At 30.5% G+C, this 57,671-nt stretch carries 57 protein-coding genes and 3 tRNA genes (2 of these 60 running past the window's edge); 30 read left to right on the top strand and 30 right to left on the bottom strand.

Annotation, left to right across the window (positions count from 1 at the left end; translation table 11 throughout):
* The 4 genes from BMY86_RS05515 to BMY86_RS05500 all read left to right on the top strand — a co-directional run.
* Positions 1-1,232, top strand: partial view of an Lcl C-terminal domain-containing protein gene (locus BMY86_RS05515; RefSeq protein ID WP_091466241.1) — the 3' portion only. 46 nt of this gene lie to the left of the window's left edge; 1,232 of the gene's 1,278 nt are visible here — the last part of the coding sequence; its start codon lies off the left edge, out of view; its stop codon occupies positions 1,230-1,232.
* 107 nt (positions 1,233-1,339) lie between these two features.
* Complete coding sequence (locus tag BMY86_RS05510; RefSeq protein ID WP_245745606.1) at positions 1,340-1,795, top strand: RNA polymerase sigma factor; 456 nt, start codon at positions 1,340-1,342, stop codon at positions 1,793-1,795.
* The gene (locus BMY86_RS05505; protein WP_091466236.1) at positions 1,785-3,296 is read left to right on the top strand and encodes a hypothetical protein; all 1,512 of its coding nucleotides are present in this window, start codon (positions 1,785-1,787) and stop codon (positions 3,294-3,296) included. The genes BMY86_RS05510 and BMY86_RS05505 overlap by 11 nt, the downstream gene beginning before the upstream one ends.
* A gap of 74 nt (positions 3,297-3,370) precedes the next feature.
* Complete coding sequence (locus BMY86_RS05500) at positions 3,371-4,564, top strand: M28 family peptidase (RefSeq protein WP_091466234.1); 1,194 nt, start codon at positions 3,371-3,373, stop codon at positions 4,562-4,564.
* 2 nt (positions 4,565-4,566) lie between these two features.
* Here BMY86_RS05500 and BMY86_RS05495 read toward each other — a convergent pair whose 3' ends face one another.
* The 3 genes from BMY86_RS05495 to BMY86_RS05485 are packed head-to-tail and all read right to left on the bottom strand — an operon-like array spanning position 4,567 to position 6,457.
* Positions 4,567-5,247 (bottom strand): hypothetical protein, encoded by a 681-nt coding sequence (locus BMY86_RS05495; protein ID WP_143065605.1) that lies wholly within the window; start codon positions 5,245-5,247, stop codon positions 4,567-4,569.
* Between the two features lie 4 nt (positions 5,248-5,251).
* Complete coding sequence (locus tag BMY86_RS05490; RefSeq protein ID WP_143065604.1) at positions 5,252-5,959, bottom strand: hypothetical protein; 708 nt, start codon at positions 5,957-5,959, stop codon at positions 5,252-5,254.
* A gap of 3 nt (positions 5,960-5,962) precedes the next feature.
* A complete protein-coding gene (locus BMY86_RS05485) occupies positions 5,963-6,457 on the bottom strand; it encodes a hypothetical protein (RefSeq protein ID WP_143065603.1) in 495 nt (164 codons plus the stop codon).
* A gap of 247 nt (positions 6,458-6,704) precedes the next feature.
* Here BMY86_RS05485 and BMY86_RS05480 point away from each other — a divergent pair, with 247 nt between their 5' ends.
* The 6 genes from BMY86_RS05480 to rpe all read left to right on the top strand — a co-directional run bounded on the left by BMY86_RS05480 (position 6,705) and on the right by rpe (position 12,081).
* Positions 6,705-7,655, top strand: a complete 951-nt coding sequence (locus tag BMY86_RS05480) for a hypothetical protein (protein WP_091466224.1) — start codon at positions 6,705-6,707, stop codon at positions 7,653-7,655.
* A 59-nt stretch (positions 7,656-7,714) separates the two neighbouring features.
* Complete coding sequence (locus BMY86_RS05475) at positions 7,715-8,257, top strand: biopolymer transporter ExbD (protein WP_091466221.1); 543 nt, start codon at positions 7,715-7,717, stop codon at positions 8,255-8,257.
* Positions 8,258-8,292: 35 nt separating this feature from the next.
* Positions 8,293-9,105, top strand: a complete 813-nt coding sequence (locus BMY86_RS05470) for a hypothetical protein (RefSeq protein ID WP_091466219.1) — start codon at positions 8,293-8,295, stop codon at positions 9,103-9,105.
* A gap of 217 nt (positions 9,106-9,322) precedes the next feature.
* The gene (locus BMY86_RS05465) at positions 9,323-10,108 is read left to right on the top strand and encodes a hypothetical protein (protein WP_143065602.1); all 786 of its coding nucleotides are present in this window, start codon (positions 9,323-9,325) and stop codon (positions 10,106-10,108) included.
* A 126-nt stretch (positions 10,109-10,234) separates the two neighbouring features.
* Positions 10,235-11,098 (top strand): sigma-70 family RNA polymerase sigma factor, encoded by an 864-nt coding sequence (locus BMY86_RS05460; protein WP_091466213.1) that lies wholly within the window; start codon positions 10,235-10,237, stop codon positions 11,096-11,098.
* 320 nt (positions 11,099-11,418) lie between these two features.
* Positions 11,419-12,081, top strand: a complete 663-nt coding sequence (gene rpe / locus BMY86_RS05455; protein ID WP_091466211.1) for a ribulose-phosphate 3-epimerase — start codon at positions 11,419-11,421, stop codon at positions 12,079-12,081.
* Here rpe and BMY86_RS05450 read toward each other — a convergent pair.
* The 17 genes from BMY86_RS05450 to mraZ all read right to left on the bottom strand — a co-directional run bounded on the left by BMY86_RS05450 (position 12,071) and on the right by mraZ (position 30,558).
* On the bottom strand, positions 12,071-12,925 hold the full coding sequence (locus tag BMY86_RS05450; protein WP_091466209.1) for a zinc-dependent peptidase: 855 nt from the start codon (positions 12,923-12,925) through the stop codon (positions 12,071-12,073). The genes rpe and BMY86_RS05450 overlap by 11 nt on opposite strands.
* 7 nt (positions 12,926-12,932) lie before the next feature.
* The gene (locus BMY86_RS05445; protein WP_143065601.1) at positions 12,933-13,919 is read right to left on the bottom strand and encodes a hypothetical protein; all 987 of its coding nucleotides are present in this window, start codon (positions 13,917-13,919) and stop codon (positions 12,933-12,935) included.
* Positions 13,920-13,930: 11 nt separating this feature from the next.
* Positions 13,931-14,007: transfer RNA gene (locus tag BMY86_RS05440), tRNA-Arg, on the bottom strand.
* A gap of 74 nt (positions 14,008-14,081) precedes the next feature.
* Complete coding sequence (locus BMY86_RS05435; protein WP_091466205.1) at positions 14,082-14,531, bottom strand: GatB/YqeY domain-containing protein; 450 nt, start codon at positions 14,529-14,531, stop codon at positions 14,082-14,084.
* Between the two features lie 106 nt (positions 14,532-14,637).
* The gene (gene ftsZ, locus BMY86_RS05430; protein ID WP_091466203.1) at positions 14,638-16,740 is read right to left on the bottom strand and encodes a cell division protein FtsZ; all 2,103 of its coding nucleotides are present in this window, start codon (positions 16,738-16,740) and stop codon (positions 14,638-14,640) included.
* Positions 16,741-16,775: 35 nt separating this feature from the next.
* On the bottom strand, positions 16,776-18,161 hold the full coding sequence (gene ftsA / locus BMY86_RS05425; RefSeq protein WP_091466863.1) for a cell division protein FtsA: 1,386 nt from the start codon (positions 18,159-18,161) through the stop codon (positions 16,776-16,778).
* Positions 18,162-18,171: 10 nt separating this feature from the next.
* Positions 18,172-18,894 (bottom strand): cell division protein FtsQ/DivIB, encoded by a 723-nt coding sequence (locus tag BMY86_RS05420; RefSeq protein ID WP_091466201.1) that lies wholly within the window; start codon positions 18,892-18,894, stop codon positions 18,172-18,174.
* Positions 18,881-20,230 carry a UDP-N-acetylmuramate--L-alanine ligase gene (murC, locus tag BMY86_RS05415; RefSeq protein WP_091466198.1) on the bottom strand — a complete coding sequence of 450 codons (1,350 nt, stop codon included), beginning with the start codon at positions 20,228-20,230 and terminating at the stop codon, positions 18,881-18,883. The genes BMY86_RS05420 and murC overlap by 14 nt, the downstream gene beginning before the upstream one ends.
* A 57-nt stretch (positions 20,231-20,287) precedes the next feature.
* Complete coding sequence (gene murG / locus BMY86_RS05410) at positions 20,288-21,376, bottom strand: undecaprenyldiphospho-muramoylpentapeptide beta-N-acetylglucosaminyltransferase (protein ID WP_091466195.1); 1,089 nt, start codon at positions 21,374-21,376, stop codon at positions 20,288-20,290.
* Positions 21,373-22,752 (bottom strand): FtsW/RodA/SpoVE family cell cycle protein, encoded by a 1,380-nt coding sequence (locus BMY86_RS05405; RefSeq protein ID WP_091466193.1) that lies wholly within the window; start codon positions 22,750-22,752, stop codon positions 21,373-21,375. Before BMY86_RS05405 ends, murG begins: the two co-directional genes overlap by 4 nt.
* 66 nt (positions 22,753-22,818) lie before the next feature.
* A complete protein-coding gene (gene murD, locus BMY86_RS05400; RefSeq protein WP_091466191.1) occupies positions 22,819-24,153 on the bottom strand; it encodes a UDP-N-acetylmuramoyl-L-alanine--D-glutamate ligase in 1,335 nt (444 codons plus the stop codon).
* A gap of 1 nt (position 24,154) precedes the next feature.
* Positions 24,155-25,375, bottom strand: coding sequence for a phospho-N-acetylmuramoyl-pentapeptide-transferase (gene mraY, locus BMY86_RS05395; protein WP_091466189.1), 1,221 nt, complete (start codon positions 25,373-25,375; stop codon positions 24,155-24,157).
* A 31-nt stretch (positions 25,376-25,406) separates the two neighbouring features.
* Positions 25,407-26,870 (bottom strand): UDP-N-acetylmuramoyl-L-alanyl-D-glutamate--2,6-diaminopimelate ligase, encoded by a 1,464-nt coding sequence (locus tag BMY86_RS05390; RefSeq protein WP_091466185.1) that lies wholly within the window; start codon positions 26,868-26,870, stop codon positions 25,407-25,409.
* Positions 26,867-28,855 carry a penicillin-binding protein gene (locus BMY86_RS05385; RefSeq protein ID WP_091466182.1) on the bottom strand — a complete coding sequence of 663 codons (1,989 nt, stop codon included), beginning with the start codon at positions 28,853-28,855 and terminating at the stop codon, positions 26,867-26,869. The genes BMY86_RS05390 and BMY86_RS05385 overlap by 4 nt, the downstream gene beginning before the upstream one ends.
* The gene (locus BMY86_RS05380; RefSeq protein ID WP_091466178.1) at positions 28,846-29,205 is read right to left on the bottom strand and encodes an FtsL-like putative cell division protein; all 360 of its coding nucleotides are present in this window, start codon (positions 29,203-29,205) and stop codon (positions 28,846-28,848) included. Before BMY86_RS05380 ends, BMY86_RS05385 begins: the two co-directional genes overlap by 10 nt.
* A complete protein-coding gene (rsmH, locus tag BMY86_RS05375; RefSeq protein ID WP_091466174.1) occupies positions 29,205-30,101 on the bottom strand; it encodes a 16S rRNA (cytosine(1402)-N(4))-methyltransferase RsmH in 897 nt (298 codons plus the stop codon). Before rsmH ends, BMY86_RS05380 begins: the two co-directional genes overlap by 1 nt.
* Positions 30,088-30,558, bottom strand: coding sequence for a division/cell wall cluster transcriptional repressor MraZ (gene mraZ / locus BMY86_RS05370; protein ID WP_091466169.1), 471 nt, complete (start codon positions 30,556-30,558; stop codon positions 30,088-30,090). The genes rsmH and mraZ overlap by 14 nt, the downstream gene beginning before the upstream one ends.
* A 328-nt stretch (positions 30,559-30,886) precedes the next feature.
* Between mraZ and BMY86_RS05365 the strand changes: the two genes are divergently transcribed.
* Together BMY86_RS05365 and yihA are read left to right on the top strand one after the other, a co-directional pair.
* Positions 30,887-31,642 (top strand): alpha/beta fold hydrolase, encoded by a 756-nt coding sequence (locus BMY86_RS05365; RefSeq protein ID WP_091466166.1) that lies wholly within the window; start codon positions 30,887-30,889, stop codon positions 31,640-31,642.
* Positions 31,643-31,689: 47 nt separating this feature from the next.
* Entirely contained in the window at positions 31,690-32,307 is a 618-nt protein-coding gene (gene yihA / locus BMY86_RS05360; RefSeq protein WP_091466163.1) for a ribosome biogenesis GTP-binding protein YihA/YsxC, read from the top strand.
* A gap of 57 nt (positions 32,308-32,364) precedes the next feature.
* Here the strand turns inward: yihA and BMY86_RS05355 are convergent, their stop codons facing one another.
* The 4 genes from BMY86_RS05355 to BMY86_RS05340 all read right to left on the bottom strand — a co-directional run bounded on the left by BMY86_RS05355 (position 32,365) and on the right by BMY86_RS05340 (position 37,056).
* Positions 32,365-32,841, bottom strand: coding sequence for a hypothetical protein (locus BMY86_RS05355; protein ID WP_091466159.1), 477 nt, complete (start codon positions 32,839-32,841; stop codon positions 32,365-32,367).
* A gap of 6 nt (positions 32,842-32,847) precedes the next feature.
* The gene (locus BMY86_RS05350; protein ID WP_091466157.1) at positions 32,848-33,030 is read right to left on the bottom strand and encodes a collagen-like protein; all 183 of its coding nucleotides are present in this window, start codon (positions 33,028-33,030) and stop codon (positions 32,848-32,850) included.
* Entirely contained in the window at positions 33,030-34,532 is a 1,503-nt protein-coding gene (gpmI, locus tag BMY86_RS05345; RefSeq protein WP_091466155.1) for a 2,3-bisphosphoglycerate-independent phosphoglycerate mutase, read from the bottom strand. The genes BMY86_RS05350 and gpmI overlap by 1 nt, the downstream gene beginning before the upstream one ends.
* A 94-nt stretch (positions 34,533-34,626) precedes the next feature.
* Positions 34,627-37,056, bottom strand: a complete 2,430-nt coding sequence (locus BMY86_RS05340; RefSeq protein ID WP_091466153.1) for a DUF5916 domain-containing protein — start codon at positions 37,054-37,056, stop codon at positions 34,627-34,629.
* Positions 37,057-37,342: 286 nt separating this feature from the next.
* On the opposite strand from BMY86_RS05340, the gene BMY86_RS05335 reads away from it, so the two are divergent.
* Positions 37,343-38,092 (top strand): murein L,D-transpeptidase catalytic domain family protein, encoded by a 750-nt coding sequence (locus tag BMY86_RS05335; RefSeq protein ID WP_091466151.1) that lies wholly within the window; start codon positions 37,343-37,345, stop codon positions 38,090-38,092.
* A 20-nt stretch (positions 38,093-38,112) separates the two neighbouring features.
* On the opposite strand, the gene BMY86_RS05330 is transcribed toward BMY86_RS05335, so the two are convergent.
* Together BMY86_RS05330 and BMY86_RS05325 are read right to left on the bottom strand one after the other, a co-directional pair.
* The gene (locus BMY86_RS05330; protein ID WP_091466149.1) at positions 38,113-39,834 is read right to left on the bottom strand and encodes a L,D-transpeptidase family protein; all 1,722 of its coding nucleotides are present in this window, start codon (positions 39,832-39,834) and stop codon (positions 38,113-38,115) included.
* A 56-nt stretch (positions 39,835-39,890) separates the two neighbouring features.
* A complete protein-coding gene (locus tag BMY86_RS05325; protein WP_091466147.1) occupies positions 39,891-40,340 on the bottom strand; it encodes a GNAT family N-acetyltransferase in 450 nt (149 codons plus the stop codon).
* 125 nt (positions 40,341-40,465) lie between these two features.
* On the opposite strand from BMY86_RS05325, the gene BMY86_RS05320 reads away from it, so the two are divergent.
* Both BMY86_RS05320 and BMY86_RS05315 read left to right on the top strand, forming a co-directional pair.
* A tRNA-Gly gene (locus tag BMY86_RS05320) sits at positions 40,466-40,538 on the top strand.
* A 29-nt stretch (positions 40,539-40,567) separates the two neighbouring features.
* Positions 40,568-40,640 (top strand) — tRNA-Gly (locus tag BMY86_RS05315).
* Between the two features lie 131 nt (positions 40,641-40,771).
* On the opposite strand, the gene pepE is transcribed toward BMY86_RS05315, so the two are convergent.
* Entirely contained in the window at positions 40,772-41,479 is a 708-nt protein-coding gene (gene pepE / locus BMY86_RS05310) for a dipeptidase PepE (RefSeq protein WP_091466144.1), read from the bottom strand.
* Positions 41,480-41,567: 88 nt separating this feature from the next.
* Here pepE and BMY86_RS05305 point away from each other — a divergent pair, with 88 nt between their 5' ends.
* The 5 genes from BMY86_RS05305 to BMY86_RS05285 all read left to right on the top strand — a co-directional run bounded on the left by BMY86_RS05305 (position 41,568) and on the right by BMY86_RS05285 (position 46,218).
* Positions 41,568-42,413: a hypothetical protein gene (locus BMY86_RS05305; protein WP_091466141.1), complete on the top strand. Its 846-nt coding sequence runs from the start codon at positions 41,568-41,570 to the stop codon at positions 42,411-42,413.
* Positions 42,406-42,909, top strand: a complete 504-nt coding sequence (locus BMY86_RS05300) for a DUF6702 family protein (protein ID WP_143065600.1) — start codon at positions 42,406-42,408, stop codon at positions 42,907-42,909. The genes BMY86_RS05305 and BMY86_RS05300 overlap by 8 nt, the downstream gene beginning before the upstream one ends.
* A gap of 10 nt (positions 42,910-42,919) precedes the next feature.
* The gene (locus BMY86_RS05295; protein ID WP_091466136.1) at positions 42,920-45,190 is read left to right on the top strand and encodes a M1 family metallopeptidase; all 2,271 of its coding nucleotides are present in this window, start codon (positions 42,920-42,922) and stop codon (positions 45,188-45,190) included.
* A gap of 120 nt (positions 45,191-45,310) precedes the next feature.
* Entirely contained in the window at positions 45,311-45,643 is a 333-nt protein-coding gene (locus BMY86_RS05290) for a Sec-independent protein translocase subunit TatA/TatB (protein ID WP_091466133.1), read from the top strand.
* Positions 45,643-46,218 (top strand): phosphatase PAP2 family protein, encoded by a 576-nt coding sequence (locus tag BMY86_RS05285; RefSeq protein WP_091466131.1) that lies wholly within the window; start codon positions 45,643-45,645, stop codon positions 46,216-46,218. The genes BMY86_RS05290 and BMY86_RS05285 overlap by 1 nt, the downstream gene beginning before the upstream one ends.
* Here BMY86_RS05285 and BMY86_RS05280 read toward each other — a convergent pair.
* Positions 46,202-46,843 (bottom strand): O-methyltransferase, encoded by a 642-nt coding sequence (locus tag BMY86_RS05280; RefSeq protein ID WP_091466128.1) that lies wholly within the window; start codon positions 46,841-46,843, stop codon positions 46,202-46,204. The genes BMY86_RS05285 and BMY86_RS05280 overlap by 17 nt on opposite strands.
* A 94-nt stretch (positions 46,844-46,937) precedes the next feature.
* On the opposite strand from BMY86_RS05280, the gene rlmN reads away from it, so the two are divergent.
* The 6 genes from rlmN to dnaG all read left to right on the top strand — a co-directional run bounded on the left by rlmN (position 46,938) and on the right by dnaG (position 53,720).
* Positions 46,938-47,978: a dual-specificity RNA methyltransferase RlmN gene (gene rlmN / locus BMY86_RS05275; protein ID WP_091466125.1), complete on the top strand. Its 1,041-nt coding sequence runs from the start codon at positions 46,938-46,940 to the stop codon at positions 47,976-47,978.
* 35 nt (positions 47,979-48,013) lie between these two features.
* The gene (locus tag BMY86_RS05270) at positions 48,014-48,994 is read left to right on the top strand and encodes a polyprenyl synthetase family protein (protein WP_091466123.1); all 981 of its coding nucleotides are present in this window, start codon (positions 48,014-48,016) and stop codon (positions 48,992-48,994) included.
* 310 nt (positions 48,995-49,304) lie between these two features.
* Positions 49,305-49,877, top strand: coding sequence for an RNA polymerase sigma factor (locus tag BMY86_RS05265; RefSeq protein ID WP_091466120.1), 573 nt, complete (start codon positions 49,305-49,307; stop codon positions 49,875-49,877).
* Complete coding sequence (locus BMY86_RS05260) at positions 49,864-50,559, top strand: hypothetical protein (protein ID WP_091466118.1); 696 nt, start codon at positions 49,864-49,866, stop codon at positions 50,557-50,559. Before BMY86_RS05265 ends, BMY86_RS05260 begins: the two co-directional genes overlap by 14 nt.
* 25 nt (positions 50,560-50,584) lie before the next feature.
* Positions 50,585-51,616, top strand: a complete 1,032-nt coding sequence (locus BMY86_RS05255; protein ID WP_091466115.1) for a porin family protein — start codon at positions 50,585-50,587, stop codon at positions 51,614-51,616.
* Between the two features lie 124 nt (positions 51,617-51,740).
* Complete coding sequence (dnaG, locus tag BMY86_RS05250) at positions 51,741-53,720, top strand: DNA primase (RefSeq protein ID WP_091466860.1); 1,980 nt, start codon at positions 51,741-51,743, stop codon at positions 53,718-53,720.
* Positions 53,721-53,796: 76 nt separating this feature from the next.
* Here dnaG and BMY86_RS05245 read toward each other — a convergent pair whose 3' ends face one another.
* Both BMY86_RS05245 and nadE read right to left on the bottom strand, forming a co-directional pair.
* Positions 53,797-54,426, bottom strand: coding sequence for a response regulator transcription factor (locus tag BMY86_RS05245; protein WP_091466112.1), 630 nt, complete (start codon positions 54,424-54,426; stop codon positions 53,797-53,799).
* A 77-nt stretch (positions 54,427-54,503) separates the two neighbouring features.
* On the bottom strand, positions 54,504-55,316 hold the full coding sequence (nadE, locus tag BMY86_RS05240) for an NAD(+) synthase (protein ID WP_091466110.1): 813 nt from the start codon (positions 55,314-55,316) through the stop codon (positions 54,504-54,506).
* Positions 55,317-55,395: 79 nt separating this feature from the next.
* Between nadE and gldB the strand changes: the two genes are divergently transcribed.
* From gldB to BMY86_RS05220, 4 genes are all read left to right on the top strand, one after another.
* Entirely contained in the window at positions 55,396-56,364 is a 969-nt protein-coding gene (gldB, locus tag BMY86_RS05235; protein WP_091466107.1) for a gliding motility lipoprotein GldB, read from the top strand.
* A complete protein-coding gene (gene gldC / locus BMY86_RS05230; RefSeq protein ID WP_091466105.1) occupies positions 56,364-56,693 on the top strand; it encodes a gliding motility protein GldC in 330 nt (109 codons plus the stop codon). Before gldB ends, gldC begins: the two co-directional genes overlap by 1 nt.
* A gap of 130 nt (positions 56,694-56,823) precedes the next feature.
* Entirely contained in the window at positions 56,824-57,498 is a 675-nt protein-coding gene (locus BMY86_RS05225) for a TetR/AcrR family transcriptional regulator (protein ID WP_091466103.1), read from the top strand.
* A gap of 3 nt (positions 57,499-57,501) precedes the next feature.
* Positions 57,502-57,671, top strand: the 5' portion of a protein-coding gene (locus BMY86_RS05220) for a peptidase domain-containing ABC transporter (protein ID WP_091466101.1). The gene runs 1,489 nt beyond the window's last position; 170 of the gene's 1,659 nt are visible here — the first part of the coding sequence; it begins with the start codon at positions 57,502-57,504; the stop codon falls past the right edge of the window.

Genomic DNA, 57,671 nt, shown 5'->3' with positions numbered 1-57,671 from the left:
ATTCTAGTTGTCAAAATAACGATTTTGATGATGCATTAAAGCTTCCAGAAGTTATAAAAAAAGAAGATGAATTATTTGAACTTATTCAATACATGACAAATGATGAGACAGATCCAACAAAGTCAATTACTTGTGTTAAATTCATTTATCCATTTCAGCTATTTATTTACAATCAAAGCATGCAAATAATAGATCAAAAAACATTAACTAGTAACGCAATGTTTAGTAATATTTTAGAAAATTTACCTAACAACAATTTCATTAGCATTAGTTATCCTTTACAAACAACACTACAAGATGGCACCATTTTTACTGTAAATAACAATGCAGAATTGAAACTTGCTATTGATGCTTGTTCGAAAGAAGACATTATTGGTAACTGCGGATGGTCATTAGCTGGAAACCTAATACCATGTGGCTGGGAAGTGCCTTTTATTGACGGTCAAAACAACGATTTTGCAGGTGCAGTTTTAACGACAAATTTAGACGGGACAATGGAACTTTACCATCAAAATCAAATCTATTACGGAACTTGGTCTTTCCTTTTTATTGAAAATAATTTATTTTTTAATGTGAATTTTTCTGGTATTTCAGCAGTTTCAACTGGATGGAATTTCAATTATGAAATCTTAACAATGGATGAAAATGTAATTGAAATTAAGGCCAATAATATCGTAAAAACATTAATTAAGGATTGCAAGGATGATGAAGAATATGAAATTGGAGATCTTGGTCCGAATGACGGAATTATAGCTTATAAAAAATCTGAATTTAGCAACGGATGGCAATACATTGAAGTAGCACCAACTGATTTTCCAACAGAAGAATGGGGTTGTATGAATTCAAACATCACCAACGCTCAATTTAGTCAAATTGGAACGGGATTACAAAATACATACACGAATTTAAACTTTCATACTAATTTAAACAATTATGCCACTAATCCATCAATTTGTAGTAATCAAAACAATGGAACGTTAATTAGTAGAACAGCTAAAAATGCATATATAGGAGTATCACATGATTGGTTTATTCCATCAAAAAATGAGTTACAACAAATATATTCTAATTTATCACCATTAAATTTAGGTAACTTTGAAAACGCAAATTATTGGAGTTCGACAGAATCAAATACAAGTAATGCAGTTGTTATTAATATGCAAACTGGAGTTGAATCTATTGTAAACAAAAATAGTTCTCAAACAAAAACTAGAGTAATTAGATATTTTTAATTTTTAGAGAATTGAATAACTTAAACGAAATCATATTAGGTTGCCAAAAAGGCAGTAAAACTCATCAAAAAGAGCTTTACTGTCTTTACAGCAAATTACTTTTCAATTTGAGTTTGAAATATTGCTCTTCTTTTTCGGAAGCTGAAGACAATTTACATGATAGCTTTATCGAAATATTATCCAACATAGACAAGTTTAAAAACACAGGTTCTTTTGAAGGTTGGATGAAAAGAATTACCATTAATAAGGCCATTTCAAAATTTAAAAATTCCATAAATTTTGAACCAACTGAAAACTTAATTTATCCTATTCAAGATACAGATATTGAAATACATGAATTGGATATTAGTTTGGATAAAATGTTAGCCCTTATACAATCCTTACCCAATCAATACCGATTGGTTTTCAGTTTATATGAATTAGATAATTATTCGCATAAAGAAATTGCAGAAATGCTTCAAATTTCTGAAGGCACATCCAAATCCAATTTATTTAAAGCCAAAAATATTTTAAAAAAACAAGTATTAGAATTCAAAAGTAAAATCGTTCAAAATGGATACTAAAAAAGATATAGGACAATTTTTTAAAGAAAACCTAAATCAAATGGATTTTACGCCAAATGATAATGGTTGGAATAAAATTGAAGAAGAATTAGATCAAAAAAAGAAAAAAAGAAGAGCTTTCTTTTGGTTGTTTTTTGCAGCTTTTTTAGCAGGATGTATTTTTACTTTACTTCTTGTGTATTCAACAAATTGGATGGATTCAGATTTTAAAAATCAGAAAAAATCTGACTCTTTTGAAAAAAATTCAAATAGTAATGCGAGTTCTAATTCTAATATAAATTCTGATTTAAAATTTGAAAACTCAAATTCCAATAATCAAAAAATTAAGAACAATTCAAATACTAATATTGTAAATAACAGTTCAGAACAAACTACAATAAACAACAATCAAAATAACAACAATTCAGAAAATAATGAATTGAAAATAAATTCGGTTTCAAATCGAAATAGAATTAAAAATACTATTAAGAACAATAATTCAAACATTAATAATTCTTATAGTACTAATTACAATTCCAAGAAAAATTCAAGAAAGAAATCAAAGAAAAATTACACAAAAGACGCTTTTAAATTGGAGTCTAATTCCAATACTAAAGTATTTGCTCAGAATAATAAAAAATCATCTAAAAAGAAAAACAACCAATCAACAAAAGAAAATACAATTGGAACTGATTTTAATAATTCAAATTCAAAAGATAATATTGCAATAAATAATGCTCAAACTGAAAGTAAAATTGACACCACAAAAACAATAATTACTTTACAAGAAACTAAAGATACATTAGCAATTGCTGCGGCTTCAAAAAAGCAAATTAAAAAACCAGAGCCTAAAAAAGAGAAAGATTCAACTGAAGTAAAACCAAAAGAAAAAACCAATTCATTTATTGTTTCACCATATTACGGAACTGGTTTATTTCCTAAAAATCAAGTAAAAGGAAATTTCAATTCCAACAATCTTGTTTCGTCTAAAAATGAACAATACGGAATATTAATTCGATGGATGACTAGTAGAAATTATGGACTTCAAGTTGGAATTGGTTACATCAATAATTCAACTGTGACTGAAATTGAAAAAACGAATTCCAACAATATTGTTTTTAATGATGTAAATAACAATTCAGGGGTAAGTTTCTCATCATCAAACAAGTTAATGATGCATCATGATTTAAGTATGTATGAAATTCCATTAGAGTTTTATTATAAAATATTAGACAAGAAAATTGGATTTGCTTTATCTTCAGGAATTAGTCACACCATTATTAAAGAAAATAGTGTTTCTATTAACAACCAAAATGAAACTATTGAAATTGGACCATTGGAGACATTAACCAAAAGCAATTTTACTGCAAATTTAAAATTCTATAGTTTTTATAAGTTTTCAGATAAGTTACAATTTGAAGTATACCCAAGTTTCCATTATCATTTTTTAAATTCAATGAGAAGCAATGATTTAAACCCTTCTTTATTTTCAATTAGAGCAGGTATTTCGTACCAATTTTAAATTTTTATAACATTTAACAATCAATTAGTTACATATAGTTTTTTTCATATATTTGTGTACCAAATCTAACAAACATGAAAACTAACTTTACACTAACTATTGGAATAGTATTGCTATTTCTAACAAACACAACTGCATTTTCGCAGACCTTTATTCAAGGTTATCAAGATGTTGTGAATCAAGTTTCACAAGCTAACACCACAGCAAATTTAACGAGTTTCGAAAATTACGGAATTAAAGTTCGAGGAAGTGCTGCTCAAACCAACACCTTAAATTGGATAAAAAATAAATATTTAAGTTATGGTTATTCTGCTGCACAAATTGTTGAAGATCCATTCACCTATACTGGTTCAACTGCCGTTTGTAAAAACATAATTGTAACCAAAACCGGAACGTTATACCCAAACACTTTTGTTATCATTTGTGCACATTACGATACAATAACTGGAAAAGGAACAAACGACAATGGTAGCGGAACAAATGTATTATTAGAAACTGCTCGATTATTACAAAGTATTCCAACGGAATATTCTATAAAATTCATTCATTTTAGTGGTGAAGAAGACGGATTAAAAGGGAGTCAGCATTATGTAACTAACGTTGTAAATCCAAACAACTTAGATATTAAATTGGTTTTTAATATTGACCAAGTAGGTGGAGTTGCCGGACAAGTAAACAACACCATTACTTGCGAAAGAGATGAAAGCAACACACCAACTACGAATAATGCTCAATCTAACACTATTACTAATGAATTAATAACTTGTGTTGGATTATACTCTACGTTAAACACTAACTTATCTTATGCTTACGCATCAGATTATATGCCTTTTGAAGATAATAACGAAATTATTACTGGCTTTTACGAAACAAATGAATCAACGGTTCCACATACTGCAAATGATTTATTAATAAATATGGACCCGGTTTATGCTTATAACGTTACTAAAGCTGCCGTTGGAGCCATGTTGCATTTTGCAGTTGCCAATACTTCAGCTTTATCAAACGAAGCTTTCAATTCGGAAAATCAAATTACTATTTATCCAAACCCAGCAAAGAATAATCTTTTTATCAATAAAGGAACTTTAGACGCTGATAATTATTCAGTAAAAATAGTAAGCTTAAATGGTAAAACAGTTTTAGAAAAAGAGTTTACAAATTCTAATTTAACAGAACAATTACCAATTTCTGAATTAAGCGCCGGAATTTACATGTGTGTGATTTCGACAGATTCTAAACAAATATTTAAAAAAGTAATTATAGAATAAGTTTATTGTCGGTAATAAATACCAAACATTATACTTTGACTTCCAAAATTGGGTTCAATTCGATTTTCAAACAAACCATATGGTGTAAATTGATAATTGAATTGCAACCCAACATTTTTTATATTCATTTTTATTCCTTGAGAGAATTGTAACGTTGTTAATGCAAATTCATAGCTTTTCTCGCTACTTTCAGCATCATAATTTCCATTTATTATATCTTCATATCTTTTATGATTGGCGTCATAAAACATTGTTGCAACACCAAAACCCGTAAACCATTCTACATTATTTCGTGGCGATACATTTGAGAAAGGAAAAACTTTTGCAAATCGGAAACCTAAATTCCCACCAAATCTTCTTGAACCAATCGAAAAGACAGAATCCTTGTACTTTACATTAATATTAGAAGCATTATTCGGTATCACCACATTCAAACCAATATCTATAAAATCATTGTTTTTAATTTTACTTCTAAACCAAAATCCATAACATTGTGAAACATCGAACTTATTACTCAAATTACCAATTGGTTTTACTAAACCAACTTCAATATAAACACGTTCATATTCTTCTTGTTCTTTAAGTAATTCATATTGATTTAATTTTTCTAGTTTTTCTAAAGAATTCTGACCCATCAAAAATTGCAAACAAAACAAACACACTATTAAAATATACTTTTTCATCTTTTTACCAATTTATAAAAGGCATCGACCTTTTGTTGTTAATATTCCACAATCCGAATTGTAATCCGCGAGATTTCGACATGTTTAAAATTCCAATTTGAATACCCGAATTTGTTGCCGAATAATTATAAAATCCAAGTTGCAATCCATTTAAAGAACACGTTTCGTTAAACAAACCCAACATTACTCCGTTTAAGTCATTCGTTCCGTTGTACGCACCCAGTGTAAGTCCGTTAATTTTATCTGCTTGAACACCTAAACCTGTAATGGAAATTCCGTTTATTTTATTCATCTTATTAAATGTAGAAATCGTTAAACCGTTTACATTTACAGATGTGGTAAAGCAACCCGAACTAATATTCAAACCATTCATTTGGATCAAAGGTTTCGATTTTTCAACTCTAACAATTTTCAAACTATCTTTATCAATATTCATTTTATTTTGTTTGATAATTTCCGGCAAATACAACACAAATAACGGAAGCGCTAGAGCAGTCGGATTGACTTCTAAATTAATGCCGTTAATGGTTTGTTTATCTATAAATCGACTATCGTAATGCCCTACTCCAACCACTAAACCATTCACTTTATCTACTCTTTTAGAAATGGGCGACAAACTAAATATTTGAGAATGTGTCGCATATCGAATTGAATCTTGACTGAACATATTTGAAAAACTAAATAATAGCAGTAATAAAATTTGCTTCTTCATAACTTATTTACTTTTAAAAACATATTGTTTACTATCGGAATTTCCTGCTGCAAAAAGCATAAACATACCCGAATAATCATAATGCCTGTTAATTACTAATTCTTTATTTTGCGACAAACCAATTCGCAATCTGTTTACACGGTTTTTACAATAAAATGGTGGTAAAATGATGCGTTTTTTATCTAGAAAAACTTCGAAATAATTCTTTTTAAATTTGCCTTTATAAGTAGTTATTTCATTTCCTCCTAAAACATTTTTATAATGAATTTCAATTTCATCGTTCTTATTGATTTTAACTTTAACCAATGAATCTAGATTATTGATCCCGAATAATTCCTGTATAGAAACTTTATATTCTGTTTTCTTTTTAATGTTTGAAACGGAATGAAATTCACCTAAATTTTTAGAAGAAATTGGCACCAATTCTTTGTCTTTAATCTCTTTATATGATTTGCAGGAAAAGCACCCAAACAAAATCATTATTAATATTTTGTTCATAATAAAGAATTTAAATTGATATTAAAATGAATACTGTTTTTAATCTGTATCTGATTAATTATTTTCGAATAGTGAATTAAATCTTTAGCCGTACTACTTTCAAAGTTGACCGCTATTTTGGTGACTTTAATTTTAAACTTTTTCATAATTTTTTCATTTAATTACAATTCAAAAGTATTTTAATAATCACAAAATAAATTGCGCTAAATAATTATTTGTATATTTGATTTTGCGAAAATCACAAACAATGAATTATCAAGAAATCCTTTTAAAAGACATCAGAACAAAAATTGACAAAGAAGTTTCTTTAATTGATGAAGTTGCCACAGCTTTAAGCATTAGCTATGATGCAGCACACAGAAGAATCTCTTTAAAAAGTAAATTCACTATTGAAGAAACAGTTTTGTTGTGCAATTATTTCGATATTTCAATGGATAGTTTATTTCGGAAAGAAGATAAATATGTGTTAGATAAAACGAAGACCATCAAATCGATTAGTGATTTTAAATTGTATTTAGAAAAATCAGCACAACTTTTAAAAGATTTTAAGGCGAATAATTCAACTGTGTATTATTCCGCCAAAGACATACCTTTACATTATACTATTGGCGGCACATTACTTTCTAAGTTTAAAATTTATGTTTGGTTGAATATTTTAACTGCAGAACAAAATTTAAGTTTTGAAAACTTTAAAATAGAAGAATCGATGCTTAATGAGTCTTCACAATTAGTAACCGTTTTTGAAAACACCAATCGCGTAGAAATTTGGAACGACACTACTATTAACAGTGCTTTACAACAAGTTTTTTACTTTTTTGAAGCGGGTTTACTCAACTACAATAATGCAAAACTAATTATTGAAGACATTAAAAATATCATTTTAAATATTGAAAAAAAGATACAAAACAATACTTTAAACTTCGACATTTACTATAACGAACTATTAGTTTTAAACAATACCGTTTTATTTACGAATGAAAAAAAATCAACTTTTTTTATTCCTCATAACATGTTGAGTTATTATGTAACTTCAGATACTAAAATTTGTGTAGACGAAAAAGAATTTATCATCAATCAGTTGAAAAACTCCAAATCGATTAGCAAATCAGGCAAAAAAGATCAGAAAATATTTTTCAACCGTATGTATCAAAAAATTGATTTTTTCACAAATAGGATAGATAATTATTTAGTGGAGTAATTAAACATAATCGGCATAGTTGTTGTTCGCAATACAATATCAACTAAAACCACTTCACTATGCACACAAGTAAACACACATACGGTAGAAAAAGCCTCACTCCCAAAACAAAAAAGTTACACCCAAGAGTAGATTTAACGGCTATGGTGAATTTATCTTACTTATTAATCATGTTTTTCATGTTACAAAGTTTTATGAAGAAACCTGAACATATAGATTTATCATTGCCTGAACATAATACTTGTGGTCCTGATTACCCTGTTTGCGGTGGAGAGATCTGGAGAAACCTTACTCTTTTATTAGGTGAAAACAATAAAGTGGTTATGTATTTCGGAATGGCACAAAGTCCAATGGAAGAACCAAAAGTATTTCAAATAGATTCTAAGGAATTTACAAATGAATTCAATCGAATCAATCAATATGTACTTGAACGTGTTGTTAGTCCAGAAAAAGAAGGATTAACTGTAATCATTAAACCAAGTGACAAATGCCAATATAAAAACTTAATTAGCGCTTTAGACGCAGTTAATTTAATCAAACCAAGAATTTTTACGGTGAGTCATTTTATAAATTCTGACGAACAAAAATTATTAGAAAAATAAGTAAATCTTTCTAAATTTGTTCAAAACAGTACATCATGAAATTCATTACCAACAGAACGATAATTATTAAATCATTAATTGCGGCATTATTCATTTTAATAATTAAAAATTTCGTTTTTAAACATTTGAATTTATACGGTCAGGATTTTCACGATTTAATTGAATTGTCTGATATCACTATCATCTTTACTGGTGCTTTTTTTGTTTTCGGATTATTATTAGCGGCAACGATGTCGGATTTCAAAGAAAGCGAACGAATTCCTGGAGAAGTAGCTTCTAATTTAGAAGCCATAAAAGATTGGATTTATTTAGCCATAAGAGCACCAAGAACCGGAACATCCGATTTATGCAAAGAAGAATTAGACAAAGCCCATTTACGTAATGAATTACTCGCTATAACTGACGGTATCATTGATTGGATTTACTCGAAAGAAAAAGATTCCAATGTAATTTTTCCATTAATTAGAAAGTCGAACGAAATTGCCTATTATTTTGCAGAACGCGGCTTAGATAAAGAAGCGATTAAAGGCATTCAAGAAAATACAAATGCCATGCGTAAACAGTTAACTCGTGCCTATTCCATTTCTCGAAATAATTTCATAAAACCGGCTTATATTTTACTTAAAAGCATCTTATTTATAGTAATGGCATTGTTATTAATTACAAAATTTAAAACAAATCCAGCAGATTATTTAGTTACCTCCGCAGTTACTTTTTTATTTTGTTATTTGTATCTATTAATTAGAGGCTTAGACGATCCATTTGACATTTCAAATGATGAAATTGATGTCGATTTAAAACCAATCGATCGCTTTAAGCATCGTTTACAAAATGATTTTTTAAATTAAAATTTTCTTAAAAAAATATAGATTTTAACATTACTTCATCCGATAAAGTGTAAAGTGCATAATTTTTTCTTAAAAGTTGGTCACTTAACCACATGAAAAACCATTATACCGATTAAGAAGTTAAATATCAGATGGTTAAAAAGCCAATAAGTAACTTTGACCAAGATTTAATAATCAATAAATCTTTAATCTCAGTTTAATTTTTAATTTAATCATCATGAAAAACGTTTATGTACTTTTATTTTTTTGTTGCCTTTTATCAGGTTGTACTGATGAAACAATGGACGCAACAACCGACACGACATCAACAGCACAATTTGCTAGTAAACCAGAAGCCAATCCAGTGTACGATAACTCATATAAAGGCATTTATAAAGGAGTTATTACAGGAGATATTTCGGGAGCTCTTTATGTAAATTTGTATAATGACAGCCAAATTTTTGCAAAAATCATTACAAATGACAACAAAACTTTTATTTTAAATAATGTTCCAATAACTGAAGAAGAAGGTAAAAATCAAGGTATTACATTTAAAAAATTCATTTTTGAAGATGATAATATTAAATTAGAACTAATGATAGAAGTTACAGGAAATTACATATCCATTCTTAATTTTTCTTATTTTGGAGAAGAAAATTATAAAATTTGTTTGAAAAAAGAAACTTCAACCTCTTTAATTAAATGTTATACAGGTATTTTTAAAAGCGATTTAGTACATGGAAGTGTCAACTTTACTTCGGATGGTCAAATGAAAATATCTGGTACAACGCAAGAATTAAATTCTTTTGCTTTTACTGACGTAGTTGGTGAAATTACTATTTCAAATCCAATTGACGACAGTACAAGTGAAGAATTTCCAAGCAAACCAAACCCACAATATATCATCAATGCAAATCTTCATATTGGTGAAATATCTGGCATATTAAATAGAAATCATGCGGAAGGTAATTGGATGATAAATGGCGAAAAAAACGGACTTTGGTTTGGAGATAGACTACTTTAATTAACCAATACACAATAAAAAAATGTTCATCTATTTATTAGATGAACATTTTTTTTAAATCTTTTGTAACTTTTTGATTATTTATTACGTATAACAATAACACTTTTAATGTTAGGAGATATTTAAATGAGACAACTTAAAATTACTAAGCAGGTAACTAATCGTGAAACTGCTTCCCTTGACAAGTATTTACAAGAAATTGGAAAGGTTGACCTTATTACTGCCGATGAAGAGGTAGATTTAGCACAACGTATAAAAGCAGGAGACCAACGCGCGTTAGAAAAATTAACTAAAGCGAATTTACGTTTCGTTGTTTCTGTAGCAAAACAATATCAAAATCAAGGTTTAACTTTACCAGATTTAATTAATGAAGGAAACTTAGGTTTAATTAAAGCAGCTCAACGTTTTGATGAAACGCGTGGTTTTAAATTCATTTCTTATGCCGTTTGGTGGATTCGTCAATCGATTCTTCAAGCTTTAGCAGAACAATCACGTATTGTACGTTTACCATTAAACAAAATTGGTTCTATCAATAAAATCAACAAAATGTACGCTTTATTAGAGCAATCTAACGAACGTCCACCAAGTGCTGAGGAAATTGCAAAAGAACTAGACATGACTGTAAATGATGTAAAAGAGTCAATGAAAAACTCTGGTCGTCATTTATCTATGGATGCTCCACTTGTAGAAGGTGAAGATTCTAACTTATACGACGTTTTACGTTCTGGTGAATCACCAAATCCTGATAGAGAATTAATTCATGAAAGTTTACAAACTGAAATTGAAAGAGCATTAGAAACATTAACGCCTAGAGAAGCGGATGTGGTGCGTTTATATTTCGGTTTAGGAGATCAACACCCAATGACTTTAGAAGAAATTGGAGAAACTTTTGATTTAACTCGTGAGCGTGTTCGCCAAATTAAAGAAAAAGCAATTAGAAGACTAAAACACACTTCTAGAAGTAAAATATTAAAAACTTATTTAGGATAAGTTTTTTAAACGTGAACAACCGTTTAAACGGTTCGTTTTTTGATTGATGATTGAAACTCCGGCTGATTACCGGAGTTTTGTTTTTTAAGGAATACAATAAATAACAAGCTAAAGCTTGTGTACCTGAAGCCCACTGGGCTTCATCCTCTTAATATCAAATGACTGATTACCGGAGTTTTGTTTTTATAAAAACTTCAAAATTCATCATTCGTTTTTCATCATTCGTTATTCAAGATTTTTAAACTTGGAATATTCTACTTGAAATTTTGAATATTAAAATATTTTAAATTATTGTACCTTTGCCAAAACAATACAACAACATGAAAAAAGACACACTAATTGCTCCTTCAGTTTTAGCAGCTGACTTTGCAAACTTACAACGCGATATCGAAATGGTTAACCATTCGCAAGCAGATTGGTTTCACATTGATATTATGGATGGCGTTTTCGTACCCAACATTTCTTTTGGAATGCCTGTTTTAGATGCAATAAATAAACATGCAAAAAAAACAATTGACGTTCATTTAATGATCGTAGATCCTGATCGCTATATTTCAACTTTTAAAAAATTAGGTGCTGATGTATTAACTGTTCATTATGAAGCTTGCACACACTTACATAGAACCTTACAAGCGATTAAAGCAGAAGGTATGAAAGCTGGTGTTGCTTTAAATCCGCATACAAGTGTTTCTGTTTTAGAAGATATCATTCAAGATATCGATTTAGTTTGTATCATGAGTGTTAATCCAGGATTTGGCGGACAAAGTTTTATCGAAAAAACATACGATAAAGTTTTCAAATTAAAAGAAATGATTACAAGATGTAAATCGAATACTTTAATTGAAATTGACGGCGGTGTTACCAATAAAAATGCTAAACAATTGGTAGATGCAGGTGCAGATGTATTAGTTGCTGGAAGTTATGTATTTGGTGCAGATAACCCTACTGAAATTATTGCCGATTTAAAGATTATTACGAAATAAAAATCTTTTCATTATAATTCAACATTTCCTTCACTTTTACATAAATTGAAGGAAATTTTTGTTTTAAATCTTGTGGTGATTCGAAAAAATGCTCCAATAAAACAGCTACAAATTCAAATTGGTTTTTAAAGGCATATTGTCTTAAAACACCTGAATTAAACAACTCTTGCCCTAATTTTTCTTCTTTAAAAGAACTAAATAAATTATACAAGGACTCCTTAAATAACACATAAGTGTTTTTATTACTATTAAGCGTTAAAAAATGTAAGGCATGTGTAAATTCATGCAAACCTAAATTTAGATTATCATTTGTAATACTAATTCCTTCTTTAAAATCGGCCCAAGAAAACACAATAGTTTTTAAAGCCGGATTAAATTCACCTTTATAATATTCATTTGTATGCGTAGATAAGTAAGCATTTGGATAAATTATAATCTTTTCAATCAATGGATTTTGATAATTACGCATACCGAAAGTCAATTGCACATAAACAGCAGCAATTTGAATTTTCATTTCTTGAGTGATAACAATATCTCGTTCTAGAAATTCTCTTCTTTCGATAAACTTAACCACTCTATGTTCAAAATACCTTTTATATTTTGGCTTTAAGCGTTGATAAAAAACAGAATTCCGTTCTAACGACAAACGCTCAACATCTGACAATTTTCTAAAAATAATGTTCCCATAAACTACTAAAGGTTTTTTAGTGTTTCGATGATAAATTATTTCAAAAACATAAAATGCAAAGTACAAAAATCCGAAAAGTATTGGCGCCAATAATAAAAAGATCATGAAGTAATCTACAAAACCTAATGTATATTCGTTAGGATCAACATTATTCATAGGGAGCTTACTTTTTTTGAATTAAATAATTTGTAATTACACCATTTTCAATTATCACTTTCGTTTTTTCAACATTATGGTTTTTTAATTCGAAATTATCCGATTCTACCACTTGAATAGAATTCATATACTTAATAATATCAAGTTCGTTTTGTGGTTTCTTAAATTTTTTAACCAATTCGGTTTTTGGTATAAACAATTTATCATCAACAATATTTTCAGATTGAAATAAAACTATTTTTTCATTTGCATTAAACGTGATGATAGCTTCTTTCTTTAATAAATTGAAATAAATTCTACCAAAATCTTCCACTTTAGTATCCCAACCACCACTAATTGTTCTCAAGAATCGAAATTTTTTATTATCCGCTAAAGCCATAAATTTATCGATCTCTTTTAAACTTAAATTCTTATTTTCTATGTTTCTATAACGTTTAATATTTTCATCATTAAGCAAAACTTTATAAACAGATGGTTCGTATTCTAAATACACAACATCTACTTTTAAATCTTGAAATGCATTATTAAACATATCTGAAGTAACTTCTGCTTTAAAATCACATTCTAAACCAGCTTCAGTTTTAAAATATAAATCTAAAAAGTATTTGTCCGTTTTTCTTTTGAATCCTTGAGTAAATTGATGTTGTCCATCTTTAATTTTGGCTTTTACAACTATACCATCTTTTAAAAGCGCCTTTTCAATTCTTTCTTCAAAAATTGTATAAGAAACAATAGTTCCTGCAATTACAAATACAAAAAGCACTATATATTTTAATCCAGAATTTTTATCATCTGAAGCAACATTAAGGTATAATAACTTACTTAATTTATCAATATTGAACAATCCTAAAAAAAAGAAAAAGCCTGAAATGACAGAAATTAAAATCGGGAAAAATAATTTTGTTGAATTATAAAATACTATTGAAAAGGTATAGCTTAATAAGCACAAAACAGCAATTGAAAATATATACCAGAATATTGAGATGAATTTCATAATAAAAGTTTTGGTGACTTCGGCAGGGTTCGAACCTGCAACCAACGGAGCCGAAATCCGCCATTCTATCCAGTTGAACTACGAAGCCAATTAAATACTAATATAAAAAAGAAAGTTGGAAGTTTTTCATTCACTCCCAACTTTACTTATTTTAATTTATGATTAAACTAAAAGTTTTTTAACAATAGTTGAAATTGTTTTTCCTTCAGCTTGACCTCCAATTTGTGCCGTTGCCAATCCCATAACTTTACCCATTGAAGCAATTCCAGAAGCTCCTGTTTCAGCAATAATTTTACCGATAATAGCCTCTACTTCTGCTTCAGATAATTGAGCTGGTAAGAATTTTTCGATTACAGCAATTTGCGCCAATTCTGGCTCTGCTAAATCTGGACGATTTTGAGTAGTGAAAATTTCCGCACTGTCTTTACGCATTTTTACTAATCGTTGTAACATTTTAATTTCATCTTGTTCTGATAAACCATCAGCTGCTCCAGCTTCCGTTTTTGCTAAAATGATTGCCGATTTAATGGCACGTAATGCTTCTAATGCAACAGTATCTTTTGCTTTCATGGCTTCTTTCATGTGATCCATGATTTTGCTCTCTAAACTCATATCTTTTTTGATTATTGATTTATTAGTGATGCGAATTTAATAAAAAAACCCGTTCCGATAATAAACGGAACGGGAATTAATAGTAATTGGTTAGTTTTATTTGAGATTAATCTACATTATCATGTAAAAAAGAATTGTTGGAACGTAACTGAACGTCGTCGTTGCTATCAATACCTAATGACATACGAGATTGATTATTTTGATTCGGCATACTCGTTACATCTAATCCTTGACGACGAAAAGCGGGTTCTTTTTCTAAATCATCAATTCTACTTGGATTATTGAACTTGTGATTGAAACTTTTTAATTTATTTTTTCTTTCTTCCGCTCTCGCTTTTAAAATCTCTTCAATTGACATTTCAACTGGAGAAACCGCATCAATTCCGAAGTGATTATCAGCCGCTACCGGAGTAGTTTGTTTAACTGTAAAATTCACTTCTTCATCAATTGGCTCAGCTACTTGTTGAACAGCAGCAGCTGGTTCGAAAGCTTCTTCAATTTCCTCTTCTAAAGTATATTTAATAATTCCTTCTTGACCTAATTCTGTCACAGGGAAAAACTGAACGGCTTCGTTTACTTTAATTTCGTTAACTTCTTCAACTGCTGGATTTAAATCGAAAACAATTGTGTTTTGAGTTGTTTCCGCTTTTGTTTCGAATAAATCTAACGAAAAATTAAAATCTTGAGTTGCTACAACAAATTCTGGCTCAATTACTTCAATTTCTCTTACCGAGTTTGAAATAATTTCAAATTCTTGAACAGGCTGAACTTGCTGAATTGGTTGAACTGATTCAAATACAGGTTGTACAACTGGTTGCGTAAATGAAGCTACCGGTGCAACTGGCTCAATATGTTGAATTGGTTGAGTCGGAACTTCCACTTGGAAAATTGGTTGTTCTACTACCGCAACTGGTTTTTGAAATTCTGCCGATACATTTTCAAAAAACACATCTAAATTTCTGATATAATCCGAAGTTGGAATTAAATCTGAAACTGGAGCTTGAACCGGTTGTGGTTGCTCTACTTCAAAATCATTTAATTCAAAAACAACTTTCGCAGGCGCTTCATTAATTACTTCCTTTGGCGTTTCAACTTCAAAAACTTGATTTTGAACAGCTGGCTGACTTAATGGAGCACTTGGTGTTAAATTATGTTGAATTTTTTGCTCACCATCTAAAGAATGGATAATCTTTTGTGGTTCTGCATTGATAATCTCTTTTTGTTGTTCAATATTAAAACCTGTTGCAATTACTGTAACAGAAATAGCTTCTCCTAACTTTTCATCTTCACCAACACCCATAATGATATTTGCATTATGACCTGCTTCGTTTTGGATGAATTCGTTAATTTCACTAATTTCATCAATAGTAATTTCATTAGCACCAAATGTTATAAGCAACAATACATTTTTAGCACCTGTAATTTTATTATCATTTAATAACGGAGAATCTAAAGCAGACTGAATAGCTTCTTTAGCTCTATCAACACCTTCTGCAACTGAAGATCCCATTATAGCCGTTCCACTATCACTTAAAACTGTTTTAGCGTCTTTTAAGTCGATATTCATAGTTAAGTGATTAGTAATAACTTCAGCAATACCTTTAGACGCTGTAGCTAATACTTCATCAGCTTTAGAGAAACCTGCTTTGAAACCTAAGTTTCCGTAAACTTCTCTTAATTTATTATTATTGATAACGATTAAAGAATCTACTTGTTTTCTTAATCTTTCTACACCTTCCATAGCTTGTTCAGAACGAGTTTTACCTTCGAACTGGAATGGAATAGTTACGATACCAACAGTTAAAATTCCTCTTTCTTTTGCTAATTGAGCAATTACTGGCGCAGCACCTGTTCCTGTTCCACCACCCATTCCGGCAGTGATAAAAACCATTTTAGTGTTTGCATCAAGCATTTTTTCAATTTCCTCAATACTTTCTAGAGCTGCTTGTTGTCCGATTTCTGGTTTTGCACCCGCTCCTAATCCTTCCGTTAGGTTAACACCTAATTGAATTTTATTAGGCACAGGACTTGTTTGCAATGCCTGAGAGTCAGTATTACAAACTACGAAATCTACACCGATGATTCCTTGTTTAAACATGTGGTTGATAGCGTTACTACCGCCTCCACCTACACCTATAACTTTAATCACATTCGATTGATTCTTTGGCAAATCAAATGTAATATTTCCAAATTCGTTGTTGCTTTCCATATATTTGGCTTTTTTTATAGTTATATAATTGCTTCTTATTCTACGTTATCTAAAAATTCTTTAATTTTCCCTAAAAGGTTATTAAAGTCATATTTTTTCTTTCTTTCTTGAATTTCTTGTTTTTGTTCTTGAACTTGAGGTTTTTTCACTTCTTCCTCTTCAATAACATTTTCAACAATTTTTTCAATTTCTGGTTGTGGTGTTGGAATTACTACTGGTTCTGGCGCTTTCATTTCTACAAATGGAGTAGCACTATTCGTTTGGTTACGTAAACTTTCCATAACTAAACCTACAGAAGTTGCATAAAGTGGGCTTGATAATTCTTCACTTGAATTGCCTGCTAAATGCTCATTTGGATAACCAATTCTAGTATCCATACCTGTAATATATTCCACTAATTGTTTGATATGTTTTAACTGTGAACCTCCACCTGTTAATACGATACCAGCAATTAATTTTTTCTTTGGTTCATCATGACCGTATAATTTAATTTCTGCATATACTTGCTCGATAATTTCCACGACTCTAGCATGAATAATTTTCGATAAGTTTTTTAACGAAATTTCTTTTGGCTCACGACCTCTTAATCCAGGAATAGAAACAATTTCATTGTCTTTATTTTCACCTGGCCAAGCTGATCCAAAACGAGTTTTTAATAACTCAGCTTGTTTTTCAATGATCGAACATCCTTCTTTAATATCTTCCGTAATCACATTTCCTCCGAAAGGGATTACAGCTGTATGACGAATTACGCCGTTTTTAAAGATTGCTAAATCAGTTGTTCCACCACCTATATCAATTAAAGCAACACCTGCTTCTTTTTCTTCTTCACTTAAAACAGCATCGGCAGAAGCTAAAGGCTCTAATGTTAATCCTGTTAATTCTAAACCTGCATTTTTAACACAACGTCCTAAATTTCTAATAGAAGCTGCCTGACCAACAACAATATGGAAGCTCGATTCTACTCTTGCTCCATACATACCAATTGGCTCTAAAATTTCAGATTGCCCATCAATTTTGAATTCTTGTGGCAATGCATGAATAATTTCTTCACCTGGAAGCATGGCTAAATTTTGAACTTGAGACGTTAATTGCTCAATATCATAATCACCAATTACTTCATCAGGATTTTTTCTACTGATATAATCACTGTGTTGAATACTACGGATATGTTGTCCCGCAATACCAACTACTACATCATTAATTTTATATCCAGAATCGTTTTCTGCTTCTAAAATTGCTTGTTGAATAGACTGAATAGTTTGTGTAATATTATTTACTACACCTCTATGCACACCAAGGCTCTTGGATTTTCCTACTCCAAGAATCTCTAATTTCCCGTACTCATTTTTCTTGCCAATCATAGCTACAATCTTTGTTGTACCTATATCCAATCCTACTGCAATACTTTCTTTGTTCATCATCTATTCTTTATTTAGAACACACTACTTGTTGTGTGAAAATTAAATTTACCGATTTGTACTTTCCAATCAACGAATCTTTCGTTGCATATTGATAAAAAGCTTTATAATTCTTAAACTTTTTTTCAATTTGAATTGGTTTTCCAAAATTTATCTCATAATCATATTCCCTTGTTAGCATTTTCATGCTTCCGTTTTTTTGAATATCAATTGCGATTATATTCTTTTTTAAAAAATCATCTTCGGCAATTACGCAAAAGGTTTTTACAAATCCTTTTTTCAATTCTCCTTCGATACTTCCTTGAACAAGAGGAACTCTCGATGAAAAATTATTTGACAATTGAAAAACACTGCCATTTTTATCTACATAAAAATTTCGGTTTTTGTTAATAATTCTAGCAATTGGGGACTTTTGCGATATTTTTGTTATTAACACTCCGTCTTCAGATGTAAAAACTTCTGCTTTTTCGATAAATGGATGTTTCTTTAAGTCACTTTCCAAATCTTTCAAATCTACTTGTTCTTTTTGGATTGAAAAAGTACCTCCCAAATTTTGTATTAACAAGTTATTAACCATTTGGTTTGTTAAAAACATTTTGTTATCGCCTTGAAATTCAACTTGCAGCTTGTTAATTTTTCTGCTTTCGTTTCTAATATTCGTAAAAGAATACAAAAACACTACCAGAAAAAGCATCAAAACCAAGCGAATATTTTGCCAACTAAACCTTTTCATTTAATATTTTTTTAATGTCTTTTACCATCTCTCCAATATCACCTGCACCTATAGTTACGAACACATTTGCATCAGAATTTTTAAAACAAGTTAACAACTCAACTTTGCTCACTAATTTTTTATTTTGATTGTTAATTTTACCTAACAACCAACTTGAATTTACCCCTTCCATTGGCAATTCTCTTGCTGGGTAAATTTCCAGCAACAAAATCTCATCAAATTGTGATAAACTTTCTGCAAATCCATCAATAAAATCTTTTGTTCTACTGAATAAATGAGGTTGAAAACAAGCTATGATTTTTTTGTTAGGATACAATTCTCTAACCGCTTGATGTACTGCATTTATTTCGGTTGGATGATGTGCATAATCATCGATATAAACTAATTTTTCTTCTCTAATTTGAAATGAAAAACGACGACGAACCCCTTTAAAAGTTGCTAGTGCATTTTTAATTTTTTCTACGTCTACACCATACGATTTTGCCATTGCAAAAGCCAATAATGCGTTCGTTAAATTATGATGTCCAGGCAATCCGAATTTTACATTTTCAATTAATTCTGTAGCGGTTTTAACATCAAACACATAAAATCCATTTTCAATTCTAATATTTTGAGCCACATAATCGGCACCTACATTTACCGCAATGGTATTACCTTCTAAAGGCAATCCTTTAATAACAAATAAATTTTCCGAAGGAACTTTGTGCGCAAATTCTCTAAAAGATTCTTCAATGGCTGCCGCATCTCCATAAATATCTAAATGATCAGCATCCATAGAAGTTACACAAGACAAATTAGGGTGTAAATGCAAAAACGAACGATCAAATTCATCTGCTTCTACAACCGTAACAGTTTTACCTGAACCAATTAAATTCGTGTTATATCCTTCCACAATTCCGCCTAAAAAGGCAGTTACATCTACTCCACTTTCATATAAAACATGTCCTAATATAGATGAAGTTGTTGTTTTCCCATGTGTACCAGCTACTGCGAAACAAAAAGTATCTTTAGTGATAATTCCCAATACTTCTGCGCGTTTTTTAACCGTAAATCCTTCATTCAAAAAATAATTCCATTCCGAATGATTTTTAGGAACTGCTGGCGTAATAACAACTAGAGTATTTTCTTTATTTTTAAAACTTTCGTCAATCAAATTAACATCATCTTCAAAATGAATTTTAATCCCATTTTCAAGTAACTCATTCGTTAATTGAGTTTCTGTTTTATCGTAACCTGCTACATTTTTTCCAATGAATTGAAAATAACGCGCCAAAGCACTCATTCCGATTCCTCCGATTCCAATAAAATAAACGTTATGTATTTGATTTAAATTCATTTGTATATAATTTCAATGACTATAATAAATTTCAAACTTGAAATTTGAGTATAACTTTTAGATTAACTTTTTAATCTCTTCAACAATATCTTTAGTTGCATTTGGCAATCCTAACTTTTTAATATTTTCAGTTAAGCTTTCCAATTTTCCATTATCTTTTACTAATGCTTCAAAAACCAAATTAAAATCAGATTCTAAATCAGATTCTTTAATCATAATTGCACCACCTTTATCAACAATTGCTTTTGCATTTTTAGTTTGATGATCGTCTGAAACGTTTGGTGAAGGAATAAAAATTACGGGTTTCCCAACAATACACAATTCAGAAACCGATGAAGCTCCAGAACGAGAAATAACCAAATCGGCAGCAGCATAAACCAAATCCATTCTATCAATAAAAGCCGTTACTTGAACATTATCTTTATCGTTGTATTTAGAATAATCAATTAAATAATGTTTTCCACATTGCCAGATAATTTGATATCCGAAACTTAATAAGAAATCTAAATCTTTTTCAATCAATTGATTCATTCTTCTTGCTCCTAAACTTCCACCTAAAATTAAAAGCGTTTTTTTATTAGGATCTAAATGAAAATGAGAAATAGCTTCCGCTTTTTTACTAGTAATATCCATTAAGTCTTGACGAACCGGATTACCTGTAAAACGCATTTTATCTTTAGGAAAAAAGCGTTCTAAATTTTCATACGCCACACAAATAATCTTTGCTTTTTTAGCTAACAAACGATTGGTAATTCCTGGATATGAATTTTGTTCTTGAATAACAGTTGGAACTCCAAACATAGAAGCCACTTTTAAAATTGCACCGCTTGCAAATCCGCCTGTACCAATTACCACATCTGGTTTAAAACGTTTTAAAATAGAAAATGATTTAAACAAACTCGACAAAAGCTTAAATGGAAACATAGCATTTTGAAGTGTCAATTTTCTATGAAAACCCGAAATCCAAAGTCCTTCAATTTTATAACCTGCTTGAGGAACTTTTTGCATTTCCATTTTATCTTTAGCTCCGATAAATAAAAACTCAGCATCAGGATATTGAGCTTTTAATTCATTAGCAATAGAAATTGCTGGATAAATATGTCCACCAGTACCACCGCCACTAATAATAAATCTTTTCTTCATCATTTTTTATTTAAAATAGCATTCATAGGATTTTCTCCATTTAATAAACTATCTCCATCTGTATCCATTTCGTGTTCTTCTTTTAAAGATTCACGAATTGAATATTTCATATCATTTATTTTTTGTTCGTCTTCTGAAATTGAAGAAGATTCATGTTCTTCATTCATTACCGAAACTTCTCTATCAATAATTCTTTGTAATGCTGCTTCTCTATCTTGCATATCTTTTAAATCGGCAGCTATTTCATCTTCTCGTTTGGTAACACTTAAAATAATTCCTAACGACAAACATGTCATCCAAATAGAAGTACCACCACTACTAATTAAAGGTAAAGGTTGACCTGTAACCGGTAACAATTCAACAGCAACTCCCATATTTATTAAAGCTTGAATGATAATTGGAAATCCGAGTCCGATGATGAGCAATTTCCCGAACATATTATTGGTTTTATTAGCTCTAATCAAAAATCGGAAGAATAAAAGCATATAAAAGAACACCAATATGTAACCACCAATTAAACCATATTCTTCAATGATAATAGCAAAAATAAAATCGGAAGAAGATTGTGGAAGGAAATTCTTTTGAATACTTTTTCCGGGTCCAACACCATTTATTTTTCCAACTGCAATTGCGATTTTAGCATTTTCAATTTGATATTTATCTTCATCGGGTTTATCGGTAGCAAAGTTTTCAATACGGCTTACCCAAGTATTTACACGGCTAAATGTTTTTTGTTGTGGAAAAGCTTTAGCTAATAAAAAGAATAGTGCCAAAAATGCTACACCTGTTGCCAAGATAATTCCTAAATAGCGCAATGGATATTGTCCAACATATAACAACATACAAACCATGGCAAACATTAATGCAGTTGTAGAGAAATTGGATGGTAAAACAAAAATTAAAACCGATCCAACTGGAATCCAAATTTGAATAAACGACTCTTGGAAAGTATATTTTGTTTCTTTTAATTTCGACAACGTTCTAGCTACATAAACCATTAATATTGTAAAGGCAAGCGTAGATGTTTGAATGGATAAATTGATAAACGGAATGGTTAACCAACGACTGGCATTGGCTCCACCGATAGTTTTTCCTTGCAATAAAGTAAATATTAAAGCAGGAATTATCACAATCATTCCGAATATGGAATACTTCTTAAATTTTTCGAAATGTAGTTTGTGTACAAAATATACAATGATCATTCCGATACCAAGATGCACCAAATGTTTCATTAAAATTCCAAAAGTTGTACCACCTGTTCCAACCGTATGTACCAAGTTCGTACTGGCACTATATACAGGCAAGAAAGATGCTATGGCCAATAAAAATATTACTGCCCATATGGTTTTATCTCCTTTTAAAAATTTTAATTTGTTCATCTTTTTGTTTTTGTTCCCGATACATTTCGATTCAAAACTTCATCGAAACACTCGAACTGACGATTATTATAAATTTTGCACCGCTTGTTTAAATTGGCGACCTCTATCTTCATAATTTTCGAATAAATCGAAACTTGCACAAGCTGGAGACAACAAAACAGTATCTCCTTTTTCAGCCATTTTACTTGCAATTTTAACCGCTTCTGTCATTGAAGTTGTTTCAATCATGGCATCCACTAAACCTTCAAATTTTTCAACTAATTTTTTATTATCAACTCCTAAACAAATAATTCCTTTTACTTTTTCGCGAACTAAAGCCATTAATTCGTCGTAATCATTTCCTTTATCAACACCTCCAACTATCCAAACCGTTGGAGTAGTCATACTATCTAAAGCAAAAAATGTAGCATTTACATTGGTAGCTTTTGAATCGTTGATATATTGAACATTATTTATTTTTAATACTTTTTCCAATCTGTGTTCTGCGCCTTGAAAATTAGATAAACTTTCTCTGATAGTAGCTTTTCTAATATTCATTAATTGAGCTACTGTTGTTGCAGCCATAGCGTTCTTAACGTTATGTTTTCCTTCTAAAGCAAGTTGATTGATTGGCATAATAAAATTTTGTTCGTTTAGGTTGATATTTATTTCGTTGTTTTCTGTAATACTTCCGCCTTGTTCTAATTTTTCTGTAATGGAAAAAGGCACTTTTTTTGCTTTTATTTGATGATTGGCTAACCAGTTTGATATCGCTTCATCATCGTTATCGTATATTAAATAATTTTCTTCTGTTTGATTCATCGTAATCCTGAACTTCGAATCGATATATAAATTGTAATCGTAATTATATCGATCTAAATGATCTGGACTAATATTGGTTATTATGGCTATATCTGGCTTATAATTTATAATTCCATCTAATTGAAAACTGCTTAATTCAAGTACATAACAATCGTGTTTGTTTTCGGCTACTTGCCAAGCAAAACTTTTCCCAATATTTCCAGCTAAACCGACATTTAAACCTCCTTGTTTTAGTAAATGATACGTTAACAAAGTAGTAGTTGTTTTTCCATTACTTCCTGTTATTCCAATGGTTTTTGCTGTTGTAAAGGGTGCAGCAAATTCAATCTCAGAAATTACAGGAATGTTTTTTTCTAATAACTTCTTTACTATTGGTGATTTTTCAGGAATTCCAGGGCTCTTCATTACTACATCGGCATTCAGAATTAATTCCTCTGTATGCTTTTCATCTTCCCAAGAAATATTGTTTATACTAAGAACTTCTTTATAATTTTCTTTTATTTTTCCGAAATCAGATACAAAAACATCATATCCTTTTTTCTTTCCAAGAATAGCGGTTCCAACTCCACTTTCTCCTCCACCTAAAACTACTAACCTCATATTATCTTAGCTTTAATGAAACTAATGCGAAAATTGCCAATAGAATTGCTACAATCCAGAATCGGGTTACAATTTTACTTTCGTGATAACCTTTTTTCTGGTAATGATGATGCAGAGGCGACATTAAGAAAATACGGCGCCCTTCACCGAATTTCTTTTTCGTATATTTAAAATAAGCGACTTGTAAAACAACCGAGAAGTTTTCTGCTAAGAAGATTCCACATAATACCGGAATCATTAATTCTTTACGAACAGCGATAGCAATAACTGCGATAATTCCACCAATTGTTAAACTTCCTGTATCTCCCATGAAAACAGTAGCAGGATACGTATTGTACCATAAGAATCCAATTAAAGCTCCTACGAAAGCACCAATATAAATAGTCATTTCCCCAGAATTTGGGATATACATAATATTTAAATAATTAGAGAAAATGATGTTACCCGATACGAAGGTGAAAATACCCAGAACTAATACTGAAATGGCAGAAGTTCCGGCAGCTAAACCATCAATACCGTCTGTTAAATTAGCACCATTAGAAACCGCAGTAATGATAAAAATTACAACAGGTATAAAAATTATCCAAGCCCAATTTTGATAATCGTCACCCATGAACGATAAAATTTCTGCATAATCAAATGTGTTATCTTTTACAAAAGGAATAGTAGTTTCCATTGATTTAACCTCAGGAGAAGTTGATTTTACAACTGTTTCAATACCATTTTTTTTAAGAACCACATCTTCTTTAATGGTTACACCAGGATGAAAATATAACGTTGCACCAACAATAATACCTAAACCAATTTGACCAATTACTTTAAAACGCCCTTTTAATCCTTCTTTATCTTTTTTGAAAACTTTAATATAATCATCTAAGAAACCAATACTTCCCATCCAAACTGTAGTAACTAAAAGCAAGATGATATAAATATTATCCAATTTTGCTAATAATAAAACTGGCACAAGCGTAGCTAAAATAATAATTAAACCACCCATAGTTGGCGTACCCGCTTTTTGAGTTTGCCCTTCTAAACCTAATTCACGAACTGTTTCTCCTACTTGTTGTTTTCTTAAAAAATTAATTATTTTTTTACCATAAATAGTAGAAATCAACAACGATAATATAACGGCCATTCCAGAACGGAAGGTAATATATTGAAACAAACCTGCACCCGGCAAATTGTATGCTTCGTCTAAGTATTTAAAGATGTAGTATAACATAGTCTAATGGTTTATAGTTACTGTAAACGGTTTACTTTTCAAATTGATTTAATATTTCTTGTACGATTTGCATGTCATCAAAATCATGACGCACACCATTAATTTCTTGATACGTCTCATGTCCTTTTCCTGCAATTAAAATAATATCGCCTGGATTAGCCATTTGACATGCCGTTTTTATAGCTTGTTTTCTATCTAAAATAGAAATTGTTTTTTTGAAATTCTGACCTTCCACTCCCGCTTCCATTTCATCAATAATGGTTTGCGGATCTTCCGTTCTTGGATTATCTGAAGTAAAAATGGCTTTATCACTCATTGTTGATGCGATATTTGCCATCATTGGTCTTTTGGTTTTATCTCTATCGCCACCACAACCCACAATCGTTATTAATTGTTCGTTATTAGTACGAATGTCTTCTATTGTTTTTAGCACATTTTCTAATGCATCAGGTGTGTGCGCATAATCAACAATTGCAGTAATTTTTGAATTAGAAATGATAAACTGAAAACGACCTGACACACTTTCTAATTCAGATAATAATCGTAATGCTTCGTTACTTTCAATTCCTAATTCTAACGCAACACCATAAATAGCTAATAAATTATAAGCATTGAATGAACCAATTAATTTTGTCCAAACCTCATCATTATTGATTTTCAGTACTAAACCAGTTAATTGATTTTCTAAAATTTGAGCTTTAAAATCGGCATACGTTTTTAACGCATACGTTCTTTTTCTGGCAACCGTATTTTGAAGCATAATGCTACCATTTTTATCATCTACATTAGTGATGGCAAATGCTGTTTTTGGTAAATTATCGAAAAATGATTTTTTTACATCTCTATATTCTGCAAACGTATCGTGATAATCTAAATGATCATGTGATAAATTAGTAAACACACCACCTTCAAAATGTAATGATTCTGTACGTTTTTGATGAATTCCGTGTGATGAAACTTCCATAAAACAGAATTCGCAACCTACTTCAATCATTTCATTTAAATAATGATTAATGGTTAATGAATCAGGCGTAGTATGTGTCGCTTTATATTCTACCTCATCCACCATAATTTTCACAGTAGAAAGCAATCCAACTTTATAACCTGCTTTTTTAAACATTTGATATAATAAAGAAGCGATTGTAGTTTTACCGTTAGTTCCAGTAATTCCAACTAATTTTATTTTTTGTGAAGGATTATCGAAATAATTAGCCGCTAAAAAGGATAACGCTTGATTCGAATTTTGAACTTTAACGTATGTAATCGTATCTAATAAAGTTGTTGGTAATTCTTCGCAAACAACAACAGATGCACCTAGAGCAATGGCTTTATCAATAAATTGATGACCATCAGAAAGTGTACCTTTTATGGCAACAAAAACATCATTATTAGAAACTTTTCTTGAATCGAACTCGATTTTATTAATTGTCAAATCGGTTGAACCATGAACGGCTTCAATAGTAACTTTATATAATATGTCTTTTAAATTGTTCACGATAATTCAATTGTTATAGTTTGATTTTTCTTAAATACTTCTCCAGGATTAATTGATTGTTTTTTAACTTTTCCAACACCAGAAAACTTCACTTTTAATCCTAAATTTTCTAACAAAGCAATAGCGTCCATTCCTGCCATTCCTTTAACATTTGGAACTTTATTTGTATTTCCTTGAGATTTTTTTTCATAATCGGCATACAAAACATCTTGCTTTGCATTTTTCAATTTTATGCTCTTAAACTTATTCGTATTTGGAACATCCGTAAATATTTTTTGAGCAATACGTTTGAACACTGGTCCGGCAACATCTGCACCGTAATAACCTGCTGCTACATTAGGTTTATGCACCACAACTATGCAAGAATACTTTGGTTGATCTGCAGGAAAATAACCTACAAATGAAGAAGCATAGTAAATTTTATCTTGACCTTTAAAATAATCTACTTGCGCTGTTCCTGTTTTACCAGCCATTGAAAAATCAGCAGAATATAATTTACTTCCTGTTCCTTTTTTAACTACATTTTCTAAAACCTTTTTAACTTTAGCTAATGCTTCATCAGAACACATTTTTTCATTGATGACTTCTGTTTCAATTTTCTTAATGGTTTTATTCCATTCTTTAATTTCTTTTACGAAAATGGGTTTAATCATTTTACCATTATTAGCAATTCCATTATAAATAGCCAAGGTTTGCAAAGGCGTCATAGAAACTCCGTAACCATATGCCATCCATGGCAATGAAAGCGCATTCCAATTAGTCGTTCCTGGTTGTGGAATATATGATTTCCCTTCACCTAACAACTGAATCCCCATTCTTTTATTTAAACCATAACTGTTTAATCTGTCTGTGAATTCTTTTGGGTTATTTTTATAATTTTCTTGAATGGCTTGAACTAAAACCGTGTTTGAAGAAACTTCAAAACCTCTAGCTAATGAAATACTTCCATAACCACCTTCGTGAGAATCTTTAACTTTTTTATTTCTGATAGTAATTACACCGCCATTAGTATTATACACTTTCGAAGTATCCACTTTTTTATCGTCTAGTAAGGCAATTAAATCTAACAATTTGAAGGTTGAACCCGGTTCATGTGATTCGGCAACTGCGTAATTTTGTGTTTCGAAATACGATCCGTCTTCAGCTCTTCCTAAATTTGAAATGGCTTTAACTTCTCCTGTTTTAGTTTCCATTACTACTACACAACCATGATCTGCTTCATAAAACTCTAGTTGTTTCAATAAAGCATGGTGTGCTATATCTTGAATGTAAACATCAATAGTTGAAATAATATCGTATCCATCAACTGGATCTAATTCGTTAACATCTGAAATCGGCTTCCACTGATTTTTTGCAATTTTTTGCATCAAACGGTGACCATTTTTACCATTCAAATATTTACGAAAAGCATATTCTAAACCTTTACCTTGATTACCATCGCGTTCGTAACCAATAGTTCTATTTGCAATTAATCCGACAGGATGTTTACGAACAGTTTGTTGTTCTACGATAATCCCACCTTTATTGGCACCAAGTTTAAATAATGGGAATTTTTTAATACGCATATAATCCGTAAAACTCAATTTACGAGCCACTAAATAATATCTGTTTTTAGTATTACGTGCTTTTCTTAATTCTCTCTGAAATTCACCTGAAGTTTTACTCAACATGGTTGCCAAAGAATCCGAAAGATCTACATAATGCTTTTCAAAATTTTCATCTGTAGGTGCAACGGCATCGAAACGAATTGTATATTCCGGAATAGAGGTTGCTAACAAACTTCCGTCTGAAGAATAAATATTTCCTTTATTAGCTGGGATTTCAAAGTTTTTAACGGTACGTTGTTTCGCTAAATCTCTGTAATAATCTCCACCAACCCATTGAATATTGAATAGTTTAACAGCAATGGCAATAGAAAACGCAAAAACACAGACTACTACAAAAGTGAGTCTGTATGAAATGATGTTATCTTTTTTTACTGCCATATTTTTAACTTATCGAAAAAACTTTTTTCAGCTGGTTTGTGTATTACTATTTTTTTTGGTGGTACCGATGAAGGTAAAATTTGTCTTGCTTCCATTTTTTTTGAAATGGTGGATTCCATTTTTAGTTTCATTAATTCAGAACGAGTATCAACAAACTTGGAACGCAACTCTTTTACTTCATTGGTGAGTTTGGTGATTTTATAATTCTTTTCGTCGTAATTATGATTAAAGTAAATCATCAACATAGCCAATGAAAACAAGAAAATAATGAATTTCCATGTTTTCAAAGCGTCATCTTCAATTAAGAATTTCGCTTTTAAAAGACTATATATACTGTTTTCTTTTGTCATTATATTTTTTCAGCTACACGTAATTTTGCACTTCTTGCACGATTATTAATTTCAATTTCATCGGCAGTTGGTACAATTAATTTTTCAATGATTTTAAACGGAACTTCATAATTCCCAAAAAAGTCACGTTCTGGTTCCCCTTCAAACATTCCGTTACGAATGAATCTTTTTACCAATCTATCTTCTAAGGAATGATAAGAGATGACACTCAATCTACCGCCAGACACTAACAATTCTTCTGTTTGTGTTAAAAATTCTTTCAACACTTCAATTTCTTGATTTACTTCAATTCGAATCGCTTGATAGATTTGTGCTAAAATTTTATTGCTTTTATGAGCTGGTAAAAACTTAGACAATACTTGTTTTAATTGTTCGGTGTTTTTAATTTTCTTATCCGATCTAGCTGCCACAATAGTATTTGCCATTGCGCCACCATTTTTCAATTCGCCAAACTCAACAAAAATTCTTTTCAGTTCTTTTTCATCGTAATCATTTACTACTTCATAAGCTGAAAGTGCATCTTTTTGATTCATTCTCATATCTAAAGCCGCGTCAAATCGAGTTGAAAAACCCCTATCTGCTTCATCAAATTGATGAGACGATACTCCGAAATCACCTAAAATTCCATCAACCTTTTTTACACCATGAAAACGTAAAAATCTTTTGATGAATCTGAAATTCTCATTAATCAAAACAAATCTTTCATCATCTATTGCATTTTCTAATGCATCCTCATCCTGATCAAAAGCGAACAACTTCCCGTTCGGACCCAATCTTCTCATGATTTCTCTTGAATGTCCACCACCACCGAATGTCACATCCACATATACACCATCAGGCTTAATATTTAAACCATCAACTGTCTCTTTTAAAAGTACCGGATTATGATATTCCATCTTCGTCTTCGTTTTGATTACCCATTACTTGTTCTGCTAAATCTGCAAAGTCGGCCATTGAACTTTCTAAAGCAGATTCGTATAAATTTTTATCCCAAATTTCAATGATAGAAACTGCTGAGGATAATACAATGTCTTTATCAATTTTAGAAAACTGAATTAAATCTTTAGGAATTAATAATCTTCCCGTTGCATCAATTTCAACCATTTTTACTCCAGCTGTAAAAGCTCTAATAAAATCGTTGTTCTTTTTCACAAATCGATTTAACTTATTGATTTTCTGCATGACTTTATTCCATTCTGCAATTGGATGCAATTCCAAACAAGGCTGAAACACAGATCTTTTCAACACAAAACCCTCTTCAAGATTGCCCAATTGCTTCTTGAGAGGTGCAGGCACCATTAGCCTTCCTTTTGCATCTACTTTGCACTCATATGTCCCGAAAAAAGTATCCAACTTTTACAAATGAAATATTTATGAGACAAATTTAAAAAATATTTTACCACTTTTTACCACAAATTACCACTTTGTTAATAAGTTTTTACACAAAAATGAATCAAATTCCACTTAAGGTCTTAAAACACACTTATTGACGAAGATTTGAAGTTTTCAACTAATTAAAATTGAGTTTAAAAAACAGGAAGATTTTATAAGATTTTACATCAAACAAATTGAATTTTAGTCATTTATGTAATTAATTATTTTATAATTTCTGTAAATGACCATATGTGAAAAATTTGTGTATTTTTGTAACTATTAGATTATTTGTACACGAAGAGATTTTATGATAAAGAAAGAAAAGAAATATACTTATTTTGAAGCAGGAGAAGGTACTCCAATTATCGTTTTACACGGATTAATGGGAGGCTTGAGTAATTTTGATGGTGTTGCTACTTTTTTCCCAAAAAAAGGATATAAAGTAATCATTCCAGAATTACCAATTTATACGCAGAGTTTACTGAAAACTAATGTGAAAGCTTTTGCAAAATACGTTAAAGATTTTGTTACATTTAAAGGATTTGAACGTGTCATTTTAGTTGGAAATTCGTTAGGCGGACACATCGGTTTATATTTTACAAAACAATATCCAGAATTAGTAAAAGGATTAGTAATTACTGGAAGTTCAGGATTATACGAAAGCGGAATGGGAGAAAGTTACCCAAAACGTGGGGATTATGAATACATCAAAAAGAAAGCTCAAGATGTATTTTACAATCCAGAAATTGCAACTAAAGAAATTGTAGATGAAGTTTTTGCAACGGTTAATGATCGAATTAAATTATTGAAAACCTTAACGATTGCCAAAAGTGCGATTCGTCATAATATGGCAAAGGATTTACCAAAAATGCATGCACCAACATGTATTATTTGGGGAAAACAAGACAAAGTAACACCTCCAGATGTTGCAGATGAATTTAACAGATTACTTCCAAATTCGAGTTTATATTGGATTGACAAATGTGGACATGCAGCAATGATGGAAGAGCCAGACCAATTTAATGAATTATTATACGGTTGGTTAACGGAGAAAAAAATATAAAAACATAAAGTCATTCAAATTTGAATGACTTTTAAATTTTAAATACTATGAAAATTAATAGTGCCGAATTTGTAATTAGTAATTCAGAAGTGGCTAAATGTCCGAAGGACAGAATTCCTGAATATGCTTTTATTGGAAGATCGAATGTTGGAAAATCGTCATTGATTAATATGCTAACGAATAATAAGAACTTAGCAAAAACATCAAGTAGACCTGGAAAAACACAGTTAATAAATCACTTTTTAATCAATAAAAATTGGCATTTAGTAGATTTACCAGGTTACGGATATGCTAAAGTTTCAAAGACTACAAAAGCGAAATTTCAACAATTTATTACGGATTATTTTGAAAGCAGAGAACAATTAATTTGTGCATTTGTTTTGGTAGATATTCGTCATGAACCTCAAAAAATTGATTTAGAATTTATAGAATATTTAGGAGAAAGTGAAATTCCGTTTTGTATCATTTTTACAAAAGCCGATAAAATTGGAAAAAACGTTATTCAGAAAAATGTAGCGGCGTACAAGAAAAATTTATTAGCCAATAATTGGGAAGAAATGCCACAATATTTTGTAACCTCATCTGAAAATGCATTAGGTAAAGAAGACGTATTAAATTATATCGATAGCGTAAACCAAGAATTGTTTACGGGATCTGATTTTTAAAAATCTGATGTTGAATAAAAATAAAAAAACTCCCAAATTGGGAGTTTTTTATTTGTTTTATTTTAATGAATCAATTGCTTTTATTGCAGAATAAGCAATACTATTATCTGGAAATTCTACTAAAGTTTTTTTATAATATTCTTTCATCATCTTACCATTTCCAATTTGACCATAACAAAAAGCGATGTTACACAATGCCATTTCTCTATAAGTCATTTTCGAAGAACTTAAAAGTGTTAAATATCTATACTTGTCAATCCAATTATTTTTCACAAAGAAATTATAGCTATTTTCAAAATTCAAAATTGCAATTTCAAATTTATTTTTTTTCATTAACTTAATTCCTTTCCTATGGCTTTTTGGCACAAAAACCCTCAAACTATAAGAAAACAATAAATAAGTTAATGCGCCATAAAGTATAAATTCCTTTAACCCAATTAAATAGTAGAATCCAAATAATAGTATCATCACACCTATTTGTGGAATTATGGAAATCCAAGCTGCTTGTTTTACTACAGGAATATTTGAAGCCATAATTATCTATAATTTTATTCCAACACTATTACTTTTCCCATCTTCACCTTTTTTTCCATCTTCACCTTTTTCTTGAGCAGTACCAGGTTTACCATTTTTACCAGGTTTACCATCCTCTCCACGAGTTTTAATTCCCACCGAACAGCTTGTAGTCATAACTATAAAAAGAAATATTACTAATTTCTTCATTATAATAAAGATTTTTGTGTCATAGCTTCTGGTTGAGAAATTCCCATTAAATCTAAAATAGTTGGTGCAACATCTCCTAAAACTCCCGAATGAATATTTATTTTATCATTATCGACTAAAATAACTGGAACTGGATTGGTTGTATGCGCTGTGTTTGGTGAACCATCCGGATTAATCATCGTTTCACAATTTCCATGATCGGCAATTACAATCGTCGTATAATTATTCGCTAAAGCGGTTTCAATGATTTCTTTTACGCAAACATCCACAGCTTCACAAGCTTTAATAGCTGCTGGCATACTTCCTGTATGACCTACCATATCACCATTTGCGAAATTTAAACACACAAAATCTACTTCTCCTTTTTGGATTTCAGGCACAAGTGCATCTTTCAATTCGAAAGCACTCATTTCTGGTTGTAAATCGTAAGTAGCTACTTTTGGTGAATTTTTTAAGATTCGCGATTCGCCTTCAAAAGGCTCTTCTCTTCCACCAGAAAAGAAAAAGGTAACGTGTGGATACTTTTCAGTTTCTGCAATACGGATTTGTTTTTTCCCAGCTTTAGAAAGTACTTCACCTAACGTTTCAGTAATATTATCTTTATCATAAATTACGTGTACATTTTCGTAAGTTTCGTCGTAATTTGTAAGTGTTACATAATACAACGGTAATTTATGCATGTTTTGCTCATGAAAATCGGTTTGAGAAAGCGCTTCTGTTAATTCTCTACCTCTATCCGTACGGAAATTGAAGAAAATCACTACATCATCATTTTCAATAGTTTTTCCGTTTTCAGCAAATAAAGGTTTGATGAATTCATCGGTTACGTCATTATCATAACTTTTTTGAATACTTGCCACCAAATCATTTGATTTTTCTCCGATTCCATTTACAATTAAATCGTAAGCTAATTTAACGCGTTCCCAACGTTTATCTCTATCCATCGCATAATATCTTCCTACAACAGAAGCTAATTTTGCGTTGGTATTGGCTAAAAATTCCTGTAAATCTTGAATGTATTTTTTACCTGATTTCGGATCAACATCACGACCATCTGTAAAAGCATGAACAAACATATCTTGCACACCATTTTCTTGTGCCGCTTCTATTAATCCACGTAAATGTGAAGTGTGTGAATGTACACCTCCATCAGAAACCAAACCTAAAAAATGTACTTTTTTATGATTCGCTTTTGCATAATTGAAGGCATCAATTAATGGTTTTTCATATTTCAAGGTATGATTTTGAACTGCTAAATTAATTTTCGCTAAATCCTGATACACGATACGGCCAGCACCTAAATTCATATGACCTACTTCCGAATTTCCCATTTGACCTTCAGGTAAACCTACGTGAAGTCCATCTGTACGCAATTCGGCATTTGGATAATTTTTATATAAAGAATCTATAAAAGGCGTATTGGCATTGTCTATAGCAGAAACTTTTGGATCTGGCGAATGTCCCCAACCATCCAAAATCATTAAAATAACTTTTTTGTTCATTGTGTTTAATTTATGGTACGAAATTACTAAAAAATTAGATTACTTCGTCAGTTCGCTTTGTTCGTATGCTTCGTACCTCGCAATGACCTTAAAATTACGCTTTTCCTTTAAACACGTTTTTCGCTTGATTGTAGTCGATAAAATAACGCAAACTAATAGAAAAAGTATGATTTAATTGTTCGTGATTAAAAACTTGTTTCGCTTGATAACTTAAGTCTTTATCAATTTCTCGTTGAAAAATTCCGGCATTACTTCTATATAAAACCGACATTTGACTTCCTGGTGCAAACCACCAACTGTATGATAAATCGAAATTCCAAGAATTGAAATTTGAGTTTCTATTATTGGTATACGCATATTCTTCTACTCTACCGTTTTCTAACAATTTATAATACGAATTATTTTCAGAAAATGACCAATAATGTCTTAATCTTAATCCGAAATTCATTTGAGCATTGATAGAATATTTACCTTCTAATCCGGTTTCTAACGTTTGATTATCCCTTTTTGCAAAAACAATATCGTCTCCATTTTGTGCGACACGACCTAAATCTTGGTATTCGTTGTAGAAATTATTTCTATAGATTAACAAGAACTTGTCGTTAAAACGGTATCTCGGACTAACATTTAATCCCCAATACCACCAACCTTTCGCTTCAGCAAAACCTATATTTGGTTCTAAATCTAATGCGAATTTATTGTTATAATTTGTAGAAATCCAAGCCCAAGTTCCGTAGTTTTTAGGAAAAATTACATATCTACCTTCCACTTGTGGATTATAGAAATTGTATCGTTCAAAAGGATTAATATTAAATCCGAATCCAGCTGCATGATTTTTCTTATTCGTAAAATTAGCATTGATATTAAAATTCTGATCTTGTAAAAAATGTGTACGATTATCAAACTGATTATATGTACTAAAGTTTATTCGGTATGAATTTAATTTCTCCGTTGGTTTTAACGATCTATAACTAGCACTACCATTTAATGCAAAATAATTAGTTTGAAAGTTTATTCCTAAATCATTATTATCATAATCTTCAGAAACATATTCTCCACCAACCGAAAATCTAACTTTACCTGCTGTTTCAGAAAAATTTAAATTGGATGAAATCCCTTTTTTGTTGTCTAAATCTTTATAATCATTTACATAACTATATCTAAAAACACCATTCGTATTATAGGTATTCTTTTTTGTACTCAAATTGAAAGCTGTTGCTGTTACATTCGCATCTCTAAATTCTCCATCACGCGTTACATTAGTATTAATTAAAGAAACAGAAGAATTTCCATTAAAACGTTGATCAACCACCATAACATTATAATTCGCTAAAGGTTCAACTGTTTCAATTCTTTCATCGCCCGTAACTACATCTCTTATTACTACATCTGTTTTTTTAGTAACCGTATTTAAAAATCCAATTCCTAATCCGTCATTTGTACGACCTGAAACTTTAACTGCATTAACCAAATCCACTGCATTAGGATATTCTACCACTTCTTCTGTTGGTGATGTGTTTGGATATGTACTTGGACCTTGTCCAATCCTTCTCGAATAAAACAATCCACCTTTACTAAATAAATCGGTACCTTCTGTGAAAAAAGGTCGGTTTTCGTTAAATACTTGTTCGAACGGACCTAGATTTAAAATTTTGTTATCAAATTTTGTTTGTCCGAAATCAGGAATTAAAACCATGTCAAGGGTAAAAGCATCTGTTAAACCATACTTCAAATCTAAACCACCTTTTAAAGTTCCAAATGATTTTTCTTTTCCGAAACTATTCAAATAAAAAGAAGAATACGGAATTAAAAACAAACGCGTTGGAGTTTGCACATTAGATATTCCTTCTAATTCTCCAGCTTGTTGTGTAAACGAACCTTTTCTATTATCCACAGGATTCCAAGTGAATTTTTGACGTAAACGTCTTACTTCTCTAAAAAACTGAATGCCCCATTTTTGAATATCTTCTTTAGAAAAACGCAATGCGGCATAAGGAATTTTCATTTCAACTTGCCAACCTAAATTAGTAACTTTAGCTTCACTATGCCAAATAGCGTCCCAAGAAAAATCTTCACCTTGATTCGTTCGAATACAATCGGCTTGACCGCTTGAAGTATTTACGAAGAAACTATATTCGTGCTGACCATCGTTAAAACCGTTAATAAAAACTCCGAAAAAATCGGCAGCACCAAAATCATCTCTTTCAGTAATTTCTTTTAAAATTTTATCCGGCTCATTATCGTATAAGGTTGCACCAATGTAAACCGCATCGTTATCATATAAAACCTTCACTTCAGATCGTAATTCTTCTCTTTCAGGTTTCCCATTATCTGGATCAAACATTACGAAGTTTTTTGCTACCGGCACATTTTGCCAATCGCTTTCGTCTAAATTACCATCTATTTTAATTGATGAAGAGGTTTTAATTGCAGAAACTTTCTTTTTTTCAATTTCAGATAAACTTTCTTGAGCAAAAGAAAATTGAGAGATTAGAGCTAGACTGATGATTTTAAATACTTTCATTTATGATTTGATTAACGATTGAATCGTTAGTCTAATAAGCACAAATAATGTTTCTAAAATAAATGTTAAATTTTATTTTACTTATTTTTCACAAAAAACCTACAATATGTTGAATATCTGAAACCTATAGATTTTAAAGGCTTTTTCAAATAGTACAAATCGACGAAATGCAAAATAATCGACGAAATGCAGAAAAAAATCGTTAAAAAACACGAAAAAATTTTTTTTATTAAAAATTAATTCTATATTTGGCTCCAGAATTATACAACTAACAACAAGATTTACAATGAGTTACAAATTTTTACCTTTACTTTTTTTAGGATTTTTTCTTAACACAAAAATTAATGAAAACACTATAAAAGGTACATCTAAAACAAACTCAAATAAGATTACTACTGAGAAATCAGTAATGCTTGCAGAGAATAAAGTTTTAAGTTTTGAAGAAAAAACAGAACTTCTATATAATGAAATAAACGCTGGTGATTTTACATTACCTAATTTAGAAACTTTTAAAAATGCTTTTGAAGGTTACTCACAATTAGACAATCAAGGTAAAGTTTTAAATAAAGTTTTAACTATTGTTGACTTTAGCTTTTCTTCTACAAAAGAAAGAATGTGGGTAATTGACATGGAAAACAAAGTAGTTTTATTACAAACTTTAGTTTCTCATGGTATGAATTCTGGTCAAGAATTTGCAAAATACTTTTCTAACGAAAATGAATCACACAAAAGTAGTTTAGGGTTTTTCATTACAGGTGAAACTTATGTTGGAAAACACGGATTATCTTTAAAATTAGACGGACAAGAATACGGATTAAACAATAACGCAAGAGAAAGATCTGTAGTTGTTCATGGTGCTGATTATGTATCTAAAAAATTAGCACAAAAACAAGGATTTATAGGAAGAAGTCAAGGTTGTCCTGCTGTAGCACCAGAAGTTGCTTCTAAATTGATCCATACAATTAAAAACAAATCGGTTTTATTCATTTATCATCCAACAAGAATGTATGCAACTAAATCTAAATTAGTTTCATAAATTAAACAAGGAAAAGAATATTACGAACTTTTTAATTTTTCGTATAGCATCATATCCAAATTATAGATATCATCTCTAAACTGCAATCCATTTTTATCTTTCCAACTTGTCCAATAGAGTTGATGGATATAAATGGGTTGTTTTACTTTTATATAGTACGTATCTTTTTTATCAATGATTTTATCAATCTCATCTTTTTCTTCGGCTTCTAGTTTCATTTTTTCAGCCAATTCTTCTGGAGTAAGTTTTTTAGGCTTATAATTTTTTTGAAGCATTAATTTCTTTTCTCTTTCCGCTCTTTCTTTTCGAATCGAATCGATACTTTTCCATCTTCCATTATCTTGATCAGAAAGAATTAATTTAGCTAAGTTTACTGGATTTTCTACACGAACACAACCCGAACTTAATGCTCTATAGGTGTATGCAAAATAATCTCTATGATTAGTGTCGTGCAAATAAACCAAATGATGATTAGGAAAGTTGAATTTTACTAAACCTAACGAATTATTATAACCTGGCGTTTGAACATAACGATAACTTTCAGCTTTATCTGGATTCCAGCTATAAGGAGAAACTTCTTCATTTTTACCATTATAAATAGTAATTCTATTTCTTGAAAAATAATTTCTATTAGCAGAAGCTTCAACTGATAAATCTTCTTTTATAATAGTTGGTGGAACAGTCCAAGTTGGATTAAAAACAAAATTGGACAATCTTGAAGATAAAATTGGAGTCATTCTTTTTGGTCTTCCACAAACAATTTTTCGCGTAGCAATGGTATCGTTATTTTTTACATAATTTAACCAATAATCCGGTAAATTAATTATTAAATATTGATCACCTAAATCTCTAGAAAACCAACGCCAACGCTCTAAGTTAGCTAAAATCTGAGCCTTTCGAGTTTCTTTATTATAATTTAATGCTTTTAAAGTACCAATACCAATTACACCATCATTTTTAAGTCCGTGACGGGCTTGAAATTTTTTTACTGCTTCAAAAGTTTTAGCATCATATTTAGAAGTATAAAGCGTATCATTAACTTTTAAATCTTTCCAATAAACTAAACGACGTTTAATTTCTTTAATGACTTCTAAATTATCATTCAGCTTAATTTTTTGATTGGTATTAATCGAATCAAATTTAGAATTGGGTAAAGTATTAATATTGGCTAAGGCTTCTTTTAAAGACAAATATTGAGGGTGTGTAGGCAACAAACTAGTTATGGTAGCTCCAATTTTTTTGTTCTCAATTGCTGGTTTAATTAAGGAAGATAAGGCTACTTTTTTCTCATATAAATCCCAATTATCATAAACCTCTTTTGGGTTTAATTTACCTCTATAGAAATGGTTACAAATTTTCTCAAAGGTTTGTGTAAGTAAAATATCGTAGGCTAATTGTTCTTCTAATTGTAATGAATCTTTACGTAATTCAATTTGATAAATTTTAGATAAATTATAATCTTCCGGATTCAATCCTTCGTATTTTGCTTTTTCAATTTGAGATATTAAATCTTCTCTATTTTCAGAATCAATCCAAATTTCATGATTATCAAATTGCTTGTAAAGCCCTCTTATACTATCTGTTTTATCTGCTAATAAATCTTCAGGCATTGCGTGAACAGTCATCTTTCTGATGGTATCGAAATAATCTTCACTTTCAACAAATTCTTCCTTAGAGCTGTTTTTACAAGACATAAAAACAACAAAAAGCAAACCTATGAATATGCAAATTTTCTTCATCATATAACAAATTTAAAAAAATATGCGTGCATATTAAATAATGTCGACGAAAAGCGTGTTTAACCGACAAAATTCATATACATCACATAATGAATTCCGATCCCATTAATATCAAATGGCTTGCCAAAAATACGAAAATTATAATTTTTGTAAAAATTTACTGCATTTTCTCTTGCGTTAAACCATAAAATATCTGCTTGATTTTGTTGTACAAACCGAATTGCTTCTTCTAATAAAACACCTCCTAACCTTTTTCCTTGGTAGTCTTCCAAAACCGCCATTCCTCTCAATTGATATTGCTTTTCTTCAGAAAAATGATTCGATTTTGTTTTAAAAATAGAAGCAACTCCTATCAATATTTCATCATTGAACAATCCAAAATGTACCGTTTCTTCTAATTCATCACCTTCAAAATAACACGATTCAATAGGTTTACCTTTTCGTAAAACTTCACTTCTTACCGGAATTGTTTCTAAATGAGAAATTTTTTTTATTTTTATATTACTCATAACCTTTTATTAACTAACGAATTACAAACTTAATCACAAAATATCTTATTTTTTTTCAAAAAAAATTTGCAATTAACTATAATTTGATATTATATTTGCACCCACAAAACAAAAACATCTACCATGCGGAAGTAGCTCAGTTGGTAGAGCGTCAGCCTTCCAAGCTGAATGTCGCGAGTTCGACCCTCGTCTTCCGCTCAAATTTATTGAAATAAAAAATCTACCATGCGGAAGTAGCTCAGTTGGTAGAGCGTCAGCCTTCCAAGCTGAATGTCGCGAGTTCGACCCTCGTCTTCCGCTCTAAAGCCTCAAAGAAATTTGAGGCTTTTTTTATTTAAAAAAAATTTAAAGCTGAATGTCGTCTCGTTACATATAACGAGAACCCTCGTCTTCCGCTCAAAAAAAAAGCCTCAAATAAATTGAGGCATATTTTATTTTAATTCACTCAAGTCAGAACCAGTTTCTAATTCTATTGGCTCTTTACCTTGTTGAAATAATCTTGCAGGCAATTCTCCTTTTAAAGTTATTTTATCTCCTAAAACTTCTAACCAGCTTCCTTCTCTCAATCCTAAAACAGATTGTGGATTATAGTGATGAAACTCTTTAATTCGTGTTTCTCGTGTTTCTCCCATATGTGTCGATCCTTCAATAGGGTCTAAATAATGTGGATTCAAATTAAAAGAAACTAAACCTAAAGTTCTAAAGTTAGGCGGATACATAATTGGCATATCATTAGTTGTACCCATTGTTAAACCACAAATGTTACTTCCCGCACTCGACCCCAAATAAGGTGTGCCGTTTTCAACTGCATTTTGAATAGCATCTAATAAATTAAATTTATACAACATACTAACTAATACAAATGTATTTCCTCCGCCAGTAAATATTGCTTGAGCATTTTCTATAGCTTCAATTTTGTTTTCAAATTCATGCAAACCTTTTACAGCAATATTTAAATCTGCGAAAAAACCAGCAACTTTTTCCGTATATTCATCATGTGAAATTCCGCCTGGACGAGCAAAAGGAACAAAAATTAATTGTTTTACATCTTTAAAAAAGTCGGTTAATGTTGGTTTCAAATATTCTAAATAACCACCATTATATAACGTTGAAGTACTAGCAATTATAACTCTTTTCATATTTTTATATAATTTTCAATATTCTTAACAAAATTTTATTAGTAGATTAAAAATTGAACCTATATTTTTACAAAATAATTCAACTTTATTGAAAAGATTATTACAAATATTAATTTTATTCTGCTCTCAATTTATTTTATCACAACAAGATTCAATAATTAGAGGAAAAATCATTGTAGAAACAAACGACAATGATGGAATTAACATTGTAAATATCTCAAACAAAAGTAACACAATTTCTACTAATGGTGGATATTTTAAATTAAAAGCTAAGGTTAATGATACAATAGTTTTTAGCGCCATTCATTTAGTTGCTAAAAAACACATTGTAACCAAAAAAGATTTCGGAAGCGATTTATTATTTATAAAACTAGAAATTTATAGTAAGCGTATAAAGGAAATAATGGTAACCAGTCATGATAATGTTAATGCAGAAACTTTAGGACTAGTACCAAAAGGACAAAAAAAATACACTCCTGCAGAAAGAAGATTAAAAACAGCATCAGACATAGACGGACAATTTGGACTGAATACACATTTCGGAATCGATCCATTATTAAATGCCATTTCAGGAAGAACAAAACAACTAAAAGCTGAATTAGAAGTAGAACGAAAAGAATTTTTACAAAAGAAAATCAACAATTCATTTGATAGTGATTACATTATGAATACGCTTCATATTCCAGAAGATTATATTAATGGATTTATTTTTTATATTGTAGAAGACAAACAAATTGTAGAAGCTTCAAAAGCAAAAAACAAACAAATGGTAAGTTTTAGAATGAGTCAACTTGCGGTTGAATATTTAAAATTAAACAATTTAGAACCTTACAATCCAAAGCCTAAAGAACCAGAAAATAAAACTGAAGAAGAATTAAAAACCGAAATTAAAGAAACACCTAAACCAGAAACAGAATCTAAAAAAGATGAATAAATTTAAAGTAAGCATCGTATTATTAATTCTAGTCCTTGCAAGTTCTTTTACTTTGCATAAGTTTTACGTGGGTGTTTTTCAAATTGATTATGTAAAAGAAAAAAAAGCCATTCAAATTACTTCTCGTTTATTTATTGATGATTTAGAAAAAGCGTTACACAAAAAATACAAAAAGCATTTTTACATTACCACAAAAGATGAAGTTACCGATGCTAATAAATTTATTGAACAATATTTAGAAGAAAATTTGAAAATAAAAGTCAATAATAAAATTCAGAACTTTAGTTTTTTAGCTAAAGAACAAGAAGACAATATTGTAATTTGTTATTTAAAAATTGACTTTAAAGACAAAATAAAAGATATTGACATTACAAATAATGTATTAATTGATGTTTTTAGTGAACAACAAAATTTAATACATTTGAATATAAATGGTAACAAAAAAACATTATTGTATACCAATACTAATAACAATCAAAAAGTGAAATACAATTAACAAGCTAATTATGAAAAAGTTAATTCCATTTATATTTTTATCTCTTACTTCTGCAACAAATTATGCACAAGAAATTAAGAAAGATGAAATTAAAAGAGAAGGTGGACATTATGACGTTAACAAATTTAGTCAAATGTATAGCGAAATGGCTACACCTAACATGTTTAGAACTGCTTCTGGAGCTCCAGGACCAGCTTATTATCAACAACGTGCTGATTATAAAATTAACGTTGAATTAGACGACAAACTTTCTCGTTTAAATGGTAATGAAACGATAACGTATTATAATAATTCTCCGGAATCATTAGAATACATTTGGGTTCAATTGGATCAAAATATCGAAAAACCAAATGGTGCAACAACTCTAATTGACAATCAAAGTATTCCAGGAGCAGCATCTCCAGCAAATTTCGCTCAAAACTATATGGAAAAACCTTTCGAAGGTGGATTCAATTTAGAATATGTAAAAGATGCCAAAGGGAACAATATGAAATATACCATCAATCAAACTATGATGCGTATCGATTTACCTCAACCCTTAAAAAAAGGAGAAAAATTAGTTTTCTCAATCAAATGGTGGTACAATATTGTAAATTACATGGGAACTGCTAAAAATGGTCGTTCTGGTTACGAGTTATTTCCTGACGGGAACAAATTATATGTAATGGCACAGTTTTACCCAAGAATGTGTGTGTATAGCGATGTTGAAGGATGGCAAAACATGCAGTTTTGGGGAAGAAGTGAATTCGCTTTAACATTCGGAAATTACGATGTTAGCATTACAGTTCCTGCAGACCACGTAATGGAAGCTACAGGAAGTTTACAAAATAGAAATGAAGTATTTACTGCTGAACAAGTTAAAAGATGGGAATTAGCAGAAAACACTTTTGACAAACCAGTGGTTATTGTAACACAACAAGAAGCAGAAGCTTCAGAAAAAGGATTTTCAACAGCTAAAAAAACTTGGAAATTTAAAGCTGAAAATGTTAGAGATTTCGGGTTTTCTACATCTAGAAAATTTATCATAGACGCAATGGCTGTTCAAGTTGGAAATAAAAAACCAATGGCAGTTTCTATCTATCCAAAAGAGGCCAATCCACTTTGGGGTGATTTATCAACAAAAGCTGTTGCTCATACTTTAAAAACATATTCAAAATATACCTTTGATTATCCTTATCCAAAAGCGGTATCCGTTTCAGCTGAAGACCAAGGAATGGAATATCCAATGATTTGTTGGAATTACGGAAGACCAGATGAAAACGGAAGAATTAGCGACCGTGTAAAATATGGAATGTTAGGAGTAATTATTCATGAAGTTGGACATAATTTCTTCCCGATGATTGTAAATTCAGATGAAAGACAATGGACTTGGATGGACGAAGGTTTAAATACTTTCTTAGAATATTTAACAGAAGTAGAATTCGACAAAAACTTCCCAGTAGATAGAGGTCCAGCTCGTTTAATTGTACCTTACATGAAAGGAAATCAACAATTTTTAGAACCAATTATGAGTAACGGTGATGTGGTTTATAATTTTGGTGCAAATGCTTACGGAAAACCAGCTACTGGATTAAACATCTTACGTGAAACAATTATGGGTCACGAATTATTTGATCATGCGTTTAAAACGTATGCAAATCGTTGGAAATTTAAACACCCAACTCCAGAAGATTTCTTTAGAACTATGGAAGATGCATCTGCTGTAGATTTAGATTGGTTTTGGAAAGGTTGGTTCTACTCAACAGATTATGTTGATTTAGGAATTAAAAATGTAGCTCAATATTATGTTACAGAAAACCCAACTAAAGAAGTTAAAGAAACATTTAACAGAAGAGGTAGAAAAATTGCTGATGCAGGTCCGATGATTTATTTAGTTCCTGAAGAATCTGCAGAATTAAAACCAGAATCAAAAAATGCTTTAGAAAAAGAGAAAATTCAAGTTTTAAACGATTTCTTAAATAAAAATTATACTAGTGAAGAAAAAGCAGCGCTTAAAAATCCGAAGTATTTTTACGAAGTAGAATTTGAAAAACCAGGCGGTATGATGATGCCAATTATCGCTGAATTAGAATTTGAAGACGGAACTAAAGAAACACACAAATTCCCTGTTCAAATTTGGAGAAGAAACAATGTTACTGCTAAACGTGTTTTTGCAACAGAGAAAAAAGTAGTAAAAATTCAATTAGATCCAAAACTAGAAACTGCTGATATTGACACCACAAATAATATTTGGCCTAAAGCAGCAGCAGCTGATAAATTCGATACTTTAGAAAAGAAATAATTTCACAACAAACTATTAAAGTGCAATTCGTTAGGATTGCACTTTTTTGTTAAAAAACTTCTAACTTCTAACATCTAACTTCTAACTTTTATTAACTTTGCAATTCAAATTTTACAAATTATGTTTGGTATAGGCGGCGGCGAGCTTTTTTTTATTTTAATTGTGATTTTAATGCTTTTTGGTTCTGACAAAATCCCTGAAATTGCCAGAACATTAGGTAAAGGTATGGCGCAATTAAAAAACGCTACCAATGAAATTAAGCACGAAATTCAAAAAGGTGCTGAAGAAAGTGGTTTAGATATGAAAAGCTTAACTGGCGGTATTTCTGAAGAGATTGCTAGTGCTAAAGAAAGCATGAATCAAGCGATTAATCCTGTGGAATTACAAAATCCTGTAGAAGAAATTAAAGAAGAATTTGAAAACTTATCTGGACCAATAAAACGTCAAATGTAATGTTGGAAAAAATTATTGATTTAGATAAAAGTCTTTTCGTTTTTTTAAACAATTTGGGTTCTGAACCTTTTGATCCAATTTGGAAATTAATTACCAATCAATTGAATTGGATTCCTTTTTTCTTATTGGTTGCTTACATTTTATATAAAAAAGTTACTCCCAAACAATTTCTAATTACATTAGTTTTCATTGCATTAATGATTACTTTTTCAGACCAAGTAACCAACTTAGTTAAAAATAGCGTAGAACGTTTACGACCATGTAACGACTTAGAAATTAAAGATCAAATCAGAATTGTAAAAGAAAGCTTAACATTCAGTTATTTTTCTGGACACGCTGCTAATTCAACAGCAGCCATGATGTTTATTTTCTTAATTTTACGAAAATATTACAAGTATACTTTTTTACTTTTTTTATATCCATTAATTTTCGCGTATAGCCGAATTTACCTTGGCTTACACTTTCCTTTGGATATTCTAACTGGATATCTTTTTGGAAGTTTAGTTGGGATTTTGTTTTACAAATTATATGTAAAATTTATTCAAACCTTTTTAAAAGTTACAACACACGAGTAACTGTTAACCCATCACGAATAGGCAATAAAACTGTTTCTACTCGAGGATCTTCATTTATAATTTTATTATATTCAAGTAAAATTGGAGTTGTTTTATCGTTATGCTTTACTTCTTGTAAAACTTTTCCGCTCCACAATACATTATCCGATAAAATAATTCCGCCTTTGTTCATCATCGGAACAATCAAATGAAAATAATTAATGTAATTTTCTTTATCTGCATCGATAAAAACCAAATCAAACTTTTTATTTAAGGTTGGAATAATTTCAATAGCATCGCCAATGTGTTGGAAAATTTGCTCTGAATATTCAGACAACTCAAAATATTTTTGCTGAATTTCTTCTAATTCTTCATTAATATCAATCGTATCTAACGTTCCGTCTTTTTGCAATCCTTCTGCTAAACACAATGCTGCATAACCTGTGTACGTTCCTATTTCTAATATGTGTTTCGGATTGATAATTTTAGACAACATACTCAACACTCTTCCTTGAAAATGGCCGCTTAACATTCTTGGTTGCAACACTTTTTGGTGTGTTTCTTTACTCAATTTAACCAATAATTCTGGTTCTAATTGTGAATGATCGGCAACGTATTGTTCTAATTTATCAGATATGAAATGCATAATAATTTGATTTTCGAACTACAAAAGTACAAATTCAATTTTTTCTATAATCAGATTTCTGAATTCTAAATTCTAAATTCACTATTTTTGCACCATGCAAGCAGATAAAAAAGACATACGTGCTTTAACCAAAGAGCAATTAAGAGATTTTTTCGTAGCAAACGGAGACAAAGCATTTCGTGGTAATCAAATTTACGAATGGTTATGGAACAAAGGCGCACATACTTTTGAAAATATGACCAATATTTCAAAGGAAACTCGTGCCATGTTAGAAGCTAATTTTGTAATCAACCACATAAAAGTTGATACGATGCAACGCAGTGAAGACGGAACGGTAAAAAATGCGGTTCGTTTACACGACGACTTAATTGTAGAATCGGTTTTAATTCCAACAAATACTAGAACAACTGCTTGTGTATCTAGTCAGGTTGGTTGTAGTTTGGATTGTAATTTTTGTGCTACCGCTCGATTGAAACGTATGCGAAACCTAACACCTGGTGAAATTTACGATCAGGTTGTAGCAATTGATAATGAAAGTCGATTGTATTACGACCGACCGCTTTCCAACATCGTTTTCATGGGAATGGGAGAACCGTTGATGAATTACCCAAACGTTATGAAAGCCATAGACATGATTACTTCTAATGAAGGATTAGGTATGTCGCCAAAACGTATTACGGTTTCAACTTCTGGCGTTTCAAAAATGATAAAAAAAATGGCGGATGATGAAGTGAAATTCAAATTAGCCGTTTCCTTACATTCTGCTATTGAAGCAACTCGAAATGAAATCATGCCTTTCACCAAAAGTTTCCCGTTACCCGAATTAAAAGAAGCGTTGGAATACTGGTATAAAAAAACCAAAAGCAAAATCACTTACGAATATGTAGTTTGGAAAGGCATTAACGACGATAAAGCTTCCATTGATGCATTAGTGAAATTCTGCAAATATGTACCTTGTAAAGTCAATTTAATTGAATACAACGCTATTGATGATGGAAATTTCCAACAAGCCAGCGAACAAGCGATAAACAATTATATTTCTGCTTTAGAGAAAAACAATATTGTGGTAAAAGTAAGAAGAAGTCGCGGAAAAGACATTGATGCCGCTTGCGGACAATTAGCGAATAAGAGTTAGTAAATTAACTTGAAATTAGCTACTTTTGTTATCGAATGAAAATCACCGAAAAAATAAAAGAACCGATTGCCTTTGAAATGGAACTTTTCGAAAAGAAGTTTCAATTGGCTATGTCTTCTAAAGTGGCTCTTTTAAACCGAATTACCCATTACATCGTTAACCGAAAAGGAAAACAAATGCGACCAATGTTTGTTTTCTTAACCGCTAAAATGGTTTCTGGCGGAACAGTAAATGATAGAACCTATCGTGGTGCTTCGGTAATTGAACTAATTCACACAGCAACGTTGGTTCATGATGATGTAGTAGATGATAGTAACAAACGTCGTGGTTTTTTCTCCATCAATGCACTTTGGAAAAACAAAATTGCGGTTCTAGTAGGCGATTTTCTACTTTCAAAAGGATTACTTCTTTCTATAGATAATAACGATTTCGATTTACTTAAAATAATTTCTGTTGCCGTTCGTGAAATGAGCGAAGGTGAATTATTACAAATTGAAAAAGCACGTAGATTAGATATTACTGAAGATGTTTATTACGAAATTATCCGACAAAAAACAGCTACTTTAATTGCGGCGTGTTGTTCTTTAGGTGCTTGTGCAGTTGCTCCAGATGATAAAGAAGTAATTGAAAAAATGCGAAAATTTGGCGAGTTAATCGGAATGGCTTTTCAAATTAAAGACGACTTATTTGATTATACAGATGATGCCATCGGTAAACCAACTGGTATTGATATTAAAGAACAAAAAATGACCTTGCCTTTAATTCATACGTTGAACAATTGTTCTCCAAAAGAAAAAAGTTGGGTTATTAATTCGATAAAAAATCATAATAAAGACAAAAAACGCGTTAAGGAAGTCATCAACTTTGTAAAAAACAATGGTGGATTAACTTATGCCGAACAAAAAATGATTGAATTTCAACAAGAAGCATTGTTATTAATTCAAAACTTCCCTCCTTCTACTTACAAAGATTCTTTAATCTTAATGGTCAATTACGTAATTGAAAGAAAGATATAATTAATTAGCCAATTTTTCAATGTGCCAATTAGCCAATTACTAAAAGAGTACAAAAAACAAATTGTCTAATACAACCATTTAAAAAACAAAATCGTCTATGATAGTAGATGGTTCAATCGCATATTGACTAATTGAAAATTGACACATTAACCAATGCAACCTTTTTAATTACAAAATCGTCTATACTAATAGAAGATTTAATCGGCACATTGCTAATTGAAAATTGACACATTAACCAATGCAACCATTTTAAAACAATAATCGTCTTTTAAAATATAAGCCAATTTAGAATATAGAATTGTAAAAAAACATGAAAGTAATTCCATTACATCAAGAAGAAAAACATTTGATTGCAGAAGCGATAAACAACAATCGTCAGGCGCAACATCAATTGTACACCAAATTTTCTCCTAAAATGTTAAGTGTGTGTCGACAATATATTAAAGACATTCACCATGCGGAAGATGTGATGATTTCAGGTTTTATGAAAATGTTTACCAATCTGAAAAAATTTGAACACAAAGGCAGTTTCGAAGGTTGGATTAAAAGAATAATGATACACGAATGCATCGATTATTTAAGAGTTAAGAAAAACAGTTTTAATCATGCTAATATTGACGATGTAACGTATTCTGAAGAAGAAGCAAATTATGAAATTGAAGGTGATTTTTCTATTGACGACATACAATTATTAATAGACAATTTACCCGAAGGATATAAAATGATTTTCAACTTATATGTTGTTGATGGATACAAACACAATGAAATTGCAGAATTATTAAATATTTCAGAAGGCACATCAAAATCGCAACTTTCTCACGCAAGAAAAATGTTGCAAACCCAAATCACAGAATTAAAAAATAAGAACAATGGCACTAAATAATTTCGATAAAAACGTACAAGAGAAATTCAATTCCAGAAAAATTGAACCCTCTTCACAAGCTTGGGATAGATTAGACGCTATGCTAACAGTAGCTGAAGAAAAAAAACAACCAAAAAAATTCTTTTGGTTAAATATGGCTGCAACATTTCTTGTATTTACAGGAATTGGATATGTTTTTTTTCAACAAAATCAAAAACCTGAAATTTCACTTCCACAAAATGAAGTGGTAACAACTAAAGAAACACCTTCAAACGAAGTTGAAATTACAGAAAATAACGAAATCAGTATTTCAAATAACGAAGTAAACGAATTAGCAATAGCTACACCTAAAACTTCAAACACAAAAACAAAAGTAGTACCTAAAGTAAATGACAATTCGATCCACAAATCTAAATTAGACACTTATTTAGCAGTTGTAGAAAAAGAAAACAAAGCAACACAACAAGAACAAATAAATCAAAAACCAAATTATAATTATGTAACTCCAGAAACTTTATTGGCCGAAGCGCAAGGTCAGAAAAAAGATAAAGAAGTTGTAAATCCTTATAAATCATCAATAAAAGTGAATTCAAATGACTTACTTTCTTCGGTTGAATCAGAGCTCAATCAATCGTTTAAAGAAAAAGCATTAAGTAAATTCAAACAAGCCAAATCGGCAGTCGTAAACAGAAACTATAATTAAACAACAATTTTAAAATTTAGAAATCATGCAAAAAATTATTTTATACCTAAGTTTAGCGTTACTAGCTACTTGCACACAAGTACACGCACAAACAAAAACTTTCGAACAAAAAGTAAAAGAAATTTCAACAAAAATTAAATCTATTTCTGAAGAAGAAAAGCAAGCTTTAAAACTGGAAATATCTGCCATTGAAAAACAAGTTGAAGAAAACAAAATAACTAAAGAAGATGCGGCTGCTTTAAAAACAGCTGCTGCAGAAAAACACGCAGCTAATATTGAAACAAGAGTAGCTGAACAAGAAGCATTAATAAGAGATTTAGTTCATGGAAAAGTTGATGTTGAAGTAACAAATGACAGCATTAAAAACAAAATGAAAATTTCAATTGGAGCAAAAAAAGATTCTTTAAAATCTGAAAACAGAACTACAAGTCAATTTGTTTTTGCAGTTGGTTATAACAATTTAGTTACTGATGGTGCAGTTGCCAATTCGGAATTCAAATACAACCGTTCTAGCTTTTTTGAATGGGGAATTACTTGGAACACGCGTTTATCTAAAAATTCAAATTTAATGCATTTTAAATATGGATTAGGATTTCAATACAACATGTTACAAGCTAGTGAAAACAGAGTTTTAGCTGATGTGGACAACCAAACTGTTTTAGTGCCTTTTTTCACAGATTTAAGACCTAATAGAACGTATTTTAAAAACGTATATTTTGTAGTACCAATGCATTTAGAATTTGATTTTTCTAAAACAAAAATGGACGGTGAAAATAAAATTTTCAAATCACATAGAGGTGCTCGTTTCGGAATCGGTGGATTTGTGGGTGTAAATACAAACTCTAAACAATTTATTGCATACCGTCAAGATGGTTATAAAATTACAGAAAGACAAAAAGGAGATTTTAACGTAAACGATTTTACTTACGGATTAAGTACTTATATTGGTTACAAACAAACTTCTCTTTACTTGAAATACGATTTAAACCCAATTTTCAAAAACAATCCAATCGACCAAAACAATATTTCATTAGGTATTCGTTTTGATTGGAACTAAAAAACAGAATTACATTTGAGTTATATATAAAATGCTTTTTTCAAAACCTACAGGATTTTTCTTGTAGGTTTTTTTTATGTTTTTTAATATTGTATTTTTACCAGCAATTACCAAATTTTCAACATTGATCTCAAAAGAAACCATAGAAAAAGTATTTGACCAAGCTCGTGTAGAGGAAGTCATTGGCGATTTCGTACAGTTAAAACGCTCCGGAAGTAATATGAAAGGACTTTCCCCGTTTGTGAACGAAAAGTCGCCTTCGTTTATGGTTTCTCCTGTGAAACAAATTTGGAAAGATTTCTCATCAGGAAAAGGTGGTAATGCCGTCACATTCTTAATGGAACACGAACATTTTACGTATCCGGAAGCCATTAAATATTTGGCCAATAAATACGGAATTGAAGTAGAAGAAACCGTTGTAACTAACGAAGATATCGAACAAGCCAACGAAAAAGAAAGCATGTATTTGGTTTCGGAATTTGCTCGAGATTATTTTCACAAAACGATGTTGAATACGGATGAGGGTCAAGCTATTGGTTTATCCTATTTTAAAGAACGTGGTTTTACAAAAGACACTATTGAAAAATTTCAATTAGGTTATTCACCCGATTCTTGGGATGCTTTCACTAAAGAAGCCTTAGGTAAAGCCTACAAATTAGAATACTTAGAAAAAACCGGGTTAACCATCGTAAAACAAGAAGACGGAAAAACATTCGATCGATTTAAAGGTCGCGTGATGTTCCCAATTCATAGCATGAGCGGTCGTGTTTTAGGTTTTGGTGGAAGAATTTTAACCAACGACAAAAAAGCCGCAAAATATTTAAATTCACCTGAAAGTGAAATTTATCATAAAAGTAAAGTTTTATACGGAATTTTTCAAGCCAAACAATCGATTGCCAAATTAGACAATTGTTATTTGGTGGAAGGATATACCGATGTCATTCAATTTAATCAAAGTGGTATTGAAAACGTAGTTGCTTCTTCAGGAACGGCTTTAACACCAGACCAAATTCGTTTGGTAAGTCGTTTAACCAATAACATGACGGTTCTTTTTGATGGAGATGCGGCTGGTTTACGCGCTTCTATTCGTGGAATCGATTTAATTCTGGAAGCTGGAATGAACGTAAAAGTTTGTTCTTTCCCAGATGGTGAAGATCCTGATAGTTTTGCGAAAAACAATTCATATGATGATTTAAAAAAATATTTAGACGAAAATTCGAAAGATTTCATACAGTTTAAAGCCGATTTATTAGTTAAAGAAGCCAATAACGATCCGATAAAAAAAGCCGAATTAATTAGAGATATGGTAATTAGTATTTCTAAAATTTCGGATACCATTAAACGTGAAGTATACATTAAAGAATGTTCTCGTATTATGGATATTTCGGAAGAAGTTTTGTACAATACGTTAGCACAATTACTTAAAAAAGATATTTCGGATGCGAATAAAAAATTCGTAGAAGAAAAAAAGGCTTTTGAAGTTGTAAAAAATAACGAGCAATTAAAACCTGAAAAAATTGATACGCAATATATTTTTGAACAAAAAATTATTGAAATTTTATTGGTTAACGGATTGAAAACGGAAACCTTTACGGATATTTTTCAGGTGGAAGATGAAAATGGCGAATTGGTTGAAGTAAAAGAAAACAACACCTATAAAATTTACGAAAAAATTTATTTGGCGTTGCAAGAAGATGAAATTGAATTATCGAATCCCATTTTTAGAAATATTTATCAAGATATTATCAATTATTACAATCAAAATTTAGAATTTGAAATTGATAAATACATTTCACAAACAACACCTGAAATTACAGATAAAATCACTTCTATTTTAATGTTGGAAGAACGCGATACGCTTCACAAATGGCATTTACGTAAAATTGTTGTGGACGATAAAGATTTAACACTTGAACAAAATGTTTCCGAAACTATATTATCGTATCGCTTTTTATTGATAGATAAAATGATTGCTGAAAACATGAAAAATCTTTCTCCAGATGTAACTGTAGATAACTCTGAAATTTTATCAACAAGTAAAGATTTAACTACTTTAAGAAACGTAATTGCTAAAAATTTAGGTCGCGTTTTGGTTCGTTTTTAAAAAAAATTGCCATTTCGAATAGGTTAAAACAACAACTATTCGAAATGACAAAATTAAAAACAACTTAATAAAACAATTATATTATCTCTAACTGTTTAGCCTTATTTATTAAATCCAATAAATTGGTTACGCTTAATTTCTGCAATAAACGCAATTTATATGTACTGATGGTTTTTTCATCTAAATCTAAAATCTTAGCCACTTCTTTATTTTTTCTTCCTTCACTAAAATAACGTAAAACCTCGATTTCTCTTGTCGATAGCTTTTTATATAAACGCTCCGATTTTTTGGTTTTGTTTAATATTTCGATGGCTTTTTTCACTTCAGAACTAAATATCAAATCACCATTACTTACTCTAGTAATTGTATTTTCCAATTCAGGCAATATAACATTCTTAGAAACATAAGCTTTAACGCCCGCTTTAATGGCAGGTGGTGCATACATAGTATCTGAAACATTTGTAAAGAAAATTACCTTTAAGTCTGGATATTCTTGAAGTAATGTTTTAATTTTTAAAATACTATTTAAACCTTCTAATTCTACATCTATAATAACACAATCTACTAAATCTGCTGCTAGTTTACGTTCCAAATCAGCAAAATTAGTAACACCGTATTTTACTTTTATAGTAGAATTATTATTAAAATAAGTCTGAACTCCCAAGTGTACTACAGGGGAATTATCTGCTAAACAAACTGTAATCATCTGTATCCTTTTTAAAATGTTAGCAATAATTTTATTACACAAATTTAGGAAAAATATTTCAAAAAAACAGAATGTATTTATCTGATTTTTAATTCTTTTGGAATTTTACATACAGGAATCGGTTGCATTTTATGCTGATTTATCCTATTTAATCGAGAAAAAATAGCAAAAACTTCGGCTTGTCTACCTTCAAAATTTTCTATTTTACTACCTTTTTCCGCTTCTAACATAGCCCATTCTAATTCGTCATAATTAGCACCTAATTGATCTTCATCACTTCGATCATCGCCAAATAATCCATCAGTTGGCTTAGCCACTAAAATACTTTCAGGAACTCCAACAAATCGCGCCAATTCTCGCACTTCACTTTTCATTAAATCGGCTATCGGACTCACATCTACTCCACCATCTCCATATTTCGTATAAAACCCTACTCCAAAATCTTCCACTTTATTTCCTGTTCCAGCAACTAAAAAACCATGAATTCCTGCCATATAATACAAAGCCGTCATGCGTAAACGAGCTCGAGTATTTGCTAAAGTTAAATGTAAAGCTTTCTCATTCTCACAAGTTGGCACGTTATTTTTAAAGGTTTCAAAACTTGGTGTTAAATCAATTCTATCGTTAAAAACATTTGGAAAACGTTTTTTTAATTGATCAATATGCTCATTGGCTCTATTAACATGACTTTGCGCTTGATGAATTGGCATTTCAACACATAAAACCGGAAAACCTGTTTGGGCACACAACGTTGATGTTAATGCACTATCAATTCCTCCTGATATTCCAATAACAAATCCTTTTACACCAGAATTTTCTGCATACGTTTTCAACCAATTTACAATATGATTGTTTATTCCTTCTAAATTTAAAACGGTTTTATTTGACATAATTTTAATAAATACTTTAGCTATATAATTATATATTTGCAGTTCAATAATTTTTGATAAAAATAGTAAATTTCATACGATGAAAAAATTAATCTTTTTACTTATTTCAGGTTGTTTCTTTATACAATGCAAAAAAAATGATGCTATCGAAGTAGCAGACGTGAAGAAGTCGGTAGATTTAAATATTGAGCGCTTTGATAAAGAATTTTTAAATGTCGACGAACAAAAACTTGTTGAATTAAAAAGAAAATACCCGAAATTTCTTCCTGAAAGAGAAGAATATACAAGTGAATTTTGGATTAACAAATCGAAAGAACCTGCATTTATCGACTTAAACAAAGACGTTCAAAAAAAATTTAACGATCTTTCTAAATTAGAGAATGATATTGAAAATTTAGTTTCTCGTGTGAAATATTATTTTCCAGAAGAAAAAACACCGAGAGTATTTACTATCATCAATGAAATTACCATTGACAAAAAAGCATTTTACACAAATGATGAAATTATTATTTCATTAGATGCTTATTTAGGAAAAGATTATAAGTTTTATGGTGAATTCTCAGAATACCAAAAAGCAAACTTAGAACCAAACCAAATTTTGCCCGACTTAGTAACTAATTTCGCTTATAGAAAAATTTTGCCTTCACAAGACAAAACACTTATTAGTGAAATGATTTATTATGGTAAATTACAATACTTAAAAGACCTATTAATTCCAGAGGTACCAAACTATCAAAAAATTGGATTTTCTGAAATAAAATACAAATGGTGTGAAGAAAATGAAGCACAAATTTGGGCGTATTTCATCGAAGAAAAACTATTATACGAAAGCAATCTAAAAAACAATCAACGTTTTATTGAAGACGGTCCATTTACGAACTTCGGGCGACCTGAAATTGACAGAGAATCACCTGGAAGAGTTGGACAATGGGTAGGTTGGCAAATTGTAAAAAGTTATATGGAAAATAACGATGTAACTGTAGACCAATTATTAAAAACAGAACCAATAATAATCTTTAACAATTCAAAATACAAACCAAAGAAATAATGAATAAATCATCTGAAATAAAAATCAATATAGAATTAGACCAAAATAATGTTCCAGAAAAATTACTATGGACAGCTGAAGATGGTGGCGTAAATAACGAAGAAGCAAAAACCGTATTATTATCCATTTGGGATGCAAATACCAAAGAAACGTTACGTATCGATTTATGGACAAAAGACATGCCTGTTGATGAAATGAAAATATTTTTCCATCAAACATTAGTAGCCATGACAGATACTTTTCAACGTGCAACTGGTGACGAAAAAATGGCCGCAACCATGACTGATTTTTGCGATTATTTTGCAGAAAAATTAGAATTAAAAAAATAAATTTCTCCGAATTTATAAATTAAAAAACCATCAAAATTGATGGTTTTTTTTATGGACAATTATTAAATAAAAGTTAAACTATTATAACGTAATAGTATTACTATTATATTTGCGCTATAAATTATTAATTATGGATGGTTATATTACAAATATTAAAATTCAAGTAAATCCAAAAATCTATGTAAAAGACCCTGAAACCTCGGTTTTAGGAAAGAAAATAATACAGCAAAGTATTATTCTCATTGATGAAATTGGCTTTGAAGAATTTACATTTAAAAAGTTAGGCGAAAAAATTGGCTCTAACGAAAGTTCCATTTATAGGTATTTTGAAAATAAACATAAACTTTTAGTATACTTATCTTCTTGGTATTGGGCTTGGATGGAATATCGATTGGTATTTTCAACTGCTAATATTGAAAACAAATTAGAAAAACTAAAAAAAGCAATAAGCATTGTAACAGGAACTATTCATGATGATCATTCTACAGAACATGTTAACGAATCTATTTTAAATAAAATCATTATTGAAGAATTTGCAAAAATGCTTCATACTAAACATGTTGACAAAGAAAACAAAGAAGGGTTTTTCTTAATCTACAAACAAGTTAATTATAGAATTGAAAAAATGATTAACGATGTAAACCCAGATTATCCGTTTGCGAAAAGTTTAGTATCATCTATAATTGAAGGATCGCTGCATCAGCATTTCTTAAAAAACCATTTAAAAACTATTACGAATTGTAACGATGAAGTTAATCCGTCTTCCTTTTACATTCATTTAATAGAAAATCTTTTAAAACAATAAAGTATGTCACCATTAAAAAGATATTTTAACTTATTACGATTAGACAAAAAAGATATTTTTCAAATAATTTCTTACGCCATTTTTGCGGGAATTATCAGTTTATCTTTGCCTCTAGGAATTCAAGCCATTATTAATTTCATACAAGCTGGAAGAGCAAGTGTTTCTTGGGTTGT

This window comes from Flavobacterium urocaniciphilum (assembly GCF_900110615.1).
In the GTDB taxonomy this organism is placed as follows: Bacteria; Bacteroidota; Bacteroidia; order Flavobacteriales; family Flavobacteriaceae; genus Flavobacterium; species Flavobacterium urocaniciphilum.
This window is presented reverse-complemented; position numbering and strand designations above follow the sequence as displayed.

Excerpts from the sequence above, each read along its gene's own strand:
- BMY86_RS05505 (WP_091466236.1), top strand. The coding sequence starts at position 1,785 with ATGGATACTAAAAAAGATATAGGACAATTTTTTAAAGAAAACCTAAAT.
- BMY86_RS05500 (WP_091466234.1), top strand. The coding sequence starts at position 3,371 with ATGAAAACTAACTTTACACTAACTATTGGAATAGTATTGCTATTTCTA.
- BMY86_RS05495 (WP_143065605.1), bottom strand. The coding sequence starts at position 5,247 with ATGAAAAAGTATATTTTAATAGTGTGTTTGTTTTGTTTGCAATTTTTG.
- BMY86_RS05490 (WP_143065604.1), bottom strand. The coding sequence starts at position 5,959 with ATGAAGAAGCAAATTTTATTACTGCTATTATTTAGTTTTTCAAATATG.
- BMY86_RS05485 (WP_143065603.1), bottom strand. The coding sequence starts at position 6,457 with ATGAACAAAATATTAATAATGATTTTGTTTGGGTGCTTTTCCTGCAAA.
- BMY86_RS05480 (WP_091466224.1), top strand. The coding sequence starts at position 6,705 with ATGAATTATCAAGAAATCCTTTTAAAAGACATCAGAACAAAAATTGAC.
- BMY86_RS05475 (WP_091466221.1), top strand. The coding sequence starts at position 7,715 with ATGCACACAAGTAAACACACATACGGTAGAAAAAGCCTCACTCCCAAA.
- BMY86_RS05470 (WP_091466219.1), top strand. The coding sequence starts at position 8,293 with ATGAAATTCATTACCAACAGAACGATAATTATTAAATCATTAATTGCG.
- BMY86_RS05465 (WP_143065602.1), top strand. The coding sequence starts at position 9,323 with ATGAAAAACGTTTATGTACTTTTATTTTTTTGTTGCCTTTTATCAGGT.
- BMY86_RS05460 (WP_091466213.1), top strand. The coding sequence starts at position 10,235 with ATGAGACAACTTAAAATTACTAAGCAGGTAACTAATCGTGAAACTGCT.
- rpe (WP_091466211.1), top strand. The coding sequence starts at position 11,419 with ATGAAAAAAGACACACTAATTGCTCCTTCAGTTTTAGCAGCTGACTTT.
- BMY86_RS05450 (WP_091466209.1), bottom strand. The coding sequence starts at position 12,925 with ATGAATAATGTTGATCCTAACGAATATACATTAGGTTTTGTAGATTAC.
- BMY86_RS05445 (WP_143065601.1), bottom strand. The coding sequence starts at position 13,919 with ATGAAATTCATCTCAATATTCTGGTATATATTTTCAATTGCTGTTTTG.
- BMY86_RS05435 (WP_091466205.1), bottom strand. The coding sequence starts at position 14,531 with ATGAGTTTAGAGAGCAAAATCATGGATCACATGAAAGAAGCCATGAAA.
- ftsZ (WP_091466203.1), bottom strand. The coding sequence starts at position 16,740 with ATGGAAAGCAACAACGAATTTGGAAATATTACATTTGATTTGCCAAAG.
- ftsA (WP_091466863.1), bottom strand. The coding sequence starts at position 18,161 with ATGAACAAAGAAAGTATTGCAGTAGGATTGGATATAGGTACAACAAAG.
- BMY86_RS05420 (WP_091466201.1), bottom strand. The coding sequence starts at position 18,894 with ATGAAAAGGTTTAGTTGGCAAAATATTCGCTTGGTTTTGATGCTTTTT.
- murC (WP_091466198.1), bottom strand. The coding sequence starts at position 20,230 with ATGAATTTAAATCAAATACATAACGTTTATTTTATTGGAATCGGAGGA.
- murG (WP_091466195.1), bottom strand. The coding sequence starts at position 21,376 with ATGATGAAGAAAAGATTTATTATTAGTGGCGGTGGTACTGGTGGACAT.
- BMY86_RS05405 (WP_091466193.1), bottom strand. The coding sequence starts at position 22,752 with ATGAACAAATTAAAATTTTTAAAAGGAGATAAAACCATATGGGCAGTA.
- murD (WP_091466191.1), bottom strand. The coding sequence starts at position 24,153 with ATGAGGTTAGTAGTTTTAGGTGGAGGAGAAAGTGGAGTTGGAACCGCT.
- mraY (WP_091466189.1), bottom strand. The coding sequence starts at position 25,375 with ATGTTATACTACATCTTTAAATACTTAGACGAAGCATACAATTTGCCG.
- BMY86_RS05385 (WP_091466182.1), bottom strand. The coding sequence starts at position 28,855 with ATGGCAGTAAAAAAAGATAACATCATTTCATACAGACTCACTTTTGTA.
- BMY86_RS05380 (WP_091466178.1), bottom strand. The coding sequence starts at position 29,205 with ATGACAAAAGAAAACAGTATATATAGTCTTTTAAAAGCGAAATTCTTA.
- rsmH (WP_091466174.1), bottom strand. The coding sequence starts at position 30,101 with ATGGAATATCATAATCCGGTACTTTTAAAAGAGACAGTTGATGGTTTA.
- BMY86_RS05365 (WP_091466166.1), top strand. The coding sequence starts at position 30,887 with ATGATAAAGAAAGAAAAGAAATATACTTATTTTGAAGCAGGAGAAGGT.
- yihA (WP_091466163.1), top strand. The coding sequence starts at position 31,690 with ATGAAAATTAATAGTGCCGAATTTGTAATTAGTAATTCAGAAGTGGCT.
- BMY86_RS05355 (WP_091466159.1), bottom strand. The coding sequence starts at position 32,841 with ATGGCTTCAAATATTCCTGTAGTAAAACAAGCAGCTTGGATTTCCATA.
- BMY86_RS05350 (WP_091466157.1), bottom strand. The coding sequence starts at position 33,030 with ATGAAGAAATTAGTAATATTTCTTTTTATAGTTATGACTACAAGCTGT.
- gpmI (WP_091466155.1), bottom strand. The coding sequence starts at position 34,532 with ATGAACAAAAAAGTTATTTTAATGATTTTGGATGGTTGGGGACATTCG.
- BMY86_RS05340 (WP_091466153.1), bottom strand. The coding sequence starts at position 37,056 with ATGAAAGTATTTAAAATCATCAGTCTAGCTCTAATCTCTCAATTTTCT.
- BMY86_RS05335 (WP_091466151.1), top strand. The coding sequence starts at position 37,343 with ATGAGTTACAAATTTTTACCTTTACTTTTTTTAGGATTTTTTCTTAAC.
- BMY86_RS05330 (WP_091466149.1), bottom strand. The coding sequence starts at position 39,834 with ATGATGAAGAAAATTTGCATATTCATAGGTTTGCTTTTTGTTGTTTTT.
- BMY86_RS05325 (WP_091466147.1), bottom strand. The coding sequence starts at position 40,340 with ATGAGTAATATAAAAATAAAAAAAATTTCTCATTTAGAAACAATTCCG.
- pepE (WP_091466144.1), bottom strand. The coding sequence starts at position 41,479 with ATGAAAAGAGTTATAATTGCTAGTACTTCAACGTTATATAATGGTGGT.
- BMY86_RS05300 (WP_143065600.1), top strand. The coding sequence starts at position 42,406 with ATGAATAAATTTAAAGTAAGCATCGTATTATTAATTCTAGTCCTTGCA.
- BMY86_RS05295 (WP_091466136.1), top strand. The coding sequence starts at position 42,920 with ATGAAAAAGTTAATTCCATTTATATTTTTATCTCTTACTTCTGCAACA.
- BMY86_RS05290 (WP_091466133.1), top strand. The coding sequence starts at position 45,311 with ATGTTTGGTATAGGCGGCGGCGAGCTTTTTTTTATTTTAATTGTGATT.
- BMY86_RS05285 (WP_091466131.1), top strand. The coding sequence starts at position 45,643 with ATGTTGGAAAAAATTATTGATTTAGATAAAAGTCTTTTCGTTTTTTTA.
- BMY86_RS05280 (WP_091466128.1), bottom strand. The coding sequence starts at position 46,843 with ATGCATTTCATATCTGATAAATTAGAACAATACGTTGCCGATCATTCA.
- rlmN (WP_091466125.1), top strand. The coding sequence starts at position 46,938 with ATGCAAGCAGATAAAAAAGACATACGTGCTTTAACCAAAGAGCAATTA.
- BMY86_RS05270 (WP_091466123.1), top strand. The coding sequence starts at position 48,014 with ATGAAAATCACCGAAAAAATAAAAGAACCGATTGCCTTTGAAATGGAA.
- BMY86_RS05265 (WP_091466120.1), top strand. The coding sequence starts at position 49,305 with ATGAAAGTAATTCCATTACATCAAGAAGAAAAACATTTGATTGCAGAA.
- BMY86_RS05260 (WP_091466118.1), top strand. The coding sequence starts at position 49,864 with ATGGCACTAAATAATTTCGATAAAAACGTACAAGAGAAATTCAATTCC.
- BMY86_RS05255 (WP_091466115.1), top strand. The coding sequence starts at position 50,585 with ATGCAAAAAATTATTTTATACCTAAGTTTAGCGTTACTAGCTACTTGC.
- BMY86_RS05245 (WP_091466112.1), bottom strand. The coding sequence starts at position 54,426 with ATGATTACAGTTTGTTTAGCAGATAATTCCCCTGTAGTACACTTGGGA.
- nadE (WP_091466110.1), bottom strand. The coding sequence starts at position 55,316 with ATGTCAAATAAAACCGTTTTAAATTTAGAAGGAATAAACAATCATATT.
- gldB (WP_091466107.1), top strand. The coding sequence starts at position 55,396 with ATGAAAAAATTAATCTTTTTACTTATTTCAGGTTGTTTCTTTATACAA.
- gldC (WP_091466105.1), top strand. The coding sequence starts at position 56,364 with ATGAATAAATCATCTGAAATAAAAATCAATATAGAATTAGACCAAAAT.
- BMY86_RS05225 (WP_091466103.1), top strand. The coding sequence starts at position 56,824 with ATGGATGGTTATATTACAAATATTAAAATTCAAGTAAATCCAAAAATC.